The organism is Halorhodospira sp. 9628, from assembly GCF_022228075.1.
GTDB classification, from domain to species: Bacteria; Pseudomonadota; Gammaproteobacteria; order Nitrococcales; family Halorhodospiraceae; genus Halorhodospira; species Halorhodospira halophila_A.
In genome coordinates this window covers 282,709-338,288 of record NZ_JAJNRF010000001.1, presented here as the reverse complement: position 1 = coordinate 338,288, position 55,580 = coordinate 282,709, and the positions used below count along the sequence as shown (strand labels likewise).

The window sequence follows — 55,580 nt, the reverse complement described above, 5'->3', positions numbered from 1 at the left end:
TACGCTGCTCACGGACAACGACCTGGCCTTCACGGACCGCTTTACCCAGAAGACCCGGCGTCCCTCGGGGCGGCATGCCTTTGACCAGCTGTGCGCCCGCCATGACATCGAGCGCCGGCTCACGCCGCCTCGCCGTCCGCAGACGAACGGCCTGGTCGAGCGCTTCAACGGCCGTATCAGCGAGATCCTGCGCACGACTCACTTCGATTCGGCCTCCGATCTCGACTCGATGCTCTGGCACTATCAGCGCCTCTACAACCACCACATTCCCCAGCGTGCGCTTGGGCATGCCACCCCTGTACGCAAACTCAAGCAGTGGTACGAGGAGCGCCCCGATTTATTCCATAAGCAGGTATATGATCAATCAGGTCTTGACGCCCTAGCCGTGTTTCAGTTCATCGAGGGGTGGTACAACCCTCATCGTCGGCACTCGGCACTCGGCACTCGGCACTCGGCTCTGGGCTATGTCTCACCGATCAACTTTGAAAGGCAATACTACGCTCAGGCCGAAAGCCAGAAACCGTCCACGGAAGCGGGGTAACTCCACTCCCTACGCGACAAGATTATGGTCAACAGCCGCGCGGCCCGACGGGGCGTATCACATAAACAGATTTCCATCATGCCGCAAGGTTGCCTGAACTGCCCAGCAGGGGCTTATCAGTATGGCTAGTCACGAGGATGTCTTGTGGTGGGCACGACAGGTGTTCCGGGGCGCAAAAAATTAATTTTCTGTCGTTCCGTCTGTTGAGCGCAACCCTTCGCCTTTGATTTCCTCTATCGAGTCCAGATGTTTAATCATTAGACGTGTATAGAAATCAGGGTCAGCGAAAGAGCAATAATTTAGGTGCCCCTGGAGAGCACTGATCTGCCATCGTTCTAGTCTGTCTTGTTCGTAAAGCTTTAAAAGAAAACGCACATCATCCTTGTAACTTTTATGTAGCGTTAGCCGGCCTTCGGGTAGGACTCTGAGGCCAGTTACAAAAGCCCCTCCGCCTCGTCGTGTCCCGAAACGGGTTTTATTCGGGTTTATCTTTAGTGTCGGTTCTGAATCGTCTTCTACGACCCCCGAAACAAGGCGCGTGATCTCGTCCTTATAACCCTTTTGGTCGATGGATACTGTTATGTCATCCGCATACCTTGTGTAAGTGCTGTTGCCGAATTCTTGTTTTCTATCCCTTAGGGCATTATCAATTCGGGTATCTTTCTCAAACATTACGATGTTGGCAATGTGAGGGGAGGCAGGGTATCCGATCTCGCACGCACGGTTACGGAACATCGCGTCGAGGAAATCCTCGTCATCTTTCGAATCAAGCAACGGATCCGCCTCAGCGTGCTGCATTCTTGATAGAACCGAAAAGAAATCGTCGCTCTTGATAGAAGGAAAAAAATTGGTGACATCCATCTTCACGAAATACTGGCCATCGCGGTGTCGAAACGCATTTTCCCGGATAGACGAGCCGGGCTTAAATGCGGTAGCCGCCTCATGCACGGGCAGAGAATGAAGGATGTTTTTTATCGTCCAATACTGGACTAGCTTGAAAATCCGTGGTGGTATTGTTATCTTTCGGAAGTTTCCGTCTTTTTTCGGTATTTTTTTAATTTTTATCTGTCTGCGACCCTCGTGGATTTGGTTTCGTACCGACTCCTCGCTCATGCCGAGGTCATCACACAGCCGTTTTATGATTGCCATAAATTCCACGGGCCTCTTTTCGAAGGCGGGCTAAAGCAAAATCCCGCTTGACATCAAACTCTATATTGTGGAAATCGAGGAAGGTGCCCTTGAGGCAGCTTGACAGGTCCCCTGGAGAGCCCTCGTAATTGATGACGCGGATGGATTTAAGGAGAGCGATTGCGAGGTTTGCATTCTTGTAATCTTTGTTTGCTCCAAATATCAACTTAAGCAGATCAATAAGGGATTTATGTGTTAATGGGCCCGCTAGGTATATCAAATCGTGCAAGAACAGAAGGCGATCTTTTGTAAGCTTTTCTGAGGGGTCGATGGCTTCGGGTTGTAGACGTTCAAAATATGCGTGTCCCTTGTCGACTAGGCGTGCCCGCAGCTGCGGGAAAACGTGTCCGATCCCATCGCCAGAAAATGCCCCCCCGGGTGTCATTTCGTACCATAGAACCCCCCGTTTACTGGTGCTTTCCTCAACAACTTTTAGGGGGCCTTTATTGATAAAGGAGTTTGCGCCTTTGAACTGCTTATCGTTAATAACAGTTATTTTGCTTTTAATGCTATTTTGATTCGCGAAAGCTCCAAGCTCACAAAAAGCGCTCTCGCTCTCAAGTACTATTATTACGTGATCAGCGATTTTGGAAATCTTGTGCTCTATTTCCAGAAGGTTTTCGGAGTCTTCGATAAGGTTTTCGGCTAAAATAACACGGTGTTTCGGCAGGTGTGCTTTTATAAAATCGATTAGTGCTCGTCGACGCTCAGAAACAAGGTCTTTTGTTTTGTTTGCCCCACACAAGAACACGAGTTTCAGGTCACGATGGCGCCGAACAAGTGACGAGCCATAAATGATAGACCGCAGATGCGCGACCGCGCTGTGCACGGTACTGTAGTGAAAATCGTATTCTGTGCTAAACATTGCCTACCGAAGCGAGCGCTGACCTTTGAGGCGGGGTCAGCTCCGACCGGCGCTGACCCCGCCTCAAAGGTCAGCGCCGCCAAGAGCTGCCCGCCAATTCTTAGCAGGACGCGACTTCGCGCCCCGTGGGCACGAGGCCCAAATTTCTAGGCGGGTCGAGGTTAGCAGGGAGAAGTTCGAAGGCTCAAGGGCGCAGCGCGGATCCAAGCTAAAGACCTTTGTTGCGACTCCATTGCCTGGTGTTGGGCTTTTCGAAGCGTGCTCATAGGCTACTGCAGCCGCAAAATCGCATAGCTGAACCTATCAGCGCGGCGCTGAGCGGGAAGACCGAGAACACGCCCAGGCCGATCCCGGCGAGCTGGTGCAGGTAGTGCCGGTGGGTCAAAGCGTAGCGTCGCTTACCCAGGGCATCGAGGCCCATGAACGTAGCGAGCCCCGCGGCGAAGGCCGGGATCACGGTGGCTGCGGTCAGAGCCCAGGCCAGGCCGTCGTGGAGGATGCAGTCGAGCCCGCTCATAGGCCAACCATCAGGGCGAAGACCAGCACCAGGATGAGGATGTTGAAGAAGGCCATCCGGCCGGACCGATCCTCGTTGACGCACATATTCCAGATGATGTGAAGCCGAGCACAACGAGGAACTCCATGGCGTCCTCCTGGTGGCGCCTGAGCCGATGTGTAGGCGGTGGCTACCTTTGGCGCCCCTAAGTTCCGCAGATCAGGGAGCGATGCCGACGGCGCGTCACACCCCGATAGGCATGGCCTAGTCTGTGCCTGAGTTCGTCAGGCAGCAGCTAAGTGCTGTCTGTGTCCGGCGCGCTGCGTTGGGGGGGTGGCGGCTCATCTAGCGTGTGAGAAGTTCGAGAGCACTCTTGAAGCACTAAATGCGCGATGCTCGGGGTGGGGGACCACCTCGGGCGTCGTGGACGGAGAGAAGGGCGGTGTACAGGGGGCACCTAGACGACAAAAGCCGGGCTCAGCTAGGGCTTGAAGGTTTGTTGGCTTTTTTGTTGGGCAGGGCGTCGTGTAGACGCTATCTAGATGATTTTCTGAGGTATATGGTGCCGGCGAGAGGACTTGAACCTCCGACCTGCCGATTACGAATCGGCTGCTCTACCAACTGAGCTACACCGGCACAGGGTGCCTATGCGACGCCGCGAATTGTAGCCGAAGGGCGGGGTGGGAACCAAGCCCCGCGTGCGTCATCGGGCCACGGTGGCGAAGCGGCGATCCTGAACTACGTTGAGGGTGCGCATGGAAGGTGCGGATGGAACCCATACGCGAGGAAGGGATGCCTCGCCATTCTGGATTCACAATGCTCGAGGCGCTCGTCGCCCTCGGGCTCCTGGCCGGTGTCGCGGCCGTGTCGCTCCAGGCCCTTCTGGGTGGGGTGCACGGGGCTCGTGATGCCGCGTATCACGTACGAGCCACTCTCCTCGCCGAAGAGTTGATCACCCGCGCCCGGCTGGTCGCGCCAGATCAGCGCTCGGCTGATCTGGCCGAGGTCGATGCGGGGGACGTGGGCACGTGCCAACCGCCGTCGGTCGGGGACCAGGCCCGCGGCGACGTGGTTGATGCCGACGGTTGGCGGGCCGAGGTTGCCTGCCAGCTGCCGCAGGCCGAGGTGTCGGTCGAGGCGGGCGCCGATCGCATCCGCGTCGAACTCCGCTGGCAGGCTCCCCACCGGGACGAGGCATCGTCCCTTGAGCTCTCCGGGCAACTCCTCGAGGTCGGCCCATGACCGGGCGTGCCTATGGCGTGACCTTGGTCGAGCTGCTGGTGGCGCTGGCCGTGGCGGCGGTGGCGCTGCTCGCGGCGGTGCAGATCCTCGATAGCGCTTTGCGGGCCAGTGCCACGGTGGAAGACCTTGGCCGGGTGGCGGACAAGGGGGCGTTGCTGCGCCAGGTGCTCGACGGCGAAGTCGCGCTGGCCGGGGAGGTCCCCTGCGGTGGCCGGACCCCGCTGTATCGAGGCGAGGGCGCGGCCGGCGAGGTGATCGGGGCCCAGCTCGATCCGCCGGGTCTGCGCGCCGATGAAGGCGAGCTGACCTGGGTGCGCGGTAAGGAGGCGCCGCGGAGCGTGGCGACCGGCTACGATGCCATCGAGGTAGCGGCCCCGGAGGCGCAAATCGAGCTGGATGAGCCGGCCGAGGAGGCGTTGGGAAGCCTGCCGGCCAAGGTCCTGGTCGGTAATGCCGAGGGCCTGTTCCTGCTCGAGGCCGAGGCGCAGGATGGCGCCAAGGATCTCACCCTGGACGGGCTCGGCGAGGACCACGACCTGCCCGAGCGCGGGGTGGCGTGGGTCCCCTGGTGGCCGGAGGAGGAGTCCGCGGAGGACGACGATGCGTCGCCCGTCCAGGTGCGGCGGTTGCGGTGGTCGGATGGCGGAGGCGTCGATGGGGTGCCGACCCTGAACCTCGGCCGTGGCGAGGGGGCTCCGCAGCCGATCCTGCGCGGGGTCGAGGCGCTGGAGATGGGCTTCGCCGAGTGCCCGGGGGCCGACGACCCGGCCCAGGTCCCGGATCATCCAGGGCCTTTCCAGCGCGCGGAGGAGGTGGAGGATTGGCTGCGGGTGTGTGCCGTGCGCTTTACGGCACGCATCCGCACCGGTGGCCAGCGGGGTGCGACCGGCGCGGAGCAGGTCCAGACGGTGACGGTGCCGATCCACGGGAGGCTGCCTTGACGGGGGCCTCCCGGCAGCTCGGCTTTGCGGTGCTCGGCCTGAGTGCCGTGTTGGTCATGTTGGCGCTGTTGTCCTGGTCGGTGGTTGCCCCCACCGCGCTGCAGCTGCGCGCGGCCGCGGCCTTGGAGTCCCGGGCTGCAGCCCGCCTGGCGGCTGCCGATGAACTGGTCAGGGCAAGGCGGGAGCTGGCAGCCGGGCGCGAAGAAGCCGGCGATCCGGGGTGCTGCAGCGGAGAGGTGGCGGCGCCGTGCTACCGTATCGAGCGCGACGACGGGCAATTTCGGATTTGTGCTCGCGGCAGCGGGGGGGACGGGGCCGAGGTCTGCCTGCAAGCGGGTGGTGTGCTCGCGCCGGCGCCGGTAACGGGAGCAGCTGACCGCGTCGAAATCCGCTGGAAGCGCGAATGTCCCTACGGGAATCGGGATTGAGGAAGGTGTTATGAGGAGAGCGGATCAGCGCGTCCGCGTGGCTGGCTTCAGCCTGGTCGAGCTGATGATCGTCTTGGCCATCTTGGCCATCCTGGTGGCGATCGCCTACCCCTTCTACGGCCAGTACAAGGTGCAGGCGGACCGTAGCGACGCCACCGCCACCTTGATGGATACCTGGATGGCGCTGGAGCGCTGTTTCATCCAGGAGATGGACTACGACGCGTGTACGGATGAGGTCCCGGAGTTGTCCGAGCGGGGCCTTTATGAGCTGGGGGTCGAGACCGACGCCGATGGCTTTCGCCTGACTGCCACACCGGCGCCGGGAAGTCCGCAGGAGGCGGATGAGGCGTGTACGGAATTCACCCTCGATCACCGCGGCGAGCGGGGCAGTGGCCCCGAGGGCGTCGAGGTCTGCTGGGGCGACTGAGCCCGGCCTTTACCCTCACCGAGCTGCTGGTGGTCCTCGCCCTGGTTGCCGGGCTGGCGGCCGTGGCAGCGCCACGGCTGGGCGCTGGAGTGGACGAGGTCCGTGCCTGGGCCTGGCAGCGGGAGCTCCTCGCCGGGCTGGAGCGGGCCCGCATCGAGGCGCTGGACCACGACGAGATCGTCACCCTGTGCGGCGGCACCCCGCAGAGCGGGTGCGAGGCGCAGGGCTGGGATGACGGCTGGATCCTGTTCCGCGGCGAGGCCGCATCCGGCCAGGCGCCGGAACCGGAGCAGCTCCTCGCCCGGGGGCGTGGCGCCGGGCCGGGTCATCGGGTCGCGGCGGGCACCGGGTCGGAGGGGTTCAAGTTCGCGCCAAATGACTGGTGGCACGGTATCGCCGGGTCCATCACCCTTTGTCGCGACGGCGTGAAAGTGGCCGCCATCGAGGTGGCCATGACCGGCCGGCCAAGGCCGGCCGACGACAAGCGGGGTGAGCCCTGCGACTGAGGCCTCAGGAGGCCGGGCCCGGGGGGGCGCCCGGCAGCCCGGCGACCAGGCGTTGGGCCCGGTGGGGCGTGGCCAGGGCGTCGGCGACTGCGGCGATCTCCTCGGCCAGCGGGCGGTCCGCCTCCAATGGCGGCGCCAGTTCGCGGACCCACGCCAGGGTCTGACGCGCGCTGTGGCTGAAACCGGTCCTGTCGGTCAGTTCCAGGCCCTGGGCCAGGACCAGCGCCTCGATGGCCAGGATCCGCTGCAGGTGGTCCAGGTTGGTGGCCGCCTGGCGGGCGGCGCGGGTGCTCATGGGGACGATGTCCTGGTTGTCGGCGTTGGTCGGCACTGACTGGATCGAGGCCGGGTGGGCGCCGGTGCGCATCTCCGCGACCAGGGCCGACGCCGTCACCTGGGCGCCCATAAAGCCGCTGTGCAGACCGGTCTGGCGGGGCTGCATGAAGGCCGGGAAGCCGCTGCGCACCGGGTCGGTGATGCGGTTGATGCGCCGTTCACTGTGCACGGCCAGTTGGACCAGGGCGTTGTTCAGGGCGTCGGCGGCAAAGGCCAGGTGCTGGCCAAAGAAATTGCCGCCATGCAGCACGCGCCCCTCCTCGGGGAAGAGCAGCGGGTTGTCGCTGGCCGCATCCAGCTCGCTGGCCACGGTCTGGTTGTGGAAGGTGATGCTGTCCAGCACCGCGCCCAGCGCCTGAGGCAGGCAGCGGATCGAGTAGGGGTCCTGGGGCAGCGGCTGGTCGGGCAGGACGGCGCCTTGCTCTTCATCCAGCCGGGGTGGCACGCCGGGCCACGGCTGCAGGCGCCGGCTGTCCTCGGCCAGGGCGGTGAGCCAGGCGTGGGCCCGCATCTGGCCAGGGTGAGGGCGGGCGGCGCCGATGGCCGGCTGGAAGGCCTCGGCATGGCCGCCAAGCAACTCGGCGTAGAGCATGCCCAGTACCGCACAGATCCCGGCCGCCCGCTCGGCGCCCGCGCCGGTGACGGCACTGATGCCGGCGGTGGTCGAGGTGCCGTTGACCAGGGCGATGGCGTCCTTGCCGTCCAGGGTCCACGGTTCCCAGCCCAGGCGGCGCTGGGCGGCGTCAGCAGGCTCCCAGGCGCCGCCGTGGACGCTCACCCGGCCCTCCCCCATCAGGGCCCGCGCCACGTGGGCCAGCGGGGTCAGGTCGCCGCTGGCGCCGACGGTCCCGATGGCCGGCACTTCCGGGATCACGTCCTGCTCCAGCCACCCCAGCAGGCGCTCCACAACCGCCGGCGTGACCCCGGAGTGTCCGCGGGTGACACTGGCAATGCGCGCGGCCAGCGTGGCGCGGGTGTGGCAACGGGAGAGCGGATCGCCGACGCCGCTGCACAGGTGGTAGACCAGGTTGCGCTGCAGGGTGCGCGAGGCGGAGGGGTCGATCCGGCTGGTGGCCAGCGGTCCGTAGCCGGTGGTGACACCGTAGACCAGCCGGCGTTCGTCCACGAGGCGCTGGAGGTAGCCCTCAGCGGCACGCAAGCGTTCCCAGCCGGCCGCTAAGACCGTGGCTGAGCTGCTGCCGTGTCCGATACCCTCGATATCGGCGGCGCTCAGGCCACCGGCCAGATCCACTGCAGCCATGCTGTTCAGTCCCAGTCCTGCAGTTTGCCCATGGCGTTGCGCGGAAGCTCGGTGCCGATACGCAGATCCGTGGGTCGCTCGACCGCCGGTAGGTGCTCCCAGATCCAGTTCTCGAGCGTCTGGCGCAGCGTTTCAGGATCGGCGTCGGAACGCGCGGGAACGATGAACGCCTTCAGGCGCCGACGACTGCCTTCGCCGTGGCTGCGGACCGCGCAGGCGGCAACGGCCTCGTGGCTTTCGAGGCGCCGCGCGACGTGCCCCGGAGAGACGTTCACACCGCCGATCTGAATGATGTCATCGATGCGTCCGGTGGGTCGGAAGACCCGCTCGTCCCGCCACTGGAGGCGATCGAGCGGGGCCACGGTCACCGCTGCACCATCGGGTTGAGTGCGCTGGAGGTTGCCGTCCGCGTCGCGCTGCCAGTGGGGCAGCAGGCGGTAGTCCTCCGAGGGTGCCCAGCGCAGGCCGATCCCGCCGGCCTCGGTGGCGCCGTAGACCTCCAGCAGCGCGTCCAGGCCGGCCTGCAACAGCCCGTTGCGGCAGGCGGTCTCCAGCGCGGCGGTCGAGCTGATGCCCGTGCCGCCGGGGAAGCGGTGATTGCTATCGAACAGGTAACGCCAGCGTGCCGGGACGGTGGCAATCAGGTCGTCAGGTGCCGGCTCGCGGAACAGGGCGGTGGGCGCGGCGTGGCTCTCGATCACGGTGCTGCCCAGCGCGCGGGGCAGGGCGACGCCGAAGACGAAACCGTAGAGGTGGTGGACGGGCAGCCAGGCGATCACCCGCGGGTGACTGCCCAGGGCGTTGGCCAGTGCCTCGGCCTCCTGGGTCAGCGCCGCCCAGCTGTGGTGGTGCGGCTGCGGGGTGCCCGTGCTGCCCGAGGTCGAGAAGGTCAGGCCGCTGGTGTGCTGACTGGCGTCGGCGATGAGTTCGGCCATGTCGCCGATCCGGCGCACGGCCAGCAGACGGTCCTCCACACCGGTCTCATGCAGGCGGAAGAAGCGGTTGAGCGCGCTGGCTAGATTGAGTCGATCCAGGGAGTCCGCCCGGATTGGTTCGGCATCCAGGCGGCTATCGGCGCACAGGTCCTGCGCTTCGGGCGGGTCGCCCCGTTGACCGCGGCCGGTGGCCAGCTCGCCGGGGATCAGGCTGCGCAGCAACCGCAGCACTTCATCGGCATTCAGCCCTTGCATCGGTCGGTCCTTTCGCGGCTGCCCGCGCCCGGGACGGGCACGGGCAGCGGGGTCTGGTCTAGACGCGCTTGACGAAGACCCAGTAGCTGTCGCCGGAGAGGGCCTTCTTCATGTGCACCTTCACCTTCGTGGGCGTCATTTGGTAATCGAAGGTGTACTCGAACATCGTGTTCAGGTTGCCCGAGGCCACCCCTTCCTTGAACTTGCCGTAGAACTCCGGGCTGTCAGTGCACGGGGCCACGTCCTTGAAGAAGTTCTTGCCGATGACCTGCTTCGGGTCGCGGCCGGTGATGTCGCCCTCCGCGGCGTTGTACTGAAGGATGTTGCCGTCGCCGTCGAGCTGGATGGCGCCGAAGGCCAGGCCGTCGAGCTGGCCGTCGTCCATCTTGGCGAGGGTGTTCTCGATGTCCTCGCTACCGAAGGCTACGTGTTCCATCGTGATACTCCTTTCATGGACCGGGGGCTTCGTGGTGAGCCTTGCTCACTCTCGAGACTCCAGCCTAGATGTAAAGCCTTTGTATAACAAGAACCGTCCCTTTGTTCATCCGTAGCGTTGGAGCGAGTACGGGGCGGGATCGAGGTCGCAGGTGCGCTCCTCCAGCTGGTCGGCGACCAGGCGCGCGCTGCCGGCGGCGAACGTCCAGCCCAGGTGGCCGACGCCCGTGGCCAGGTGCAGGCCGGAGATCGGGGTCGGACCCAGGATCGGGGGGCCGTCGCAGGTCATCGGGCGCAGGCCGGCCCAGGGTTGGCTCGGGGCGTCCGCCAGCTGTTCGGCCAGGCGCGGGAAGCGGCTCAGACCCTGCTCGCGGACGGCTCGCCAGCGCCGCTCGTCGAGCCTGAGATCGAAGCCGGTGATCTCCGCCTTGCCGGCGATACGCAGCTGCTCACCCAGTCGGGTAACGACCACCTTGCGGGCGTCGTCGATGATGGGCATCCCGGGTGCGCCCTCTATCCCGTGCAGCGGGATGCTCACCGAATACCCCTTGACGGGTTCGATGGGCAGGCGCAGACCGAAGCTGCGGGTCAGGGCCGGGCTGTAACTGCCCGCCGCGACAACTACGGCGTCCGCGTCGATGATCCCGCGGCTGGTCTCGACGCCCTCCACACCCGCTGGGCCGCCGAGCAGCCTGCGTGCCGTAGTGTCGAGCCACAGTTCGGCGCCTTCGGCGGTGAGTCGCTGCGCCAGGGCCGCGGTGAACTGCAGCGGGTCGCCGCAGCCGTCGTCGGGGAACTCGATGGCGCCAGCCAGCTGGTCTGCGGTATCACTCAGCGCGGGTTCGCGGGCGAGCGTCTCGTCCACTCCCAATACCTGGTGCCGGATGCCCAGCGCTTCCACGGCAGCCGCTTCGGTGCACCCCTGCTCCAGAGCGTCCGGGTCATCGAAGAGCTTCAGGATGCCGCTGTCGCGAGCGGCGAACGAGAGGTCGAGCTCGTCACGCCACGCCCGTGCCTGCTGTAGGCCGTAGAGGGCCAGGACCGCATTGGCGTCGGCGTGACGGCGGTAGCGCCGGGCGGTGGCGTTGGCCAGGAAGCGCAGCGACCAGCTCGGATTGCGCAGTACGCGCAAGGGATTGATGCGCAGCGGGGAGTCGGGTTTGCCGAGCCAGGCAATGGCATCCCGGAGTACGCCCGGAGGGTTCCATGGAGCGGCGTGGCCGGCGTGGAGCTGGGCGCCGTTGGCGTAGCTCGTCTCCTGCGCCACGTCGCTGCAGCGCTCGATGAGCACGATCTGGTGGCCACGGGCGGTCAGTTCCCAGGCCACGGAGGTTCCGACCACGCCAGCCCCGACTACAGCGATGCGCATCGGTGTTCTCCCTCGGTTGTGGTTCGGGCACGATTCTCCGGCGCGGGCGGTGGGATCACGGCGCCGCGCTGCTGTCTCGGTAACGGTGCCAGCCCTCGGCGCGCAAACGGCAGGCCGGGCATTCGCCGCAGCCGTAGCCCCACTCGTGGCGCTGCTCGCGCGCGCCGTAGTAGCAGGTGTGGCTTGCCTCCACGATCAGGTCCACCAGGGCGGTTCCGCCGAGTCGTTCGGTCAGCGCCCAAGTCTGGGCCTTGTCCAGCCACATCAGGGGGGTATGCAGCACCAGTCGTTCGGCCATGCCCAGGTTCAGGGTGACCTGCAGGGACTTGACGGTGTCGTCGCGGCAGTCGGGGTAGCCGGAGAAGTCGGTTTCGCAGACGCCGGCTACCAGGTGGCGGATGCCCCGCCGGTGGCCCAGGGCCGCCGCCAGGGTGAAGAAGAGCAGGTTGCGGCCGGGGACGAAGGTGTTGGGCAGGCCGCGCGCGTCGTAGGTGATTTCGGCCTCGCGGGTCAGCGCCGTGTCGCTGATCTCGCCGAGCACGCCGGCGTCGAGAACGCGGTCCTCGCCCAGGCGCGCCGCCCAATCGGGGCGCAGGGCCCGCAGGCCGTCAAGAACCTCGCGGCGGGCCGAGAGTTCCACGTCGTGCCGCTGCCCGTAGGCGAAGCCGATGGTCTCGACGCGGCTGAAACGCTCCAGGGCCCAGGCAACACAGGCCGTGGAGTCCTGCCCCCCGGAGAAGAGGACCAGGGCGTGTTCTTCATCGGTGCTGGCGGGTGTCCGCTGCCGGGACTCGGCCATCGCCTGCTTCCTGGTTGGTTGTCGCGTTCCCGTAACAGGATAGGGGTTGCGTGCAGCGTCCGCCAGAGCGATGCGGCGGTGCCCCGGCGGTCACTCGCCGGCGTCCCGGCGGGCTGCCAGCAGGGCCTGCTCGGTGGCGGCCCAGCTGATCCCGTCGGCCGGGCCAATGATCTCCAGCCGGCTTTCGCCGCGCCAGGCGGTGGCTTCCATCCGGACCCCATCGGCGTCGACATCCACGCGCAGCCAGTCGCGGCCGGTGCGCACGACGCCCTTGACGCGCTGGGAGCCGCGAAGGGTCTCAAGGGCCCGGAGCAGGGCCTGGCGGTCGAAGGCGTCGTCGGGGTGGAAGATCCACCCGCAGGCCGCAGCGGCGCCGCCAGCCTGCTCGGCGCGCACCGGGCGGCCCGGTTCGGGGGTGGCGGCACGGTCGGCGTGGTGGTCGTGGTGCCCGGCGTGGTGAGGCGCTGCCGCGCTGCCTGCGGGGCCGGCACGGCCAGCTGACTCGTCCAGCCAAGCCGGATCGATGCAGCCGTGGGCGGCCTCCTCGATGCGCTGCTTGGGTGGATACAGCGATCGGGCCCAGGCCTGGAAGGTTGCGCGCTCGCCGGCGCTGCACAGGTCGGTCTTGTGGGCAACCAGCACATCGGCCAGCTGCGCCTGATCCAGGAATGCGTCGTGCCCGGCGACCCGCGGATCATCGAGTTGGCGCGGGTCGATCAGGGTCAGCGTGGCGCGCAGCGAGATCGCGCCCTGCTGCTCGAATTCGCGGAGCAGGTCGAGGATGCGCGCCGGATGGCCGAGTCCGGTCGGCTCGATCAGCAGACGGGACGGACGGCTGCGGCGCAGCAGGCGGGCCAGGGCGATCCGGAAGGGCGCCCCGAGTGTGCAGCACAGGCAGCCGCCGGGCAGTTCTTCGATGGCCGCGTCGTCCTCGAATCGTGTGGCGTCGACACCGACATCGCCGAATTCGTTGACGAGCACGGCCCAGCGCTCGCCGGCAGGGCGGGCCTCGGCGAGCAGGTGCCGGATGGCCGTGGTCTTGCCGACGCCCAGGAAGCCAGTGATCAGATTGGCGGGGGCGGGACTCTGCATGATGCGAAGCATACGCGCAGCGACCCGCACCCGACCAGGCCCGCCCACAGGTCTGCAGTGCTACAATCGGTGACCTATGTCTGGGAATACCTTCGGCACCCTGTTCACGGTTACGACCTTCGGCGAGAGCCACGGCCCGGCGCTTGGCGGCGTCGTGGATGGCTGCCCGCCGGGGCTCGCCCTTACCGAGACGGATCTGCAGGTCGAACTCGACCGGCGCCGGCCCGGGCGCTCCAAGCACACCACGCAGCGCCGCGAGAGCGATCAGGTGCGGATCCTCTCCGGGGTCTTCGAGGGGGTGACCACCGGGACGTCCATCGGGCTGCTCATCGAAAACACCGATCAGCGCTCCAAGGATTACTCGGAGATCGCCGAGCGCTTCCGGCCCGGGCACGCCGACTACACCTATCAGCAAAAGTACGGCATCCGTGACTATCGTGGCGGCGGGCGCTCCTCGGCCCGGGAGACGGCCGTCCGGGTGGCGGCCGGGGCCATCGCCCGCCGCTATCTCGCCCAGCGTCTCGGTATCGAAATCCGTGGACGGCTGGCGCAGATGGGCGAGATCGAACTTGGGGCCGAAGACTGGTCCGCCGTCGACAGCAACGATTTCTTCTGCGCTGATCCGGCGCGCATTCCGGAGCTCGAGGCGCTGATCCACGAGGTTCGCAAGGCCGGCGACTCGGTGGGTGCGGCGGTGGAGGTCGAGGTCCGCCATATGCCGCCGGGGCTCGGCGAGCCGGTCTTCGACCGGCTCGATGCCGATCTGGCCAAGGCGCTGATGTCCATTAACGCCGTCAAGGGGGTGGAGGTCGGCGCGGGTATGGCCGCCGCCGGGCAGCGGGGTAGCGCCCATCGCGATGAACTGACTCCGGACGGGTTCGCCGGCAACCAGTCCGGCGGAGTGCTCGGTGGTATCTCCAGCGGGCAGGATCTGGTGGTGCGGGCTGCGCTCAAGCCCACCTCGAGCATGCTCATTCCGGGACGCTCGGTGGACGTCCACGGCCAGCCGGTCTCGGTGGTGACCAAAGGACGCCACGATCCCTGCGTCGGGATCCGTGCCGTGCCCATTGCCGAGGCCATGGCGGCGCTGGTAGTGATGGATCACTGGCTGCGGCATCGGGCACAGAACGCCGACGTCGAGTCCGGGACCCCGGTGCTGCCCGCCCGCGACCGGGAGTGACCCGTTGAGCGTCGGGGCTCCGGGCGGGGCGCAGACGCCGCTGCCTTACTGGCGGCTCTCCGGCTTCTACCTGTTCTTCTTCGCCGCCCTCGGGGCGCTGATGCCCTACTGGGGGCCGTATCTGCGCGCCGAGGGGTTCTCTTCGGCGGAGATCGGTCAGCTGCTGGCCATCCTGCACGCCACCAAGATCATCGCGCCCAACGTCTGGGGGGCTCTGGCCGATCGGCTCGACCGGCGCATGGCTGTGGTGCGTGCCGCCTCGGTGGTGGCTTTCCTGGCCTTCTCCGCCATCCTCATCGCCGAGACCTACGGGGCGGTGGCCCTGGTGATGGCCCTGTTCGGCTTTTTCTGGAACGCCGCGCTGCCCCAGTACGAGGCCAATACCTTCAACCACCTGCGTGGGCAGGAGCACCGATACGGGCGTATCCGGCTTTGGGGCTCGGTGGGGTTCATCCTGTCGGTGATGGGCATCGGGGAGATGCTCGACCGGGCCGGGTTCGACGCGCTGCCCTACGTGGTGCTGCTGATCTTCGGCGGGCTGGCCATCTCCAGCCTGATCGCGCCGGAGGCGGGGCGCGCCATGCGCCGTGCCGATGGTGACGGTTTCTGGGAGACCCTGCGCCGGCCGGCGGTGATCGGGTTCTTTCTGGCCTGTTTCCTCAACCAGATGGGCCACGGGCCGTTCTACGGCTTTTTCAGCATCTACCTGGAGGACCACGGCTACAGCGGCGGGCTGATCGGGGCCCTATGGGCCTGGGGCGTGGTGGCCGAGATCGTCATCTTCCTGGTCATGCATCGGCTACTACCCCGTTTCGGGGCCCGCACCCTGCTGACACTGGCGCTGACGCTGGGCGGGCTGCGGTGGCTGATGGTCGCCGCCTGGGTGGACTCGGCCTGGCTGGTGGCCCTGAGTCAGACCTTCCACGCCGCCAGCTTCGGGATCTACCACGCAGTGGCCATTGACGTGGTCAACCGTTTTTTCACCGGCGCCGCGCAGGGGCGCGGGCAGGCGCTCTACTCCAGCCTGACCTTCGGCGCCGGCGTCGCGCTGGGGTCGCTGCTCTCGGGCATGGCCTGGGATGTCTTCGGTGGACAGACCTTCCTGGCCGCCAGTGCGGTGGCTTTCCTGGCGGCGATCCTGGCGGCTTGGAGCCTGCGCGGGCAGCGGGCCTGAGGGGAGGCATTTCCCCCGAAGGGGGTCGGTCCGATATAATTGTACGGTGAATGTTTTGAAGTCAATTGATAGAACAGGCCAATGACCGGGAAGACCCTCTACGACAAGCTCTGGGATAGCCATGTGGTCACCGAGTACGACGACGGCTCGGCGCTGCTCTACATCGATCGTCAGCTCCTGCACGAGGTGACCTCGCCGCAGGCGTTTGAGGGTCTCCGCCTGGCCGGGCGCCAGCCCTGGAGCGTGGCGTCCAATCTTGCCGTGACCGATCACAATGTTCCCACCACCGATCGCAGCCAGCCGGTGGAGGATCCGGTCTCGCGTGTTCAGATCGAGACGCTGGACCGCAACTGTGCCGACTTCCGGGTCACCGAGTTCGGCATCCACGACCCGCGTCAGGGGATTGTCCACGTCGTCGGTCCCGAGCAGGGCACCACCCTGCCCGGGATGACGCTGGTCTGTGGCGACTCCCACACCTCCACCCATGGGGCGCTCGGTGCCCTGGCCTTCGGCGTGGGGACCAGCGAGGTGGAGCACGTCCTGGCCACTCAGACCCTGGTCCAGAAAAAGGCCCGGACCATGCTCATCCGCATCGACGGGCAGCTGGGGCGCGGGGTCACGGCCAAGGACATCATCCTGGCGATCATTGGCCGTATCGGCACTGCCGGCGGCACCGGCTACGCCCTGGAGTACGGCGGTGAAGCCATCCGCAACCTCTCCATGGAGGGGCGGATGACCATCTGCAACATGTCCATCGAGGCCGGGGCACGCACCGGCATGGTGGCCGTGGACGACACCACCATCGATTACGTCCGTGGCCGGCCCAACGCCCCGGAGGGCGAGCGGTGGGAGCAGGCCGTGGCCAGCTGGCGCAATCTGGTCTCGGATCCGGACGCCGAGTTCGACCGGGTGGTGGAGATGCACGCCGACGAGATCGAGCCCCAGGTAACCTGGGGGACCTCGCCGGAGATGGTCGCCTCGGTGAACCGGCACGTGCCCGACCCGGCCGAGGAGTCCGATGCGGTCCGTGCCCGGGCAATGACCCGGGCACTGGAGTACATGGGCCTGGAGCCGGGAATCGCCCTGACTGACATCCCCATGGACAAGATCTTCATCGGTTCCTGCACCAACGCCCGTATCGAGGATCTGCGCGAAGCCGCCGAGGTGGTCCGTGGCCGCCGGGTGGCGGAGAACATTCGCCAGGCCCTGGTGGTGCCGGGCTCCGGGGTGGTCAAGCAGCAGGCCGAGGCCGAGGGGCTGGACCGGGTCTTCCTCGAGGCCGGTTTCGAATGGCGGGAGCCGGGGTGCTCCATGTGCCTGGGCATGAATCCTGATCGCCTGGAGCCCGGCGAGCGCTGTGCCTCCACCTCGAACCGCAATTTCGAGGGCCGGCAGGGACAGGGGGGACGCACCCATCTGGCCAGCCCGGCGATGGTCGCCGCCGCAGCCATTCACGGCCACTTCGTGGATATCCGAGAGTAGTCGCTGACACGTCTCCGGCCCTTCATCCAACGACTGGAAACGCCCATGGAACCTTTCACTCGACACACCGGTCTGGTGGCGCCGTTGGATCGCTCCAACGTGGACACGGACGCCATCATCCCCAAGCAGTTCCTCAAGTCGGTCAAGCGCACCGGGTTCGGTCCGTACCTCTTTGACGAGTGGCGGTACCTCGACCGCGGCGAGCCGGGGATGGACTGTGCGAACCGGCCGCGCAACCCCGATTTCGTCCTCAACCAGGAGCGTTATCAGGGGGCCAGCGTGCTGCTCGCCCGGGACAACTTCGGCTGCGGCTCATCCCGGGAACACGCCCCTTGGGCGCTCAAGGACTACGGCTTCCGGGCGATTGTGGCGCCAAGCTTCGCCGATATCTTCTACAGCAACTGCTTCAAGAACGGCCTGCTGCCGGTGGTGCTGGAGGAGGGGGCGGTGGACCGGCTCTTCCAGGCGGTTTACGCCACCGAGGGGTACCAGCTGACCATCGATCTTTTCGAGCAGCAGGTCCTGACCCCGGATGGCGAGCGCTTCGGCTTCGAGGTGGATCCGTTCCGCAAGCGCATGCTGCTCGAGGGGCTCGATGAGATCGGCGTCACCCTGGAGGAGCAGAGCGAGGCGATCCAGGCCTACGAGCAGCGGCGCAAGCAGGAAGCCCCCTGGCTCTTCCCCGAACCCTGAACCCTGGAACCTGAATAGAACCTATGTCCCACAAGATCCTGCTGCTTCCCGGCGACGGTATCGGCCCCGAGATCACCGCGGAGGCCCGGCGCGTGCTGGAGGCCCTGAACGAGCGCCATGGGCTTGGCTGCGAGATGGAGACGGCGCCCATCGGCGGCGCCGGCTACGACGCGGCGGGGCAGCCCCTGCCCGATGAGACCCTGCGCCTGGCGCGGGCGGCCGACGCGGTGCTGCTCGGCGCGGTCGGCGGCCCGCAGTACGACGCGCTGCCCCGCGAGGTGCGCCCGGAGCGTGGCCTGCTGGCGATCCGCTCGGAGCTGGGGCTGTTCGGCAATCTGCGCCCGGCCATCCTCTACCCGCAGCTGGCCGGGGCCTCGGCGCTGCGCGAGGAGGTCGTGGCGGGGCTGGACATCCTCATCGTCCGCGAGCTCACCGGCGGCATCTACTTCGGCCAGCCCCGGGGGATCCGCACGCTGGAGAACGGCGAGCGCCAGGGGTACAACACCGAGGTCTACAGCGAGTCGGAGATCGAGCGGATCATGCGCCTGGCCTTCGAGGCGGCGCAGCAGCGCCAGGGGCGGGTCTGCTCGGTGGACAAGGCGAACGTGTTGGAGAGCTCGGAGCTCTGGCGGGAGGTCGCCGAGCGGGTGGCCGCCGACTATCCGGCGGTGGAGCTCTCCCATATGTATGTGGACAACGCCGCCATGCAGCTGGTGCGCGCGCCGAAGCAGTTCGACGTGGTGGTCACCGGCAACCTCTTCGGCGACATCCTCTCGGACTGCGCCGCCCAGTTGACCGGCTCCATCGGCATGCTGCCCTCGGCCTCGCTGGATGAGCACGGCAAGGGGCTCTACGAGCCGGTGCACGGCTCAGCGCCGGATATCGCCGGGCAGGACAAGGCCAATCCGCTGGCCACGATCCTGTCGGTGGCGATGATGCTGCGCTATAGCCTGGGTGCCGGCGAGGCTGCCGACCGGGTCGAGGCCGCCGTGGGGGCGGTGCTCGAGGAAGGGCTGCGCACCCCGGACCTGCAGGGCGGTACGCGGCCGGTGGGCACCCGGGAAATGGGCGAGGCGGTGGCGCAGCGGCTGTAGCTCCAGCCACAGCCCGCAGCAACCACCCGCGACAAAGGGGCCGCACCCGACAAGGTGCGGCCCCTTTGCGTGGGTGCCTCCGCGCGTCCCGGGGAGGCGTTAGAAGTTGAAGCGGGCCCCGAGGGCCAGGCCCAGATCGTTCTCGTCGCCGGCGTCGTTGATCTGCAGATCGCCCACGGCGTCCCACTGCGGGGTCAGCGCGTAGGTGAACTTGGCCGCCAGGTTGACGATGCCGTCGTCGAGGTCCTCCTCAGTGTCCACATCCAGGTAGCGGATCTCCCAGGCGTACTGCAGGCCGTCGAGGAACATGCAGCCGTGGCGGATGCCGGCGGTGAGTTCGTAGCCGGTCTCGCTCTCGCTACTCGCCGAGTCGGGATCCGTATCGCGGTAGACCAGGGCGGCGACGCCGTAGAGGTCGATGCCCGGCGTGACCGCCAGGCGGTAGCCCGGGCCCAGCGAGAGCGTGGTGATGTCGATGTCGTCGGTGAGGTAGCTGGCCTCGCCGCGCAGGAAGATGTCGTCGGTCAGGCTCAGCGAGCCGATCAGCCGCGGGCCGACAAGGTCCTGATCCGCGTCGTCCAGCTCAGTAAAGACAACGCCGCCCTCGGCGTAGTCGTAGCTGAAGTCCTGGGCCGGCAGCTGCGCAAACGCCTGCCCGCCGATCAAACCACCGGCGACCAGGCCACTGGCGGCCGTATAGAGAATGCCTCTGTGCATGGGTGCCGCTCCTTGGTTTCACGGGTTGGGGGGAACTGCAGACAATCTAGCAGGTACCTGCCGGCGTGCCAGTTCGCGGATTGCTGGGGCGGCCCGAGGCGGCGGGTCGCGCTGGCCCCGTGCTGCCGCGAGGCGTTAGACTCCGGACAGGAAAACGTCCAGACAGGGGCTAAGGATCCATGAGCAAGCAGTACGACGTCGCCGTCGTTGGTGCCACCGGCGCCGTGGGAGAGGTGATGCTCTCCATCCTGGCCGAGCGCGGCTTCCCCGCGCGCAGGATCTACCCGCTGGCCAGCGCGCGCTCGGCGGGGAACACGGTGACCTTTGCCGGGCAGGAGCTGGTGATCCAGGATCTGGCCGAGTTCGATTTCTCGCAGGTTCAGATCGCGCTCTTCTCCGCCGGGGGCTCCATCTCCGCCGAGCATGCGCCGCGGGCGGCGGAGGCCGGTGCGGTGGTCATCGACAACACCTCCCACTTCCGCTATGACGACGATATCCCGCTGATCATCCCCGAGGTGAACCCTCACGCGGTGGCTGGCTACAAGAAGCGGGGGATCATCGCCAACCCCAACTGTTCCACCATCCAGATGCTAGTGGCGCTCAAGCCGATCCATGACGCCGTGGGCATCGAGCGGATCAACGTGGCCACCTACCAGGCGGTCTCCGGCAGTGGCAAGCCGGCCATCGACGAACTCCACACCCAGAGTCGGGCGATCCTCGACGGCGCCGAGCCGCAGTGTGCCGAGTATCCCAAGCCGATCGCCTTCAACTGCCTGCCGCACATCGACGACTTCCAGGACAACGGCTACACCAAGGAGGAGATGAAGATGGTCTGGGAGACCATCAAGATCTTCGAGGACTCCTCCGTGCGGGTGAACCCGACCACGGTGCGGGTGCCGGTGGTCTACGGCCACTCCGAGGCTGTGCACATCGAGACCCGTGAGCGCATCACCGCCGAGCGTGCCCGGCAGGTGCTCTCCGGCGCTCCGGGCATCGAGGTCTTGGACGAGCGCGCCGGTGGCGGCTATCCGACGGCACTGACCGAGGCCGCGGGGCGCGATCCAGTCTACGTCGGACGCATCCGCGAAGACATCAGCCACGAGCGGGGTCTCGATCTGTGGGTGGTGGCCGATAACGTCCGCAAGGGAGCAGCGCTGAACAGCGTGCAGATCGCGGAGCTGCTGATTGGCGAATACATCTGACGGCGGACGGAGGGGCGAGCCCGTGCGCAAGGCGATTCACGGCCTCGCCGGCCTGGCAGGTCTGTCACTGGTCTCGGTGGCGGCCGCGGTGGAGGTCAGCCTCGGTACCATCGAGGGCCGCTCCGAGGCCGGCGAGCCGGTTTCGGCGCGCATCCCTGTGCGGGATCTCGGTTCCGACGAGTTGGCGCGGCTCGATGTCGGCCTGGCCCCGGGGCGGATCTTCGATCGCGCCGGGATCGAGCGTGCGCCCGAGCTGTCGCTGCTCGACTTTGAGCTGATCGAGTCGGGCGAGGATGCCCCGTACATCGCCGTCACCAGCCAGCAGCCCATCGATGAGCCCCTGCTTGATTTCCTGGTCCAGGTCAGCTGGCCCGAGGGCGACCTGGTCCGCGAGTACACCCTGCTCCTCGAGCGGCCGACCACCGCCGACGACGATGCCCCGGCACAGGGGCAGCCACTGGCCCGCGAGGGCGAGCCGTTTGAGGAGGTGACCCGCGACGGTGAGCGCGAGCGCCGATCCACCGCCTATGGGCCGGTGGAGGAGGGGGATACCCTGTGGCGGATCGCGTCGGAGCACCGCCCCGATGACTCGGTGACGGTCGCGCAGACCATGCTGGCCATCCAGCGGCTCAATCCCCGCGCCTTCTCTGACGACAACGTCAACGACCTGCTCAGTGGGTGGTGGCTGAAGCTGCCCAGCCGCGAGCAGATCGAGCAGCTTTCTGCCGGCGAGGCCCAGGCGATCTACGAGGAGCACCTGGCCAGCTGGGTGCCGCCAGCCGAGCGACGCGCGGCGGTGGAGGAGCTCGACGAGTCGGTGCCTATCCCTGACCTGGCGGACCCCGACGCGCCCGTTGGGGAGGAAGAGGTGCCGACAGCCGAGGAGGCCCGTCTGCGCATCCTGGCCCTGGGCGATGAGGAAGGCACCGAAGAGGTGCTCTCGCTGCTTGATACCGAGCTGGAGGCCTCTGAGGCCAACGTACGCCGGTTGCAGGGGGCACTGGCGGCCCTGCGGGAGGAGCGGGCGAGCCTGCGTTCGGAACGTGACAGCCTCCGGGCGCAGGTTGAGGATCTGAGCGAGCGGGTGGCGGCGCTCGAGCGGCTGGTGGACCTGGACATGGAAGGGGTGCTGCCGCCGCCGGATGCCGAGCCGACGCCGATCGTCCCGCTGCCCGAGGTGGACGAGCCCCTCGACCCCCTGGACGAGCCGGAGCCAGCGCCCGTCGAGGTTGAGCCGGAGGCGCCGGAGCGCGAGGAAGAGACGGAAGATGAGGTCGGCTGGGCGCAGTGGCTCTCCGGCGACGGCGACGTCACCGCTGCCGACCTCTGGCGTGACGAGGAGGCACGGCGGCAGATGCTGATCGCCACCGGAGGAACCCTGCTGGCGCTCGCTGTGGTCGCCGGCCTGTTGCTGCGCCGCCGGCGCCGTTCGGCGGAGCCTGATAGCCGGGAGGGGCTGCGCCTCGATCGCGGCGACCTCGATTTCGATTTCGACAGCGGGGCACGCCGCGACGCCCTCGAACTCGCCGACGAGTACCTGGCGGACGACGAGCTGCGCCGGGCCCGGGACGTGCTCGAGCGCGGCATTCACCGCGAACCGGCACGCACCGATCTGCGCCTGCGGTTGCTCGAGGTGCACTCCCGCCTCGGCGATCGGGAGGCGTTCCTCAGCCAGGCCCAGGATCTCTATGACCGGACCCGCAGTGACGCCGACCCGACCTGGCAGGCAGCGGTGGCACTGGGTGTGGCCTTCGTGCCGGATAGTCCGCTGTTCGCCGATGCCGCGGCAGCAAGCCAGGCGCACGCCGACGAGGCGGAGGGCGAAGCGCAGGCGCCTGGGGGGGCGGCAGCCGATGGCGGTACGCCGGAGAGTCCGGCGCCCGAGGTCGAGGAGGGTCTGGATACCAAGCCGGATCTGGAAGACCTGGATCTGGGTCTGGACGCTGACGAGGGCGAAGGAGTCGGCAAGCAGGCGCCGGGCGAAGGCGAGGGCGAGGATGACTTCGATCGCCGTCTTGATGCGGCTTTTGACGAGCAGCCGCAGCCGGCGGAGCCCGAGGCCGCCGGGGGGCCGGCAGCTGCCGAGCCCGCCGAGGAGCCTGAGCCGGCCATGGCCCGCGAGCCGGAATCGAGTGCCGGCGCGCAGGACGTCGCCGATGAGCTCTTCGGCGGTGCGGATGCCAGCGGCGATGAACTCGACGAAATGGACCTCGACAGCCTGTTCAGCGAGGAGGAAGACGAGGGCGCCGAGGAGGGGCTCGGCCTGCAGGCGGACGAGGGTGCCGAGCCGGAGGCTGAGCCGGAGCCGTCCCTGGGGGTCGGTGAGGGGGATGAGGCCGACACCAAGCTCGACCTGGCCCGGGCCTACATCGACCTGGGGGATGAGCCGGGGGCCCGCAGCCTGCTCGAGGAGGTCCTGGAGGAGGGGACCGAGTCGCAGCGCGAGAGCGCCCGGCAGGTCCTGGCTGAGCTCGGCGGCGAGTAGGCGGGGCGGCCTTGGCGGGAGCGTGTACCGAGCAACGCATCGCGCTGGTGCTGGAGTATGACGGCACCAATTTCAGCGGCTGGCAGCGCCAGGACCACGCCCCCTCGGTGCAGCAGGCCCTCGAGCGGGCGGTGTCGCGGATCGCGGATCACCCCGTGACCGTGGTCTGCGCCGGGCGAACCGATGCCGGGGTGCACGCCGCCGCGCAGGTGGTTCATTTCGATACGACGGCGTCGCGCCCGCTGCACGCCTGGGTGCTAGGGACCAACGCGCAACTGCCCGAGACGGTCAGCGTGCGCTCGGCCCACGCCGTCGACGCCGATTTCCACGCCCGCTACCGCGCCCAGCGCCGTGGCTACCGCTACGTCTTCCTGAGCCGCCGCGCCCGCCCGGCGCTGTTGCGCCACCGGGTGGCGTGGACCCACCGCGAGCTCGATGCGGGGCGTATGCACCGGGCCGCCCAGGCCCTGGTCGGTGAGCAAGACTTCTCGGCCTTCCGTGCCGTCGCCTGCCAGGCACCCCACGCCGTTCGCGAGGTGTACCGGATCGATGTGCACCGCCACGGTGAGCTTCTGTTCATCGACATCGAGGCCAACGCCTTCGTGCACCACATGGTGCGCAACATCGCCGGGACGCTGATGGCCGTCGGAACCGGCGAGCAGGCTGAGCACTGGCCCGCCGATCTGCTGGCCGCGGGCGACCGGACCCGCAGCGGGATCACGGCGCCGGCGTCCGGGCTCTACCTGACCCGGGTGGTCTACCCGCCGCATTACGGACTCCCCGCCGAAGGGCACTGGCCGTTTTTGGCGTAAAGCCGGCCCACGCGGTAACATTTGCGCTTTCCTTGGAGCCGCCGAAGGGGGACGCCGAGCGTGCGCACGCGCGTCAAGATCTGCGGAATCACCCGCCCTGAAGATGCCGCGACCGCCGTGGAGTTGGGGGCCGATGCCATCGGCCTGGTCTTCTGCGATGCCAGCCCGCGTGCGGTGGATATGAAAGAGGCCCGCGCCATTGTGGCCGCGGTCCCGGCCTTTGTCTCCGTGGTCGGCCTGTTTGTCGATCCCAAGCCGGGGCAGGTGGAAGTGGCGCTCGAGGGGCTGCACCTTGATACCCTGCAGTTCCACGGCGATGAGGCGCCTGAGCTCTGCCGCTTCTACGAGCGCCGTTACGTCAAGGCGGTGCCCATGGGCGGCGGGGTGGATCCTCAGGATTATGTGGCGGCCTATCCCGATGCCAGCGGGTTCCTGTTCGACAGCCACCGCCTGGGCGAACGCGGTGGCCGGGGCGAGTCCTTTGATCACGACACGATCCCGGGCGGCGTGCGGGGGCTTACGGTGGCCGGCGGCCTGAACGCCGAGAATGTGGCGGGGGTGGTGCGCAATGTGCGCCCCTTCGCCGTGGATGTCAGCAGCGGCGTCGAGTCGGAGCCGGGGATCAAGGACCGGGAGCGCATAGCCCGGTTTCTCGCGGAGGTGGAACGTGGCGACGAGACCTGAGCAGTACGGCGGCGATCCCGCCGGGGAGCACGACGGGCACTTTGGCCGTTTCGGGGGACGGTTCGTCTCCGAGACCCTGGTGGGGCCGCTTGAGGAGCTGGCCGAGGCGTACGCGGAAGCGCGTCGCGATCCGGCCTTTCAGGATGAACTCGACCGCGAGCTGCGCGATTTCGTCGGCCGACCGACTCCGCTGTATTTGGCCGAGCGGCTGACCGCCAGCGCCGGCGGGGCGCGCATCTATTTCAAGCGTGAGGACCTGGCCCATACCGGCGCGCACAAGGTCAACAACACCGTCGGCCAGGCGGTGCTGGCCGCACGCATGGGCAAGACCCGGATCATTGCCGAGACCGGGGCCGGCCAGCACGGCGTGGCCACGGCGACGGTGGCCGCGCGAATGGGCCTGGAGTGCGTCGTCTACATGGGAGCCGACGATGTGCAGCGCCAGGCCGCCAACGTCTATCGGATGCGCCTGCTTGGTGCGGAGGTCCGCGCCGTGGATGCCGGTACGCGCACCCTCAAGGACGCCATGAACGAGGCGATGCGCGACTGGGTGGCGAACGTCGACAACACCTTCTACATCATCGGCACCGTCGCCGGCCCCCACCCCTATCCGACCCTGGTGCGTGATCTCCAGCGGGTCATCGGCGTCGAGACCCGGGCGCAGATGCTGGAGCGCGAGGGCCGTCTGCCCGATGCCGTGGTGGCGTGCGTCGGCGGCGGCTCCAATGCCCTGGGCATCTTTCACCCGTTCCTCGACGACGCCGCTGTCCGGCTGGTGGGTGTCGAGGCCGGTGGCGAAGGCGTGGCCAGCGGTCGGCATGCCGCTCCGCTCAATGCCGGACGGCCCGGGGTGCTGCACGGCGCGCGCAGCTACCTGATGGAGTCCGACGAGGGGCAGATCATCGGCACCCACTCCATCTCGGCCGGCCTCGACTACCCCGGCGTCGGCCCCGAGCACGCCTGGCTGAAGGATACCGGGCGCGCCGAGTACGTCGCGGTCACCGATGCCGAGGCGCTCGCGGCGTTCCACCGGCTCAGCCGAACCGAGGGCATCCTGCCGGCGCTGGAGACCGCCCATGCGGTCGCCTACGCCGAAAGCCTGGCCGCGGAACTCGGGCCGGACGCCACCCTGGTGGTCAATCTCTCCGGACGGGGTGACAAGGACATCGCCACTGTCGCGGCGCAGGAGGGCATCGAACTGTGAGCCGCATCGCTGAACGTTTCCGCACTTGCCGCTCCGCCGGGCGAACGGCCCTGATCCCGTACATCACCGGTGGTGACCCGTCGCCCGACGACACCGTGCGCCTGATGCACGCCCTGGTGGCCGGCGGCGCCGACATCATCGAGGTTGGCGTCCCGTTTTCCGATCCGATGGCCGACGGCCCTGTGATCCAGGCCGCCTGCGCCCGGGCACTGGCGGCGGGGACGACGCCGGCGCGGCTGTTCGAGGTCGTGCGCCGTTTCCGCGAGGACGATCCGGATACGCCGGTGGTCTTCATGGGTTACGCCAATATCCTCGAGGCTGCCGGCTACGGCGCCTTTGCGCGCGATGCCGCCGCCGCCGGTGTCGATGGGCTGCTGACGGTTGATCTGCCCCCGGAGGAGGCCGAAGAGCTGGCCGACGAGGCGCAGGCCCACGGCCTCGATCTCATCTACCTAGTGGCGCCCAACACCAGCGCCGCCCGCCTCGAGCGGGTCTGCTCGGTGGCCGGCGGGTTCGTCTACGCGGTCGCCCTCAAGGGGGTCACCGGTGCGGCGGACCTGGATGCCGGGTTGGTGGAGCAGCAGGTCACCGGTATCCGCCGCGTCACTGATCTGCCGGTGGCCGTCGGGTTCGGGGTGCGCGACCCGCAGAGCGCTGCGGCGCTGGCGCCCTGCGCCGACGGTGTGATCGTCGGCAGCGCGCTGGTGCGCATGATCGGCGAACACGGCGCGGCGGCGGATCTGCCCGAGCGCCTGCGCGATGCCGTCCGCGCCCTGCGCCGGGCGATGGACGAGACGACGACGGGGGGTGATTCGTGAGCTGGTTTCAGAAACTCATGCCGCGGCGCATCCGGACTGAGGCCGGACCGCGCAGCCGCAGCGTCCCCGAGGGGCTGTGGACCAAGTGCGAGTCGTGTCAGGGCATCCTTTACCGCCCGGATCTGGAGCGCAACCTCGAGGTCTGCCCGAAGTGCGATGCACACATGCGGATCTCGGCGCGGCAGCGCCTGCGGCTGTTCCTGGACGAGTCCTGCGAGGCCGTGGAGATCGGCGCCGAACTGCAGCCCTCGGACTTCCTGCGTTTTCGCGACAGCAAGCGCTACCGGGATCGGCTGACCCAGGCCCAAAAGGCTACCGGCGAGAACGACGCCCTGGTGGCTATGCGCGGTGCGGTCCATCAGCGGCCCGTCGTCGTCTGCGCGTTCGAGTTCGGGTTCATGGGCGGGTCCATGGGCACCATCGTTGGTGAGCGCTTCTGCCGTGCCGCCGAGGAGGCCCGGGCCCACGACATCCCGCTGGTCTGTTTCTCGGCCTCGGGCGGGGCGCGCATGCAGGAGGCGCTGTTCTCGCTGATGCAGATGGCCAAGACCTCGGCGGCCATTTCGCGGCTCAACGAGGCCCGGGTGCCGTATATCTCCGTGCTCACCGATCCGACCATGGGCGGTGTCTCGGCCAGCCTGGCCACGCTGGGCGATGTCATCATCGCCGAGCCTGGGGCGTTGATCGGCTTCGCCGGTCCCCGGGTGATCGAGCAGACCGTGCGCGAGACCCTGCCCGAGGGGTTTCAGCGGGCCGAGTTCCTGCTCGAGCACGGCGCCATCGACATGATCGTCGACCGGCGCGAGATGCGCGACGAGATCGCCTCGCTGATGGGCAAGCTCGGCGGCGATGTCTCGGTGGCGCCCGCTCCGGCGGTGGAGTCCGAGCCGACGGCTGCCGAGGCGCAGGGCACCGAGGCCGGCGAGCCGAGCGAGGGAGACGGCTCCGGCGAGGCGGGTGACGGTCCGGCCGACGCCGGTGAGGACGGGGGCGGCTCACGCAACGCATGAACGACGCCCGAACGGCGCAGCCGGCAGTCCCGGCGGATCTCGATGGCTGGCTGGCACGCCTGGAAGCGGCCCACCCGACGGCCATCGACCTGGGCCTTGAGCGGGTGGCCGCGGTGGGTCGGCGCCTTGGTGTCCTCGATCCCACCGCGCGGGTGATCACCGTCGGCGGGACCAACGGCAAGGGGAGCGTGGCGCGGACCCTCGAGGGTGTGCTGAACGGTCTTGGCGTGGCCACGGCACTCTACACCTCGCCGCATTTCCAGCGCTTCAACGAGCGCATGCGCATCGATGGCGCGGAGGTCAGCGATGCCGCGTTGATCGAGGCGCTGGGTCGGGTCGAGCAGGCCCGGAGCGAGGCGGGCGTAAGCCTGACCTACTTCGAGCACACCACCCTCGCAGCCTTCGACCTCTTCGGGCGCAGTGGCGCGGCGGTCTGGATCCTCGAGGTGGGCCTGGGCGGCCGGCTGGACGCAGTGAACACGGTGGATGCTGATATCGCCGTGGTGACCCGCATCGCCCGCGATCATGCCGAGTTCCTGGGTGACGACCTCGAGGTGATCGCCGCGGAGAAGGCCGGCATCTTTCGCTCCGGCCGGCCGGCGGTGATCGGTCAGCCGGATGCGCCGGCGGCGCTGCGTCGGATCGCCCTGGAGGTCGGTGCCGGAGTGGTGGAGGCCGGGGACGCCTTCACCTGGGGGGAGGGGGACGACGGGCTCTGGTGGTGGCGCTGCGCCGGACACCACTGGTGCGGCCTGCCGGCGCCCGGGGTCTCCGGGCGGGCGGCGCGCGGTAACGTGGCCACCGCCCTGGCCGCTCTGGTTCAGCTGCCGGAGGGCACCGGTGCGGATCCGGAAGCCGTTGCCCGCATCCTCGGCCGGATCCGCGTCCCCGGACGGCTGGAGCGGATCGGGACCGGGTCACTGGAGTGGCTGTTGGATGTCGCGCATAATGCCGATGGGGCGGAAGAACTCGCCCGGGTGCTCGACGACGGGGCGGCGTCCGGGTGGACGCGGGCTGTATTCGCCGTGGCGTCGCGCAAGGACGCCGGCGCGCTGATTGGCGCGCTGAGCGGCCGGATCGATGCCTGGTACCTGCCGCAGCTCGACGAGCCGGATATGCGTCACGCAGATGAATTGGCCCGTGAGCTTGCCGCAGCCGGGGAACCGGTGGTCCACTGCGGCGACGACGTGGCGGCCACCCTGGCCGTACTGGAAGAACAGGCCCGCCCCGGTGACCGGGTGGTGGTGTTCGGTTCCTTCCGTACTGTGGCCGCCGTACAAGCGCAGAAAGGCTGGGGGTAGGCGATGGATCCAAGCACGAAAAGACAGCTGGTTGGCGCCGCGGTCCTGGTCGCCCTGGCCGTGATCTTCCTGCCGATGATCTTCTCTGGTTCCGACGATGCCGAGGATGTGGACGTCCCCGTGGAGGTGCCGCCGCGGCCCGACGAGCAGCCGGAGCCGGAGGAACTCGCCGAGCAGCCGCCCGAGGGCCTGGAGGACGAGCCGGAGGACTTCAGCACCGACGAGCCGGTTGGGTTCGAGGAGCCGGAGGCGCCGCGGGACGGGGACGACGACGAGACCCGGCGTGACGACCCCGAGGCGCGGGAGCCCGCCGCCGATGACGAAGCCGAAGACGTCGTGAGCGAAGACGACGACGTTAATGGTGTAGTGGACGAGGTGGACGGTATCGCCATTGTCAGCCGCGACCAGGGGGCGTACTCCGTCCAGGTGGGCAGCTTCCGGGAGGCGGACAACGCCGAGCGCGAACGCGATCGCATCCGCGAGCTGGGGCTACCGGCCTATATCCAGTCGGCCGAAGGGGACGGAAGCTTCCACCGCGTCCGTGTCGGGCCGGTCATGGAGCGTGACGAGGCGCAGGCGCTGCTCGAGCGCGCCGTCGATGAGGCGGGGGTCGAGGGCTACGTGGTCACGCGATGAACTGGCTGGACCTGGCCATTCTCGGTGTCATCGCCCTGTCGGCGGGGATCAGCCTGATCCGCGGTTTCGTCCGCGAGGTGCTCTCTGTGCTGGTCTGGGTGGCCGCCTTCTGGGTTGCGGTGCGCTACTCCGGGGCCGTGGCGCTGCTGCTCGAGGAGTGGATCGCATCGCCGACGATCCGCCTGGGTGCCGGTTTCGTGGTGCTTTTCGTGGGAACACTGATCCTCGGGGCGCTGCTCAACAACGCCCTGTCGGCGTTGGTGACGCGCACCGGTCTGGGCGGCACCGACCGGCTCCTGGGGGTGCTGTTCGGGGCTGCGCGCGGGGCGGTGGTGGTGGCGCTGGTGGTGCTGCTGCTCGGGTTCTCGCCGATGACCCAGGAGCGGGCCTGGGAGGAGTCCGTCGTGCTGCCGGGGATCAAGCCGTGGATCTGTCGAGCCGGCCTGGACGCCTGGCTGGAAGACTTTGATTGGCAGCCGCCTGTTGAGGGCGAGGCAATGGAGGGCTTCGATGGCTTGCCGGATTACTGGGCTGAATACTGCGCCGGCCGGCGGCCGTGAATCCGCCCGCCGTGCCGGCGCCCAGCAAGAGGTAGGAGCAATCCATGTGTGGCGTAATCGGAATGGTGGCCAAGGGGCCGGTGAACCAGGACCTCTACGAGGGGCTGACCGTGCTCCAGCACCGGGGTCAGGACGCTGCCGGGATCATCACCTATGACCAGGGGCAGCTGAGTCTGCGCAAGAGCAACGGGCTGGTCCGGGATGTCTTTCGAACCCGGCACATGATGCGCCTGACCGGCAATATCGGCATCGGCCACGTCCGCTACCCCACCGCCGGCTGCGAGAGTTCCGCCGAGGCGCAGCCCTTCTATGTCAATTCGCCCTACGGCATCTCGCTGGCGCACAACGGCAATCTGACCAATACCGAGGAGCTCAAGCAGGAGCTCTTCCGCACCGACCGGCGCCATATCAACACCAATTCCGACTCCGAGATCCTGCTCAATATCCTCGCCCACGAGCTGAGTGTCTCGCCCCACGACCGGCTCGAGCCCGGCGACCTGTTCAGCGCCGTCGAGCAGGTCCACCGACGCTGCCACGGGGCCTACTCGGCCGTGGCGATGATCAACGGCTACGGTATCCTTGCCTTCCGGGATCCTTTTGGAATCCGCCCGCTGTGCTTTGGCGAGCGCGATACCGAGCAGGGGCGGGAGTACCTGATCGCCTCCGAGAGCGTGGCCCTGGACATGCTCGGCTTCCGCCTGGTGCGCGAGGTAGCCCCGGGCGAGGCGATCTTCATCGACATGGCTGGCGAGCTCCACACCCGGCAGTGTGCCGAGGATCCGGTCCATGCGCCGTGCCTGTTCGAGTACGTCTACCTCTCCCGGCCCGACTCCATCGTCGACGGGGTGGCCGTGCACAAGGCGCGGTTGCGCATGGGTGAGCGGCTGGCCGCGAAGATCCGGCGCGAGTGGCCCGAGCACGATATCGATGTGATCATCCCGATCCCGGACACCAGCCGTACGGTGGCGATGCAGCTGGCCTATCAGCTGGGTGTGGAGTCCCGTGAGGGCTTCATCAAGAACCGCTACGTGGGGCGTACGTTCATCATGCCCGGGCAGGCGGCGCGCAAGAAGTCAGTACGTCAGAAGCTCAACCCCATTCCGCTGGAGTTCGAGGGCAAGAACGTCCTGCTGGTGGATGACTCGGTCGTCCGCGGCACCACCTCGCAGCAGTTGGTGCAGCTGGCCCGGGAGTCCGGGGCGCGGCGGGTCTACCTGGCCTCTGCGGCGCCGCCGGTGCGTTACCCCAATGTCTACGGCATCGATATGCCCGCCCCCGAGGAACTCATCGCTCACAATCGGGACGAGGCCGAGATCACCGAGGCCATCGGGGCCGACCGAATGATCTACCAGGAACTCGCTGACCTGGAGGCCGCCGTGGCCGATGGCAATCCGCAGATCCGGCAGTTCGACAGCTCGTGCTTCAATGGTCAGTACGTCACCGGTGGCGTGAGCCAGGACTACCTGCGTGGCCTGTCCCAGGCGCGGGCCGATGCCGCCAGGGAAAAGGCGCGCAGCGACCAGGACTTGGAGATCGTGGATGTGCACAACCAGGCCTGACGACGAGCCGCTCTCCGGGTTTGATTCCCGGGCGGTGCGAGCCGGGCAGGTGCGGACCGATGGCCAGGAGCAGTCGGAGCCCATCTACCCGACCTCGAGCTTCACCTTTGAGAGCGCCGCTCAGGCGGCCGCCCGGTTCTCCGGCGAGGAGCCGGGCAACGTCTACTCGCGTTTCACCAATCCAACGGTGCGGACCTTCTGCGACCGCCTGGCGGCCCTGGAGGGCGGTCAGGCCTGCGTCGGGACGGCCTCGGGCATGTCCGCGGTCCTGGCGACGTGCCTTGGCCTGCTGCAGTCCGGGGACCACGTGGTCGCGTCGCGGACCCTGTTCGGGACCACGCTGTCGCTGTTCACCAAGTACCTGCCGCGCTGGGGGATCGAGGTCAGCTGGGTGCCGTTGAGCGACGAGGGGGCCTGGGCCGGGGCGATCCAGCCGAATACGCGTCTGCTCTTCGCCGAGACGCCCTCCAACCCGCTCAACGAGGTCGCTGACATCCGCCGCCTGGCGGAGATCGCGCACGCCCACGACGCCCTGCTGGCGATCGACAACTGCTTCTGTACCCCCGCCCTGCAGCGGCCCCTGGAGCTTGGGGCCGATCTGGTGGTCCACTCGGCGACCAAGTACCTGGATGGCCAGGGGCGCTGTGTCGGCGGCGCGGTGGTGGGCGACGCCCAGCGGGTGGGCGAAGAGATCCACGGTTTCATCCGCACTGCCGGGCCGTGCATGAGTCCTTTCAATGCCTGGGTGTTTCTCAAGGGGCTGGAGACGCTTTCGCTGCGCATGCGCGCCCACAGTAGCCATGCCCAGCAGGTGGCCGAGTGGCTGCGGGATCATCCGCGGGTCGAGCGGGTCTACTACGCGGGGCTGCCGGACCATCCGCACCACCGGCTGGCGGCGGCGCAGCAGAGTGGCTTTGGCGGGATCGTTGCCTTCGAGCTGGCTGGCGGACGGGAGGCGGCCTGGCGCGTGATCGATAGCACCCGCATGCTGTCGATCACCGGCAACCTCGGCGATACCAAGTCCACCATCACGCACCCGGCGACCACCACCCACGGCACCATCACCGACGAACTGAGGGCGGCGGCCGGCATCGGCGAGGGGCTGGTCCGGATCTCCGTCGGCCTGGAGGATCCGGCGGACATCATCCGCGACCTGGAGCGCGGCCTGGGCAGCGCCTGAGCGGTCGGGTTGCTCAGGCGGTAGGCAGATCCGCCGTGTGGGCGCGGATGGTGTTCAGCAGACCGCTGTGGACCTTGGGGGCGCCGGCGACGACATGGCCGGTGGCGAGGGCGCGATCCTCGCCCGTGATGTCCGTCACAATGCCGCCGGCCTCACGGACCAGCAGGGTGCCGCCGGCGATGTCCCACGGTTTCAGGCCCAACTCGAAGTAGCCGTCCAGCCGCCCGGCGGCGACGTAGGCCAGGTCCAGTGCCGCGGAGCCGGCACGGCGCATGTCTTCGGCGTGCTCGGTCAGGGCGGAGAACATCCGCAGGTAGGCCGGCATCAGGGCCTGGTTCTTGAACGGAAAGCCGGTCCCGATCATCGCCCCGTCCACCCCGCGGCGCTGCGGTACGCGGATGCGGCGGCCGTCGAGCTGCGCCCCGTTGCCCCGTGAGGCGGTGAACAGCTCTTGGCGCAGCGGGTCGTAGACGGCGGCTGCCTCCAGCTGGCCGTCCTTCTGCACAGCGATCGACACGCCGATGTGGGGGTAGCCGCGGAGGAAGTTCGCCGTCCCGTCCAGCGGGTCGATGATCCACGTATACTCCGCCTCACCCTGCGCGCGCCCCTGCAGGCCACTCTCCTCGGCGAGTATGGCGTGCTGCGGGTAGGCGCGCTGGATGGTCTGCACGATCGCCGCCTCGGCCTGGCGATCGATGTCGCAGACGAAGTCGTAGCGTCCCTTGGTCTCGACCCGGACGCGGTCGAGGCGGTCGATGTTGCGGACGATTAGATCACCACCAGCCCGTGCGGCACGGACTGCGATGTTGACCATTGGGTGCATCGGGAAAGCTCCTACGCTGGACGCGGTACAGGATAACAGCAAAACTGATGCGATTCAGACCGGGAGGCCATCTTGAGCCTTGAGCGCACTCGTATTGTGTTGGTCGGGACCACGCACCCCGGCAATATCGGCGCCGCCGCGCGCGCCATGCGCACCATGGGGCTGCGGGATCTGTGTCTGGTGGATCCGCAGTGCGACCCCGATGACCCGGAGGCCGTCGCGCGGGCGGCCGGGGCCGGCGAGGTTCTGGAGCAGGCGCAGCGCTATCCGGATCTCGCCTCGGCGCTGGCCGGCTGTCGTCTGGCCTTCGGGCTCTCGGCGCGTATCCGCGCCGAGCGGCAGCCCCGGCTGGCGCTGCGCCCGGCGGCCGAGTCGGCCGCCGCTGAGGGGGGCGAAGGGGGGTTGGCGTGGGTCTTCGGTCGGGAGCGCACCGGCCTGACCAACGCCGAGCTGGATCATTGCCACTACCTCGTGCAGATCCCGACCGACGCGGATTACAGTTCCCTGAATGTGGCTCAGTCCGTGCAGCTGGTAGCGTGGGAGCTGCGCATGGCGGCCGAGGTGGGGGGCGCACTGCCGCAGCCCGAGACGGAAGAGCCGCCCGCCGCCGTGGATACGCTGGAGCGCTTCTTCGTTCACCTGGAGGAGATGGCCGGTCGAGTCGGCTACCTGGACCGGCACAACCCCGCGCTGACCATGCGGCGGTTGCGCAACATCTTCCGCCGTGCGCGGTTGACCGAGGACGAGGTGCGGATGCTGCGCGGGCTGCTCAGCCACGTGCTCAATCCGCGCCGCTGGCGCAAGTAGGACCGTTGTAAAGGGTAAATGGATGCTGCGACGCCTGCGTGAGGACATTCGGTGTGTCATGGATCGCGATCCGGCCGCCCGGAACGCCTTCCATGTGGTGACCACCTATCCCGGTTTCCACGCCCTGATCCTGCACCGCATCAGCGCGCGGCTCTGGCGCTGGCGGCTGCGATGGCTGGCGCGCATGCTGGGGCTGTTCAGCCGCTGGGTCACGGGGATCGAGATCCACCCGGCGGCGCGCATCGGCCGGCGCTTCTTCATCGACCACGGTATGGGGGTGGTCATTGGTGAGACTGCAGACATCGGCGACGACGTCACCCTCTACCACGGCGTCACCCTGGGCGGGACCAGCTGGCAGTCGGGCAAGCGCCACCCGACCCTGGGCAATGACGTCGTGGTCGGCGCCGGCGCCAAGCTGCTTGGACCCATCCGTGTGGGTGGCGGGGCGCGCATCGGCTCGAATGCTGTGGTGCTCAAGGATGTCCCCGACGGGGCGACTATGGTGGGGATCCCGGCGCGCCAGGTCGGCGAGCGCAAGCGCGACGTTGACGGGGACGAGCAGCGAGCCCGGGTGGCGCGGCGAATTGGCTTCGATGCTTACGGGACCACCGAGATGCCGGACCCGGTGGCCCAGGCGGTGAACGCGATCCTCGATCATATCCACGTCACCGATCGGCGCATTGAGGAGCTGTGCAGCGCCGTGCAGCAGATGGGCGGGCGGCTTGAAGAGACCCGCGTGCCGGATCTGGAGGTCGACGAGACGTCGGTCGAGAAGGCGTGCGGCGAGCACCACCGGGACGCTTCCCGCTAGCTGCCGGAACCCCCTAGAATGCAGACAGATGCGCCGTTACGGCGCGCCCAGTGACAGGAGGCAAGTCATGCCCGTAACCCTGACCGAACGTGCCGCGCGGCATGTCGAGAAGATGCTCGCCAGCCAGGATGCTGACCGGGCCCACGGCCTGCGCCTGGGGATCAAGGCCAGTGGCTGCTCCGGCTTCGCCTACGTGGTCGATTACGCCGAGGAGATCGGCGATCAGGATCTTGTCGTCGAGAGCCACGGGGTGAAGGTGGTGATGGCGCAACAGCACCGGCCGTTTCTGGAAGGCACCGAGGTGGACTACGTGCGCGACGGTATCAATTACCGTTTCGATTTCCGCAACCCGAACGTCCGCGATCTGTGTGGGTGCGGCGAGAGCTTTGCCGTGTGAACGGCCCAACCGCGGCGAGATTGTCGGCGCCCGGAACGGAGGGGTAGACTGTCCGACTGCCCAAGGCGCCGCAGCATTCCAGCGCTGCGGCTTTTTTGTTGAACGCGAGCATTCATCAGTCAGGAGATCCTAATGGCCGTCGAGCGAACCCTTTCCATCATCAAGCCGGATGCCGTAGCGCAGAACGCGATCGGCGAGATCCTTGCCCGCTTCGAGCGCTCTGGCCTGCGCGTGGTGGCTGCGCGCATGGTTCGGCTGAGCACCGAGCAGGCCGAGAGCTTCTACGCTGTGCACAGGGAGCGTCCGTTCTTCAATGACCTGGTCGGCTTCATGACCTCCGGGCCGGTGATGGTGCAGGTTCTCGAGGGCGAGGACGCCATCCGCAAGAACCGCGAGATCATGGGCGCCACCAACCCCAAGGAGGCGGCTGCAGGCACCCTCCGCCACGACTACGCGGAGAGCATCGATGCCAATGCGGTCCACGGGTCGGACAGCCCCGAGACGGCGGAACAGGAGATCGAGTTCTTCTTCAAGGCCGATGAGATCTGCTCCCGCTGACCACGAGGCGGTGCACGCCGAGCGCCAGTCGGGCCCGGTCGAGCTGCTCGGGCTCGATCGGCCGCGGCTGGCCGCTTTCTTCGATGCCCTGGGCGAAAAGCGGTTCCGTGCCCGGCAGATGATGCAGTGGCTGCATCAGCGCCACGTCTACGATTTCGACGAGATGACCGACCTGAGCAAGGCGCTGCGCCAGCGGCTGCGCGAGAACGCCCGGGTCGGTCTGCCCGAGGTGGCCGCCGACCAGCAGGCCAGCGACGGCACCCGCAAGTGGGTGGTGCGCCTGGCCGACGGCAACTGTGTCGAGGCCGTCTACATCCCGGAGCCGAAGCGTGGGACGCTGTGCGTCTCCTCGCAGGCCGGCTGCCCGATGGGCTGCACCTTCTGCGCTACGGCGGAGGGCGGGTTCTCGCGGAATCTCAGCGCCGCCGAGATCGTCGGTCAGGTTCACATCGCGCGCCGCCACCTGCCGGAGGGGGCGATCACCAACATCGTCTTCATGGGCATGGGCGAGCCGCTGCTCAACTTCGACCCGGTCATCTCGGCGTCGCGGGTGTTCACCGACGATTTCGGGTTCGTTCTCTCCAAGCGTCGGGTCACGATCTCGACCTCGGGAGTGGTCCACGCCATCGAGCGGATGCAGCGCATCACGGACGTGAGTCTGGCGGTCTCACTGCACGCTCCGAATAACGAGCTGCGCAACGAGCTGGTTCCGCTCAATCGCAAGAACCCTCTGGAGCGCCTGCTGCCGGCCTGCCACGCGTACATCGCCGACAAGCCCCATAGGCGCATCACCTGGGAGTACGTCATGCTCGATGGGGTCAACGACCAAGACGAGCACGCCCGGGAGCTGATCGAGCGGCTGCGGGGGATTCCGTCCAAGGTGAACCTGATCCCGTTCAATCCCTACCCGGGGGCACGCTACGGCCGCTCGCCACAGCGGCGGGTGCGCCGCTTCGCGGATCGACTGCTCGAGCACGGCCTGACCGCGACCATCCGCGAAACCCGTGGTGATGATATCGATGGGGCGTGCGGCCAGCTCGTCGGCGAGATCCGCGATGCGCGGCCCAGTAAGGTGGCGGGAACGGCGTGAAGCGCACGGGGCCCATGCTGGCGGCCCTGCTGGCGGTCGGGTGCGCTGCCGGGCCCGAGATGCCGGATGACCAGCGCGCAGCCGACAGCCACGCCGGGGCAGGGCTTCATCTGATCGCCCATGCGCAGCCGGAGGCCGCCCGCTCGCGCCTGGAGCGGGCGTTGCAGATCGATGGAGAACACCCACAGGCGCTTTCCGGCATGGGGCTCGTGGCCGAGTCGCAGGGCGATCTGGAGATGGCCCACGAATACCATCGGCGTGCCGCGCAGGCCGCTCCGGACTCGGGGCCTATCCTGAACAACCGGGGGCGGAGTCTGTGCCGTGCCGGGCAAGTGGATGAGGCGCTGGAGGTCTTCGGGGATGCCGCCGGGGCGGGTGGCTATGATTCCGCCGAAGTGCCGTTGACCAACGCCGCCCGCTGCGCCCTCGATGCGGGGCGCGAGGATGCCGCTGCCCGCCGCGCCGATGCTGCCGTCGAGGCGGCACCGGGGTTTGCCCCGGCGCGTGTGGTGCGCGGGGAGCTGCGTTACCGCCAGGGGGCGCTGGAGGCGGCCGCCGAAGACTTGGAACGTGCCCGTGACAGCGGTGGCGCCGGGGCGCGCGGCCTTTACTGGTCGGCACGCGTGGCGGCCGGGCAGGGGCGGCCGGAGGAGGCGGCCGCCTTCGCCGAGATGCTGGCCGAGCGTTTCCCTGGTTCGGGGTGGAACGAACGTTTGCACGCGGATGAGGTCGGGCCATGACTGATGAAACGGGGCAGGACGACAGCGACGGGGCGCGGCCCCGGGCCGATGCCCCGGATGATGCCGGGGACAAGGGCGCCCGGCCGTCGCCGGGGCAGCAACTGCGCCGCGCCCGTGAGGCGCAGGGGCGTACCGTGCGTGCGGTGGGGTCGAGTCTCAACCTGTCGGCGGACCGGGTGACGGCCCTCGAGGAAGATGACGACGAACGTCTGCCGCCGCCAACCTTCGTGCGCGGTTACCTACGCGCCTATGCGCGCCTGGTCGAACTCGATCCCGAGGCGGTGGTCGAGGCGTACAACCGGCGCCGGGGCAGCGATCCGGCCAGCGAGGAGCGGGCCGTGGGCAATGTGGGAGCCGTTGAGCCCCGACCGGCCGGGCGCCGCCGGCGGCGCTGGTTGCCGTTGATGCTCCTTGTGCTGCTGCTCGCCGTGGCCGTGGTGATGACCGCAATCCTGCTCGATGGTGGCGAGCCGGAACCGACAGGCCCGGGCGAGGACGGTGCACAGGCCCGGGAGGCCTCCGCCGCGCAGGTGGGCACGCCGGTCGCCGGTGTGCCTTGGACGTCGATGGAGTCGGAGTAGCGTTTTGTCAAAAAAGGGGATTCAGAGCGTTCGCGGGTTCTCGGATATCCTTCCGGAGGAGAGCCCGCTGTGGCAGCGCGCCGAGTCGGTGATCCGCCGGGTCCTGGAGGCCTACGGTTATCGCGAGATCCGGCTGCCGGTGCTCGAGCGCACCGAGCTGTTCAGCCGGTCCATCGGTGAGGTCACCGATATCGTCGAGAAGGAGATGTACACCTTCGACGATCGCAATGGCGACAGCGTCACGTTGCGCCCTGAGGGTACGGCCGGCTGTGTACGCGCCGGCATCCAGTCCGGTCTGCTGCACAATGCCGAGCCGCGGCTCTGGTACGCCGGCCCCATGTTCCGGCACGAGCGGCCGCAGAAGGGGCGGCTGCGGCAGTTCCATCAGGTCGGGGCCGAGGTTTTCGGGATCCCCGGGCCCGAGCTCGACGCCGAGATGATCATCATGACCGCGCGCATGCTGCGTGAGCTGGGACTGCCCGATGTGCGCCTGCAGCTCAATTCGCTCGGCACCCCGGAGAGCCGCGCGGCCCATCGCGAGGAGTTGGTCGCCTACCTGCGCCGCCACGAGGACCGGCTCGACGAGGACGCGCGGCGACGCCTGGAGACAAATCCGCTGCGCATCTTCGACAGCAAGAACCCGGAAGTGCAGCAGATCATAGCCGATGCGCCACGGCTGATGGACTGCCTCGATGCTACCTCGGCGGAACACTTCGACACGGTACGGAACCTGCTTGAGCGGGCCGGCGTCGAATACGAGGTGAATCCCTCGCTGGTGCGGGGGCTCGACTACTACACGCGCACGGTCTTCGAATGGGTGACCGATCGACTCGGTGCCCAGGGCACGGTCTGCGCCGGCGGGCGCTTCGACGGGCTGGTCGAGCAGCTCGGTGGCCGCCCGACCCCGGCGATCGGTTTCGCCCTGGGATTGGAGCGGTTGGTGGCGTTGCTCGAGGAACAGGGGGTGCCCGGTCAGGGCGGGGTGCCCCACGCCTACCTGGTGGTGGCCACCGAGGTCGGGGCCGGGCTGGAGACGGCTGAGGCCCTGCGTGACGCGCTGCCGGAACTGCGTCTGCAGACCCATGCCGGCGGTGGCGGCTTTAAGGCGCAGCTCAAGCGCGCCGACCGCAGTGGTGCCCGGGTGGCCCTGATTCTCGGTGACGAGGAGCATGCGGCCGGTGCACTGACGATCAAGGATCTGCGTGGCGAAGACGGGCAGCAGCGGCTGCCCTTCGACGACGCAGTCAAATATCTGCGAGGGCTGATCGGGGCGTAGCCCCGGTCGCTGGCAAGGGGACTGGAGATGGAGCGCACCGACGACGAACAGCTTCAGCAGCTCAAGGACTGGTGGCGGCGCAACGGTGGGTCGATCATGCTGGGTTTGACCGCGGCGCTGCTGATCGTGGCCGGCTGGTGGGGCTACGGCACCTGGCAAGAGCGAGGCGCGCAGCAGGCCGCCGCGGCCTACGCCGAGTTCCTGCAGGCCACCCGGTCCGGTGAGCCCGAGATGGCCGAGCAGGCGGGCCAGCGGGTGCTCGACGATCACGCCCGCAGCGGTTACGCAGGGCTGACTGCGTTGCGCATGGCCCGTATCCAGGCCGAAGCCGGCGCGTACCGGCGTGCGGCGGAGACGCTCGGCTGGTTGATCGACAACGCCGACCATAGCGCCATGGCGGAGCTCGCCCGGCTGCGCCAGGCCCGGGTCCTCGGCGAGGTTGACGCGGAGGAGGCCCTGGCGGCGCTGGAGGGTTCTGTCTCGGCTGGTTTTGCGGCCGCCTATGCCGAGCTGCGTGGTGACCTGCTCCGCGAGCTCGGTCGCTATGACGAGGCCACCGAAGCGTATCAGCAGGCGCTGGATCAGGAAGGATTGGGCGCACAGTCACGCGAGCTGGTCCGCCTGAAGCTGCAGGCCGTGGAGAGTGAGGCGTGATCCGCGCGGGACTGCGTTCCATCGGGGTTGCTGCGGTGCTCGGCATGGCGGCCGGTTGCGCGCTGCAGGATCCGCTGCCCAACCCGCAGGTCGAGGCCACCGACACGCTGGATGTCGAACTGGTCTGGAGCGGGCGGCCGGTGGGCAGCCTGGAGTCCGGCGCCTTCGCTCTGGAGCCGGCTTACGCGGACGGCGTGCTGTACGTGGCTGACGCCCGCGGCTGGGTCCGGGCCCTCGATGCCGAGACCCGCGAGGGGCTGTGGCACGATCGCCTAAACCGTCCCCTGTCCGCCGGTCCGGTGGTCGCCGGTGACCGCTTGCTGGTGGGGGATCGCAAGGGGCGGGTCTACGCGTACGAACGGGACAGCGGCGAGCCGGCGTGGATGACCGGCCTCTCGGCCCAAGTGCTGGCGAGCCCGCGCTACACCCGCGGGATGGTGGTGGCGCGTAGCGCCGATGGCCGGATCTACGGCCTCGACGCCGAGGACGGGTCGCGGCAGTGGATCTTCGACCGCAGCATCCCCGCCCTGACCCTGCGTCGCAACAGCGCGCCGGCGGTCAGCGGCGGTACCGCGGTGGTGGGTCTGCAGAACGGGCGACTGGTGGCGCTGAACGTGGCCGATGGCAGCGTGCGCTGGGAGCACACCCTCACCGAGCCGCGGGGACGGACTGAACTCGAGCGTATGTCGGACATCGCCGCCGATCCGGTCATTCACCGCGGTGCCGCCTACGCCGTGGCCTATCAGGGGGCGATCGGTTCGGTCCGCATCGCCAACGGGGCCCAGGCCTGGAGCCGGGATGTGGCAAGCCATCGAGGGCTGGTCGCTCAGGGCGAGGAGGTCTACCTGGCCGCCGATGACGGGCGGGTCTGGGCCTTCGATCGGCGTAACGGTGCCACCGCCTGGCGACAGGAGGCCCTCGAGGGGCTGGCCCTAACGCGCCCTGTGGTCCACGAGGGCTACCTGGTGATGGGCGACGATGCCGGACACGTCAACTGGCTGCGCCTGCGCGACGGAGAGCTGGTGGCGCGGGAGCGCCTCTCTGACGTGCCCCTGGAGAGGCCTCCGGTGGTCACCGGCGACGGCGATGTCTACGTCTTGGATGCCCGCGGCCGCATGACGGCGCTGCGCCTGCATTAGGCGCGGCGCCTGCGGGCGCCGCTACTGGCACTCCCCCACGGAGGTGGGGCGGCAGCGCCGGCCGTCGGTCCACAGGGTGCTGCCGAGGCGGGCCTCGGTGAACTCGGCGCCGCTGAGGTCCGCGCCGCGCAGGTCGGCCCGCCCCAAGTCGGCGTCCGTGAAGTCCACATCGACTAGGTTCGCATCGCGCAGATCCACTTGCCGCATCTCCGCTCCCGAGAGGTTGGCCCCCTCTAGATCCGCGCCGTTGAGATCGGCCCCGGCCAGCTTCGCCCTCGCTGCCTGCAGCTCGCGCAGGCCCGTGCGCCGCAGCGAGGCACCGCTCAGATCGGCGTCCTGCAGGCTGGCGCCGCGCATGCGGGCGCTGTTGAGGTCGATACCGGTGGCGATGGCGCCGTCGAGCCGGGCACCCTCAAAATCGGCGCGGCCTGCCCGGGCGTCTCGCAGGTCGCTGCCCGAGAGGTCGGCGTCGGTAAAATCCCCGGAGCTCAGCCGGGCCCGCGACAGGTTGGCGTCGCGCAGGTTGACGCCGGCAGCGCTGACACTGGTCAGGTCTGCCCGCCGCAGGTGGGCCCCCTCCAGGTTGGCCCCTTCCAGTCGGCTGCGTCCGAGTACCGCCCCCTCTAGGTCCTCACCGGCGAGCTGTGCCTCGCTCAGGTCGCAGTTGAACCAGTTGACGCCGGGGGCGGGCGCGTCATTGCAGGTGGCCAGGGCCGGTGATACGCTCGCGCCCAACATCGCCACCGCGGCGACTCTGCATACGTGCCGTCTCATCAGCCTTTCGTCTTCTTGTTCGTTTGCGTTCGTGTCGCAGGCCCCTCGGCCTCGACGGCATATCCCACTAAACGATATACGAGGTGAATCAATGCGGCTCATTCTATTAGGCCCTCCGGGCGCCGGGAAAGGTACGCAGGCTGCCCATATCTGTGAGGCCTTCGGCATCCCTCAGATCTCCACCGGTGACATGCTGCGCGCCGCCGTCAAGGCCGGCACCCCGCTCGGGCAGCAGGCCAAGAAGATCATGGATGAGGGTGGCCTCGTGTCGGACGATATCATCCTTGGCCTGATCGAGGAGCGGGTCGCTCAGCCAGACTGCGGCAACGGCTTCCTGTTCGATGGTTTCCCGCGGACGATCGCCCAGGCGGATGGCCTGAACGAGCAGGGGATCGGCATCGATGCCGTGGTCGAGATCCAGGTGCCCGACGAGGAGATCGTCGATCGGATGGCCGGGCGGCGCGTCCATCCCGGTTCCGGGCGGGTCTACCACATCAAGCACAATCCGCCCCGCGAAGAGGGCAAGGACGACGTCACCGGCGAAGACCTGGTCCAGCGCGATGACGATCGCGAGGAAACCGTCCGCCACCGCCTTTCGGTGTATCACGAGCAGACTCGGCCGCTGGTCGACTACTATTCCCAGTGGGCGCAAAAGGGTGGTGCCGATGCGCCCGCCTACATCACCGTCGACGGGCAGCGGCCCGTGGAGACGGTGCGGGACGAGATCCTCGCCGCGCTCAAGGCGCGTTGATCGGACAGGCGGCGAGGGCTTGTCGGCCCTCGCCGCTTTCTGGAGGTGTGCCTGGCCATGTGGATTCGACGTCTGCTTGCCGTCCTGCTCGCCTACTTCCTCTCGGCCGTGCCGCTGGGCAGTGCCGAGACAACGCCGGACGCCGATGAGGAAGCGGCCGGTACGGCGCTGATGCTCGAGGTCAAGGGGCCCATCGGCCCGGCAACCACCGACTATATCGTCCGCGGCCTCGCCGAGGCGCAGGAGCGCGGCGCCAGGCTGGTCATCCTGCGCATGAACACCCCGGGCGGCCTCGATGACGCCATGCGCGACATCATCAGCGAGATCCTCGCCAGCGAAATCCCCGTGGCCACCTATGTCGCGCCCAGTGGTTCCCGGGCGGCGAGTGCCGGGACCTACATCCTCTACGCCTCCCATGTTGCGGCCATGGCGCCGGCAACCAACCTGGGTGCGGCCACGCCGGTGCAGATCGGCGGTGGCGGTGGTGGGATCTTCCCCGGCGGGGACGACGAGGAGCGCGACGGCGAGGGCTTCGACGAACTCCAGGATCTGCTCGGCGAGGACGACGACGAGGAAGCCCGCGACGAGGACGAGCCGGCGGAAGAGCGGGCGGACGAGCGCCCGGATGCCATGGAGCGCAAGATCATTGAGGACGCGGTCTCCTACATCAAGGGCCTGGCCGAGCTGCGCGGGCGCAACGCCGAGTGGGCGGAGAAGGCGGTGCGCGAGTCGGTGAGCGCCTCGGCCAGCGAGGCGGCCGAGCTGGGGGTGATCGACTTTGTCGCCGAGGACGTGGACGAACTCCTCGCCAAGGCCGACGGCATGGTGGTCAAGTTCCCGGTGGGCGAGCGCGCCATCGAGACCGCCGGTCTGGAGGTGGAGCTGCTCGAGCCGGATTGGCGCAACCGCCTGCTGGCGGTGATCACCAATCCCAACGTGGCCTATATCCTGATGCTGGTCGGGATCTACGGCATCATCTTCGAGCTGATCAATCCCGGCTCCCTGGTGCCGGGGGTGCTCGGCGGCATCAGCCTGCTGCTGGCGCTTTACGCCTTCCAGGCCCTGCCGATCACCTACGCCGGGTTGGGGCTGATCGGGCTGGGGATCGCCTTCATGATCGCCGAGGCGTTCATGCCCAGTTTCGGGATCATGGGCATCGGTGGAGCCGTTGCCTTTGTGCTCGGTTCGATCATGCTGTTCGATACCGATCTCGAGGCCTTCCAGGTCTCGATCGGCCTGATCGCCGGGTTTACGGTCGCTAGCCTGATCGTCTTCACCGGGGTGGCCACCATGGCCGCTCGGGCGTGGCGACGGCCGAAGCTCGGCGGGGCCGATGAGCTGATCGATGCCGAGGCCATCGCCGAGGAGGCTTTCGATGCCACGGGCCATGTGCGCTACGCCGGCGAGCGCTGGAATGCCGTGGCGGTCCGCCCGGTGCGTAGCGGTCAGCGGGTGCGGGTGGTCAGCAAGGAGGGACTGACGTTGAGGGTCGAACCCAATGAGTGAACCGGGGATGGATTCGGACACGATCTACCAGGAGGCGCTGAGCCGGGTGCACCAGGTGCTGGAGCGGGCCCGGGCCACGGACCTGCCGGAGCCTACCGCCGGCGTTCTGGCGACGGTCGGCCCCGACGGCTGGCCGGCGGCGCGGACGGTGTTGCTCAAACAGCTGGACCACCAGGGCGCCGTGTTCTACACCAATCGCAACAGCCGCAAGGGGCAGCACCTGGCGGCCAATCCCCGCGCGGCGCTGTGCTTCCATTTCCAGCCCCTCTACGAGCAGGTCGAGATTCGCGGCGTGGTAGCAGCGGTGAGTGCGAGTGAGGCGGACCACTACTGGGCGCAGCGGGAGCGGCTCAGCCAGCTGGGAGCGTGGGCCTCGCATCAGTCCGACCCGCTGGCCAGCCGTCACGAGCTGGAGGCCCGCCTGGAGGAGGTCGAGTCGCGCTTCCCGGAGCGGGTGCCGCGTCCCCCGCACTGGTCCGGTTACCGTATAATCCCGTCCAGTATCGAACTCTGGTCGGCCGGTGACGGACGCCTGCATCAGCGCGAGCGATACGAGCACCGACCGGACGGCTGGAGCCATTTCCTGCTCAATCCGTGATGGGCGTATCGGGCCGAAAGGGAGCGTGATGGAGGATCTGTCCAGGTACTCGGTGGAGCAGTTGCGCGACCTGCGCAAGGATGTGGAACGCGAGATCGAGCGCCGTCGCCGGGAGAACATCGTCCAGGCGCGGCGCGAGCTGAAAGCCATCGCCGAGCGCTACGGATTCGCCCTCAGCGATCTGCTTGAGGGCATGCGCGGGACGGGGGACTCCGGCTAGTGGCGCTGGCGGTCCGTGGCCTCGGCGCAGGCGCGCAGCCGGGTGGAGACCTCCACAGGGTAGAGGTCCGGCTCCGCCTCCAGCGCGCGGCAGGCCTCGGGCAGGGCGGCGAGCCCCTCCCGCACTCGCTCGCGGATGGCGGCGGTGCCCTCCGGGGAGCGGGTACGCTGGCCGCCGTCCATGACTTCGGTGAGCAATGGCGCCCCGGGCAGCTCCTCCTCGGCTAGGCAGAGGGTGTCGCCGGCGGCCACACCATCGACGAAGCGCCGCCGGACCTGCTTGCGGCCCGGCCAGTGCATCTTCCCCACGGAGCGTTTGCGCCGGGCAACGCCGCGATACTCCTGTAGCTTGTACGCCATGTCCAGGTGGGGCTGATCGGCGGCGGTGTCCATCCGTGTGCCCAGGCCGAAACCGTCGATGGGGGCTGCGTCGGCGCGCAGGCGGGCGATGGCATACTCATCCAGGTCACCGCTGACCAGGATGCGCACCTGCTCCAGCCCACCCTCGTCCAGGATGCGGCGCACGCGTCTGGCTTCGGCCCCGAGGTCGCCGCTGTCGATGCGCACGCCGTGGACGGGGTGGCCCTCCCGGGCAAGCTGGACCGTCTTCCGAGCCCCGTCGGCGGTGTCGTAGGTGTCGATCAGCAGCACCACGTTCCGCGGATGGGCGGTGGCGAAGGCGCGGAAGGCGTCGATCTCGCGGTCGAAGGCGAGCACGTAGGAGTGGGCCATTGTGCCCACGGTGGGGATGTCGTACCGGGCGCCGGCCAGACAGGTGGCGGTGCCGGCGTAGCCGGCGATCCAGGTGCTGCGTGCAGCGGCCATGGCGGCCTCGGCGCCGTGGGCGCGGCGCATGCCGAAGTCCACCAGGCTGCCGCCCCCGGCGGCCAGTACCGCGCGGGCGGCCTTGCTGGTGAGTAGGCTGTGCAGGTGGACTAGGTTCATGACCCGGCTCTCGATCAGCTGGGCCTCGGGCAGCGGGGCGGTCACACGCAGGATCGGCTCCTGGGGGAAGAGGATGGTGCCGTCCGGCACGGCCTCGACGTGACCGGTAAAGCGCAGCTGTGCCAGTTCTTCGGCCAAGCCGGCGCGGAAGTGTCCGCAGGTCCGGATCCAGTCCAGCTCCGCGTCGCCAAAGCGCATCTCCGTCAGCCAGTCGACCACTGCCTCGATGCCCGCGGCGATGTAGAAACCGCGCCCCGGGGGCAGCTTGCGGCTGAACAGCTCGAAGGAGGCCGGGGCGTCCATGCCCTGCTGGAGGTAGCTGTCGACCATGGTCAGCTGGTAGAGGTCGGTCAGCAGCGGGCTGTGGGCCGGTTCCATGAGAGCTCCCTCGGATGGTGCGAATGCACGGGCTACGGATCAGGAGCGCAGCCCTGTCCCCCGGTTTAGCAGATAGAGGGCAAACCCGCCGAAGGCCGCGATGAAGGCGAGCATCATCGCGTACGACACGGCGATGTGGACGTCGGCCGAGCCGAGGATGCCGTAGCGGAAGGCGTTGACCATGTAGAGGATTGGGTTGGCCAGCGACACCCCCTGCCAGAACTCCGGCAGCAGCGAAATCGAGTAGAACACGCCGCCGAGGTAGGTCAGCGGGGTCAGAACAAACGTGGGGATGATGGCGATGTCGTCGAACTTGCGCGCGTAGATGGCGTTGATGAAGCCGCCGATGGAGAACAGCACCGCGGTCAGGACCACCACCGAGATGGTGATTGCCCAGTTGTGGATGGGCAGGGAGGTGAACATCAGCGCCACGGCGGTGACGATCGCGCCGGTGAACAGCCCGCGCCCCACACCTCCGGCGACATAGCCCAGCAGGATGACGATGTTGGGTGTCGGCGAGACCAGCATCTCCTCGATGTGGCGCTGGAACTTGGCGCCGAAGAACGACGAAACCACGTTGTTATAGGAGTTGGTGATCACCGCCAGCATGATGATGCCGGGGGCGATGTACTCCATGTATCGGTAGCCCTCCATCTCGCCGACCCGTTCGCCGATCAGGGCGCCGAAGATCACGAAGTAGAGGGTCATGGTGATCGCCGGCGGCACCAGGGTCTGGATCCAGATCCGCAGATAGCGGTGGGTCTCCTTGTAGACAATGGTCTGCAGCGAGACCAGGGCGGCGCGGGTTCGCGACGGCGTACCCTGGCTGCCGTAGCGGCGCGGGGATCCCTGGGGCCGGTTCAAGAGACGACCTCCTGCCTATCGGCGTTGTCCGGCGTCACCGGAGCCGGGTCGCTGCTCTCTACCAGGCGCAGGAAAAGTTCCTCGAGGCGGTTCGACTTGTTGCGCATGCTGCTGACCGTGATCCCGTGCTTGGAGAGGGCGGCGAACAGGTCAGTCAGAGCTCGGCCGCGCGGCACCTCCGCTTCCAGGACGTAGTCATCAACCTGGCGCAGGGCGAAGTCGTCCAGCTGCGGCAGCGGCCGGGGGACCCGATCGACGTCGAGCAGGAAGGCGTGGGTGGACAGGCGCTGGAGCAGGCTCTTGACGTCGGTGTTCTCGATGATCCGTCCATCATCAATGATGGCGATGTCCTTGCAGAGGCTCTCGGCCTCCTCGAGGTAGTGCGTGGTGAGGATGATGGTGGTGCCCTGGTCGTTGATGTGGCGCAGGAAGTCCCACATGGAGCGGCGCAGCTCGATGTCCACGCCGGCGGTGGGCTCGTCGAGGATCAGAAGCTGCGGTTCGTGCATCAGCGCCCGGGCGATCATCAGCCGGCGTTTCATCCCGCCGGAGAGCGTGCGCGAGACGGTCTCACGCCGTTCCCACAGGCCCAGGCTATGGAGGTAGTGCTCGGCACGCTGGCGGGCTAACCGGCGCGGAATACCGTAGTAGCCGGCCTGGTTGACCACGATCTGCTCCACGGTCTCGAAGGTGTTGAAGTTGAACTCCTGCGGGACCAGGCCGATGGAAGACTTGACCGCCCAGGGGTCGCGGTCCAGGTCGTGGCCAAAGACGCGTACCGTCCCGCCGCTCTTGTTGACCAGCGTCGAGACGATCCCGATGAGGGTGGATTTGCCCGCCCCGTTGGGTCCCAGCAGCCCGAAGAAAGCGCCCGCGTCGACGGTCAGATTGATGCCGTGCAGCGCGATATGCCCCCCGGCGTAGGTCTTGGTCAGGTCGGAGACGGCTAGGGCGGTCAAAGGGTGTCCTCGGGTTCATGGAGAAACCTCTCATGGTAGGGGGTGTGCCGGTTTTTTTGTAGGGCGGTCGGGATGCCGCGGGGGGATATGCCGGGCTGTGGTAACAAAATGCCGAATCCGTATTTCACGCCGCCGGCAGAGGCGCCTAGGGTGAGCAAGGGTGCGGACGCCGCTGAAGCCCGCCGCAGCGTCTGGGGCGATCGGCTCGTCCGGATCAAGGCGGGAACAGACGGGGAGGCAGATCGATGAGCGAATCCCGAGCAGTATCCGTCGAGCGGGACTTGGCGCCGGCCCTCAGGGCGCGGGTTTGTCAGGCCGTGCGGGTCCTGGAGCGGGTCGAGGGCGAGCTGCTGCCCGCGGCGCTGGCCTCCAGCTTCAGCGCCGAGGACATGGTGCTGCTGGACCTGATCCGCGGGCACGCGCCGGGGATCGGGGTCTTTACCCTGGATACCGGGCGGCTGCCGGCGGAGACTTACGCACTGCAGCAGCAGGTGCTGGAGCGTTACGGCCCGGTGGTGCGCACCTACTTCCCCAATCCGGCTGAGGTGGAGGGTTTTGTGGCGCATTACGGCGCCAACGGGTTCTACCATGGCATCGAGGCCCGGCGGGCGTGCTGCCATGCCCGGAAGGTGGCGCCGCTGCAGCGCGCCCTGGCCGGGCAGCGTGCCTGGCTGACCGGGATGCGCCGCGCCCAGGCCGTCACCCGCGAGGAGGTGGTCGTCGAGGGGTTCGACGAGCACCACGGCCTAGTGAAGGTCAACCCGCTGGCGGAGTGGCGTGAGGACGATGTATGGGCCTACCTGCGCAGCCGCCGTGTGCCGTACAACGAACTCTACGATCAAGGGTATCGCAGTATCGGGTGTGCGCCGTGTACCCGGCCGGTTGCTCCGGGTGAGGATGCCCGCGCCGGGCGGTGGTGGTGGGAGGCATCGGGTCAGCGCGAGTGCGGCCTGCACCGGGCTCCGGCGGGGGCGACCGGGTGGTTGAAATGCGCCGCAAAGCCGTGACAGATCACCGCTGGCCCCGGTAGAATACCGGCGTCTACGCGCCGGAGGGCGCGGTTTGGCGATTCCATGGACGGGAGGGGTAAACCCTCCCGTTTTTTGCATGCCCGCACCCCGTCCGTGGCTTGTCCGGGCGGGGCCGTTGAGCTCCAGACAGGGGAGGCTGCGTTGACCCGGCCAGCACTGCTCGTCCTCCAGGACGGTACGGTTTTCCACGGCGAGGCGGTGGGCGCCGACGGGGCCGTCACCGGCGAGGTGGTCTTCAATACCGCGATGACGGGTTACCAGGAGATCGCCACCGACCCGTCCTACGCCGGTCAGATCGTGACCCTGACCTACCCCCACATCGGCAACACCGGCATCAACAGCGTCGACCGCGAGGACGACCGCGCTCGGCTGGCGGGGCTGGTGGTGCGCGATGTGCCGCCGCGGGCCAGCAACTGGCGTGCCGAGAAGGGGCTGACGGCCTGGCTGCGTGACCAGGGGGTGGTGGCGATTTCCGGGATCGATACCCGCAAGCTAACCCGCCGCCTCCGCGAGGGCGGAGCCCAGGGTGGTTGCCTGGTCGCCGGCGAGTCGCTGGACGAGGCCTGGGCGCTGGCTCAGGCCCAGGGCTACGGCGGCATGAGTGGCCGTGACCTGGCCGGCGAGGCGGGCACCAAGACCCGTCGGCCGTGGCAGCGCGGGACCTGGACCCTGGACGATGGTCTTGCCGATGCGGCGGAGCGCGGTGAGTCGGGGCGATACCACGTGGTGGCTTTCGATTACGGGATCAAGCAGCAGATCCTGCGCCTGCTGGTCGACGCCGACTGCCGGGTCACGGTGGTACCGGCGCGGACCGGGGCTGCGGATGTCCTCAAGCTGCAGCCGGACGGCTTGTTCTTCTCCAACGGGCCGGGTGACCCGGAGCCGATGGACTACGCGGTGGCGACCATCCGCGAGCTCTTGGAGGAGCATCGCATCCCGACCTTCGGCATCTGCCTGGGCCATCAGCTGCTGGGGCTGGCCAGCGGGGCGCGGACCGAGAAGATGAAATTCGGCCACCACGGTGCCAATCACCCGGTGATCGACCTGGCCTCCGGGCAGGTGCTGATCTCCAGCCAGAACCACGGCTTCGCGGTGGACGAGGGCAGCCTTCCCGACCACCTGGAGGCGACGCACCGCTCGCTGTTCGACGGCTCGCTACAGGGTATCCGGCGCACCGACGTGCCTGCCTTCAGCTTCCAGGGCCACCCGGAGGCAAGCCCCGGTCCCCACGACATGCGTCCGCTGTTCCAGCGCTTCGTCGAGATGATGGAGCGTGACTGAGCACTGCGCAGCCGCATCACAGGCGACCGCCGACCACTGGACCCCGAGCACTCTGGAATCATGCCGAAAAGAACTGACATCCAATCGATCCTGATCATCGGCGCCGGCCCCATCGTCATCGGCCAGGCGTGCGAGTTCGACTACTCCGGGGCGCAGGCGTGCAAGGCGCTGCGTGAGGAGGGCTACCGGGTCATCCTGGTCAACTCCAACCCGGCGACCATCATGACCGACCCGGAGACCGCCGATGCGGTCTATATCGAGCCGGTGGAGTGGCAGACGGTCTCGCGGATCATCGAGCGCGAGCAGCCCGATGCGGTCCTGCCGACCATGGGTGGGCAGACGGCGCTCAACTGCGCCCTCGACCTGGTCAAGCACGGCGTGCTGGAGCGCTTCGGTGTTGAGATGATCGGCGCCACCCGTGAGGCGATCGACAAGGCCGAGGAGCGCGAGGCGTTTCGCGCCGCCATGTCGCGGATCGGGCTCGAGTCGCCGCGCGCCGAGATCGCCCGCTCTATGGCCGAGGCCCAGGCGGCGCAGGCACGGATCGGCTTCCCGGTCATCATCCGCCCGTCCTATACCCTGGGCGGCTCCGGCGGCGGCATCGCCTACAACCGGGAGGAGTTTCACGAGATCGTCGAGCGCGGCCTCGACCTCTCCTACACCAACGAGGTGCAGCTCGAGGAGTCGGTCCTCGGCTGGAAGGAGTACGAGATGGAGGTCGTGCGCGATCGCCACGACAACGCCATCATCATCTGCTCCATCGAGAACCTCGATCCCATGGGGGTGCACACCGGTGATTCGGTCACGGTGGCCCCTGCGCAGACCCTCACCGACAAGGAATACCAGCTGATGCGCGACGCATCGCTGGCGGTGCTGCGGGAGATCGGCGTGGAGACCGGCGGCTCCAACGTCCAGTTCGCCATCAACCCGGACAACGGGCGCATGGTGATCATCGAGATGAACCCGCGGGTGTCGCGCTCGTCGGCGCTGGCCTCCAAGGCGACCGGCTTCCCCATCGCCAAGGTGGCGGCCAAGCTGGCGGTCGGCTACACCCTCGATGAACTGCGCAACGAGATCACCGGTGGTGCCACCCCGGCCTCCTTCGAGCCGACGATCGACTACGTCGTCACCAAGATCCCGCGTTTCACGTTTGAGAAATTCCCGCAGGCCGACTGCTACCTGACGACCCAGATGAAGTCCGTGGGCGAGGTCATGGCCATCGGACGGACCTTCCAGGAGTCTTTCCAGAAGGCCCTGCGGGGACTGGAGCAGGATCTGTCCGGGCTCGACGAGCGGCTCGACCACAGTCGCACGGACGTGCGCGATACGGTGCGCCACTCGCTGCGTCAGCCGACCCCGGATCGGGTGCTGCACCTGGGGGATGCGTTCCGGGTCGGCTTCACCCTCGATGAGGTCCACGGCATGACGGCCATCGACCCGTGGTTCCTCGCGCAGGTCGAGGAGCTGATCGCCGTGGAGGGGGAGGTCGCCGCCTCGACCCTGGACGACTGTGATGCCGGGGCGCTGCTGCGCCTCAAGCGGCGCGGTTTCTCCGATGCCCGTCTGGCGGCCCTGTGGGGCGTCAAGGAGTCCCAGGTGCGCCAGCGCCGCCGCGATCTGGGCGTGCGGCCGGTGTTCAAGCGGGTGGACTCCTGCGCCGCCGAGTTCCCCACCGCCACCGCCTACCTCTACTCCACCTACGAGGAGGAGTGCGAGGCAGAGCCGAGCGGACGCAAGAAGATCATGGTTCTCGGCGGCGGGCCGAACCGTATCGGGCAGGGGATCGAGTTCGACTATTGCTGCGTCCACGCCTCGCTGGCCCTTCGCGATGACGGCTACGAGACCATCATGGTCAACTGCAACCCCGAGACCGTCTCCACCGACTACGACACCTCGGATCGGCTTTACTTCGAGCCGTTGACCCTGGAGGACGTGCTGGAGGTGGTCGAGACGGAGCAGCCGGACGGGGTGATCGTCCAGTACGGCGGGCAGACGCCGCTGAAGCTCGCCCGCGAACTCGAGGCCGCCGGGACGCCGATCATCGGTACGACCCCGGACTCCATCGATCTGGCCGAGGACCGGGAGCGCTTCCAGGACATGATCGGCCGCATCGATCTGATGCAGCCGCCGAACCGCACCGCCCGCACGGAGACCGAGGCCCTGCAGCTGGCTGCCGAGATCGGTTATCCGCTGGTGGTGCGCCCCTCGTACGTCCTTGGTGGTCGGGCGATGGAGATCGTCTACGAGGAGAGCGAGCTGCGCCAGTACATGAACGAGGCCGTGCGGGTTTCGCACAACTCGCCGGTGCTGCTTGACCGCTTCCTCGACGATGCCGTGGAGGTCGACGTGGACGCCGTCAGCGACGGCGATCAGGTGGTGATTGGCGGCATCATGCAGCATATCGAGCAGGCCGGCGTCCACTCCGGCGACTCCGCCTGCTCTATCCCGCCCTACACGCTGGGGCAGGATGTGCAGGATCGGATCCGCGAGCAGGTGCGCCTGCTCTCCCGGGAGCTCGGGGTGGTCGGGCTGATGAACGTGCAGTTCGCCATCCAGGGGCAGCGCATCTTCCTACTGGAGGTCAACCCGCGCGCCTCGCGGACCGTGCCCTACGTCGCCAAGGCGTGTGGCGTGCCGCTGGCCAAGGTGGCCGCCCGCTGCATGGCCGGCCGCACCCTGGCGGAGCAGGGGGTGGTGAACGAGGTCATCCCTAACTACTATTCCGTAAAAGAGGCGGTCTTCCCGTTCCTCAAGTTCCCCGGTGTCGATCCCATCCTCGGTCCGGAGATGAAGTCTACCGGCGAAGTGATGGGTATTGGCGCCTGTTTCGGGGAGGCCTACGCGAAGGCTCAGCTGGCTGCGGGGGTGACCCTGCCGCGGGGCGGCTGTGCCTTTGTCAGTGTGCGTGAGGTGGACAAGGAGGCAGCGGTCGAGGTGGCGCGGGACCTGGTTCGGCGCGGCTTTCGCTTGATCGCCACCCATGGCACCGCGGCCGCCCTCGAGGAGGCGGGCCTGGAGGTGCGCCGGATCAACAAGGTCATCGAGGGTCGGCCGCATGTCGTGGACGCCATCAAGAACGACGAGATCGATCTGATCGTGAATACCACCGAGGGGCGGCAGGCCATTGCCGACTCCTACTCGATCCGCCGCGAGGCGCTGCAGCGCAAGGTCTGCTACACGACGACCATCGCGGGTGCCCGGGCCACGTGCCTGGCACTGGATCACATGAAGGACTGGGAGGCCCGCCCCCTTCACGCCCTGCACAGGGAGATGACGGGATGAGCAAGATACCGTTGACGGTTCGTGGCGCAGAGAAGCTGCGTGAGGAGCTTCAGCGGCTCAAGCACGAGGATCGCCCGCGGGTCATCCAGGCGATTGCCGAGGCGCGGGAACACGGCGACCTAAAAGAGAACGCCGAGTATCACGCCGCGCGCGAGCAGCAGAGTTTTATTGAGGGCCGTATCCAGGAGATCGAGGGCAAACTGTCCAACGCCCAGATCATTGACCCGGCGACGGTGCAGGCGGCCCCGAAGATCGTCTTCGGGGCGACCGTGGCGCTCGAGGACACCGACACCGAGGAGACGGTCAGCTATCAGATCGTTGGCGAGGACGAGGCGGACATCAAGCAGCACCTCATCTCGGTCAACTCGCCCATCGCCCGCGCGCTGATCGGCAAGGAGGAGGGTGACGAGGCCGTGGTGCAGGCCCCGGGCGGTGAGCGGACCTATGAGATCGTCGAGGTCCGCTATGAGTAGGTGCGGGCAGCTTGCCCGCAGCGGCCCGGCGGTGGAGGTGCGGTGCTGATCCGCGCGGCCGAGCGGGTGGCGCTGACGATGCTGGCCGGCGCGCTGTGGAGCGTCGGCTACATCGTCTCGCCATTGCTGTTTCGCACGCTGGAGGACACCGCCCAGGCGGCGGCGTTGGTCGGCGAGATCACCGGCCTGGTGGCTTGGATCGCCCTGGTGTGTGCCGCGCTGCTGATACCGACACAGTTGCGCCACCGGATCCGTCCGCTGGCGGCCCACTGGCGGCTGTGGCTGCTGGTGCTGTTGGCGGTCGTGCTGGCGGTGGGAGAGTTCTGGGTGCGGCCACCGATGGCGGTTTTAACTGAGCAGGCCGGTGAAGTCGGGTACCTCTCGGCCCTGCGTGCCGCCGAAAGCCTCTACTTCGTGGCCAGTGCCATTGCGCTGGTCCTGGTACTCGGCGGGATCGAACCGCGGCTGGCGGCAGGTGACGGTGATGCCGTCGACACCGCGGAACAGGGACGCTGAGCGTCTGCCGCGCGGGAGCTCAGATCAGGACTTGGCTCTTCTCCGGGTTCTCTCGATAGAGCAGGACGATCCGCCCGATGGTCTGGACCACGATCGCCCCGGTCTGTTCGGCAATCTCCTCGGTCATGGCCTGGCGCTCCTCCTTGCTGGCGCCGGCGAGCTTCACCTTGATCAGCTCGTGGTCGTCCAGGGCACGCTCAATCTCCTCCAGGACCCCCTC

Annotated in this window: 56 protein-coding genes, 1 tRNA gene and 2 pseudogenes (2 of these 59 only partly in view); 42 read left to right on the top strand and 17 right to left on the bottom strand. The window is 68.0% G+C overall.

All coding sequences use genetic code 11. The annotated features are described in order from the left end of the window. A pseudogene (locus LRG10_RS01565) lies at positions 1-376 on the top strand (IS481 family transposase); its annotated part reaches 596 nt to the left of the window's first position; the annotation flags it as partial. Between the two features lie 345 nt (positions 377-721). On the opposite strand, the gene LRG10_RS01560 reads toward LRG10_RS01565, so the two are convergent. The 4 genes from LRG10_RS01560 to LRG10_RS01545 form a co-directional block, all read right to left on the bottom strand. Continuing rightward, positions 722-1,654: a retron St85 family RNA-directed DNA polymerase gene (locus LRG10_RS01560; protein WP_238634504.1), complete on the bottom strand. Its 933-nt coding sequence runs from the start codon at positions 1,652-1,654 to the stop codon at positions 722-724. Positions 1,655-1,664: 10 nt separating this feature from the next. Continuing rightward, positions 1,665-2,594 carry a retron St85 family effector protein gene (locus LRG10_RS01555; protein WP_238634502.1) on the bottom strand — a complete coding sequence of 310 codons (930 nt, stop codon included), beginning with the start codon at positions 2,592-2,594 and terminating at the stop codon, positions 1,665-1,667. Between the two features lie 262 nt (positions 2,595-2,856). After that, on the bottom strand, positions 2,857-3,111 hold the full coding sequence (locus LRG10_RS01550; protein WP_238634499.1) for a hypothetical protein: 255 nt from the start codon (positions 3,109-3,111) through the stop codon (positions 2,857-2,859). Positions 3,112-3,650: 539 nt separating this feature from the next. Beyond that, positions 3,651-3,726: transfer RNA gene (locus LRG10_RS01545), tRNA-Thr, on the bottom strand. Positions 3,727-3,906: 180 nt separating this feature from the next. Between LRG10_RS01545 and LRG10_RS01540 the strand changes: the two genes are divergently transcribed. The 5 genes from LRG10_RS01540 to LRG10_RS01520 are packed head-to-tail and all read left to right on the top strand — an operon-like array spanning position 3,907 to position 6,634. After that, positions 3,907-4,332, top strand: coding sequence for a hypothetical protein (locus LRG10_RS01540; protein ID WP_201242109.1), 426 nt, complete (start codon positions 3,907-3,909; stop codon positions 4,330-4,332). Further along, a complete protein-coding gene (locus LRG10_RS01535) occupies positions 4,329-5,273 on the top strand; it encodes a prepilin-type N-terminal cleavage/methylation domain-containing protein (RefSeq protein WP_238634498.1) in 945 nt (314 codons plus the stop codon). The genes LRG10_RS01540 and LRG10_RS01535 overlap by 4 nt, the downstream gene beginning before the upstream one ends. After that, positions 5,270-5,701, top strand: coding sequence for a hypothetical protein (locus LRG10_RS01530; RefSeq protein WP_238634496.1), 432 nt, complete (start codon positions 5,270-5,272; stop codon positions 5,699-5,701). Before LRG10_RS01535 ends, LRG10_RS01530 begins: the two co-directional genes overlap by 4 nt. Before the next feature lie 10 nt (positions 5,702-5,711). Continuing rightward, positions 5,712-6,128 carry a type IV pilin protein gene (locus LRG10_RS01525; protein ID WP_201172523.1) on the top strand — a complete coding sequence of 139 codons (417 nt, stop codon included), beginning with the start codon at positions 5,712-5,714 and terminating at the stop codon, positions 6,126-6,128. After that, positions 6,050-6,634, top strand: a complete 585-nt coding sequence (locus LRG10_RS01520; RefSeq protein ID WP_238641590.1) for a GspH/FimT family protein — start codon at positions 6,050-6,052, stop codon at positions 6,632-6,634. Before LRG10_RS01525 ends, LRG10_RS01520 begins: the two co-directional genes overlap by 79 nt. 4 nt (positions 6,635-6,638) lie before the next feature. Here the strand turns inward: LRG10_RS01520 and hutH are convergent, their stop codons facing one another. From hutH to LRG10_RS01490, 6 genes and pseudogenes are all read right to left on the bottom strand, one after another. Continuing rightward, positions 6,639-8,231 (bottom strand): histidine ammonia-lyase, encoded by a 1,593-nt coding sequence (hutH, locus tag LRG10_RS01515; protein WP_238634494.1) that lies wholly within the window; start codon positions 8,229-8,231, stop codon positions 6,639-6,641. 5 nt (positions 8,232-8,236) lie between these two features. Then, positions 8,237-9,421 carry a 4-coumarate--CoA ligase gene (pcl, locus tag LRG10_RS01510; protein ID WP_201171627.1) on the bottom strand — a complete coding sequence of 395 codons (1,185 nt, stop codon included), beginning with the start codon at positions 9,419-9,421 and terminating at the stop codon, positions 8,237-8,239. A 58-nt stretch (positions 9,422-9,479) separates the two neighbouring features. Beyond that, entirely contained in the window at positions 9,480-9,857 is a 378-nt protein-coding gene (gene pyp, locus LRG10_RS01505) for a photoactive yellow protein (protein WP_201242104.1), read from the bottom strand. Positions 9,858-9,962: 105 nt separating this feature from the next. After that, positions 9,963-11,249 (bottom strand): annotated as a pseudogene (locus LRG10_RS01500) (D-amino acid dehydrogenase); the annotation flags it as partial. 31 nt (positions 11,250-11,280) lie between these two features. Further along, positions 11,281-12,024: a 7-cyano-7-deazaguanine synthase QueC gene (queC, locus tag LRG10_RS01495; protein WP_238634491.1), complete on the bottom strand. Its 744-nt coding sequence runs from the start codon at positions 12,022-12,024 to the stop codon at positions 11,281-11,283. Positions 12,025-12,114: 90 nt separating this feature from the next. Beyond that, positions 12,115-13,116: a GTP-binding protein gene (locus LRG10_RS01490; RefSeq protein WP_201171618.1), complete on the bottom strand. Its 1,002-nt coding sequence runs from the start codon at positions 13,114-13,116 to the stop codon at positions 12,115-12,117. A gap of 76 nt (positions 13,117-13,192) precedes the next feature. Here LRG10_RS01490 and aroC point away from each other — a divergent pair, with 76 nt between their 5' ends. The 5 genes from aroC to leuB all read left to right on the top strand — a co-directional run bounded on the left by aroC (position 13,193) and on the right by leuB (position 18,739). Beyond that, positions 13,193-14,296, top strand: a complete 1,104-nt coding sequence (gene aroC, locus LRG10_RS01485) for a chorismate synthase (RefSeq protein WP_201171616.1) — start codon at positions 13,193-13,195, stop codon at positions 14,294-14,296. A gap of 4 nt (positions 14,297-14,300) precedes the next feature. After that, on the top strand, positions 14,301-15,470 hold the full coding sequence (locus LRG10_RS01480; protein ID WP_201242101.1) for an MFS transporter: 1,170 nt from the start codon (positions 14,301-14,303) through the stop codon (positions 15,468-15,470). Between the two features lie 81 nt (positions 15,471-15,551). Beyond that, a complete protein-coding gene (gene leuC / locus LRG10_RS01475; protein WP_201171604.1) occupies positions 15,552-16,952 on the top strand; it encodes a 3-isopropylmalate dehydratase large subunit in 1,401 nt (466 codons plus the stop codon). Between the two features lie 45 nt (positions 16,953-16,997). Further along, the gene (gene leuD, locus LRG10_RS01470; RefSeq protein WP_238634489.1) at positions 16,998-17,645 is read left to right on the top strand and encodes a 3-isopropylmalate dehydratase small subunit; all 648 of its coding nucleotides are present in this window, start codon (positions 16,998-17,000) and stop codon (positions 17,643-17,645) included. Positions 17,646-17,668: 23 nt separating this feature from the next. Then, entirely contained in the window at positions 17,669-18,739 is a 1,071-nt protein-coding gene (gene leuB / locus LRG10_RS01465; RefSeq protein WP_238634487.1) for a 3-isopropylmalate dehydrogenase, read from the top strand. 99 nt (positions 18,740-18,838) lie between these two features. Here leuB and LRG10_RS01460 read toward each other — a convergent pair whose 3' ends face one another. After that, positions 18,839-19,456, bottom strand: coding sequence for a hypothetical protein (locus tag LRG10_RS01460; RefSeq protein ID WP_238634485.1), 618 nt, complete (start codon positions 19,454-19,456; stop codon positions 18,839-18,841). A gap of 179 nt (positions 19,457-19,635) precedes the next feature. On the opposite strand from LRG10_RS01460, the gene LRG10_RS01455 reads away from it, so the two are divergent. Genes LRG10_RS01455 through LRG10_RS01400 form a run of 12 tightly spaced genes read left to right on the top strand, consistent with a single transcriptional unit; the run spans position 19,636 to position 32,907 of the window. Further along, positions 19,636-20,658 carry an aspartate-semialdehyde dehydrogenase gene (locus LRG10_RS01455; protein WP_201171593.1) on the top strand — a complete coding sequence of 341 codons (1,023 nt, stop codon included), beginning with the start codon at positions 19,636-19,638 and terminating at the stop codon, positions 20,656-20,658. 22 nt (positions 20,659-20,680) lie between these two features. After that, positions 20,681-23,143 (top strand): FimV/HubP family polar landmark protein, encoded by a 2,463-nt coding sequence (locus LRG10_RS01450; protein ID WP_238634481.1) that lies wholly within the window; start codon positions 20,681-20,683, stop codon positions 23,141-23,143. Positions 23,144-23,154: 11 nt separating this feature from the next. Beyond that, a complete protein-coding gene (gene truA / locus LRG10_RS01445) occupies positions 23,155-23,955 on the top strand; it encodes a tRNA pseudouridine(38-40) synthase TruA (protein WP_201171584.1) in 801 nt (266 codons plus the stop codon). 60 nt (positions 23,956-24,015) lie between these two features. Further along, positions 24,016-24,639: a phosphoribosylanthranilate isomerase gene (locus tag LRG10_RS01440; RefSeq protein ID WP_201171582.1), complete on the top strand. Its 624-nt coding sequence runs from the start codon at positions 24,016-24,018 to the stop codon at positions 24,637-24,639. After that, entirely contained in the window at positions 24,623-25,843 is a 1,221-nt protein-coding gene (gene trpB, locus LRG10_RS01435) for a tryptophan synthase subunit beta (RefSeq protein ID WP_201171580.1), read from the top strand. Before LRG10_RS01440 ends, trpB begins: the two co-directional genes overlap by 17 nt. Beyond that, positions 25,840-26,661 carry a tryptophan synthase subunit alpha gene (gene trpA / locus LRG10_RS01430; protein WP_201171578.1) on the top strand — a complete coding sequence of 274 codons (822 nt, stop codon included), beginning with the start codon at positions 25,840-25,842 and terminating at the stop codon, positions 26,659-26,661. The genes trpB and trpA overlap by 4 nt, the downstream gene beginning before the upstream one ends. Then, on the top strand, positions 26,658-27,671 hold the full coding sequence (accD, locus tag LRG10_RS01425) for an acetyl-CoA carboxylase, carboxyltransferase subunit beta (protein ID WP_238634476.1): 1,014 nt from the start codon (positions 26,658-26,660) through the stop codon (positions 27,669-27,671). The genes trpA and accD overlap by 4 nt, the downstream gene beginning before the upstream one ends. After that, positions 27,668-28,972: a folylpolyglutamate synthase/dihydrofolate synthase family protein gene (locus LRG10_RS01420; RefSeq protein WP_238634470.1), complete on the top strand. Its 1,305-nt coding sequence runs from the start codon at positions 27,668-27,670 to the stop codon at positions 28,970-28,972. Before accD ends, LRG10_RS01420 begins: the two co-directional genes overlap by 4 nt. Positions 28,973-28,975: 3 nt before the next feature. Beyond that, positions 28,976-29,608, top strand: a complete 633-nt coding sequence (locus LRG10_RS01415; protein ID WP_201171563.1) for an SPOR domain-containing protein — start codon at positions 28,976-28,978, stop codon at positions 29,606-29,608. After that, complete coding sequence (locus tag LRG10_RS01410) at positions 29,605-30,168, top strand: CvpA family protein (RefSeq protein WP_201171555.1); 564 nt, start codon at positions 29,605-29,607, stop codon at positions 30,166-30,168. The genes LRG10_RS01415 and LRG10_RS01410 overlap by 4 nt, the downstream gene beginning before the upstream one ends. A gap of 44 nt (positions 30,169-30,212) precedes the next feature. Further along, positions 30,213-31,727, top strand: a complete 1,515-nt coding sequence (gene purF / locus LRG10_RS01405; protein WP_201171553.1) for an amidophosphoribosyltransferase — start codon at positions 30,213-30,215, stop codon at positions 31,725-31,727. Next, on the top strand, positions 31,708-32,907 hold the full coding sequence (locus tag LRG10_RS01400; RefSeq protein ID WP_201171551.1) for an O-succinylhomoserine sulfhydrylase: 1,200 nt from the start codon (positions 31,708-31,710) through the stop codon (positions 32,905-32,907). The genes purF and LRG10_RS01400 overlap by 20 nt, the downstream gene beginning before the upstream one ends. Positions 32,908-32,920: 13 nt before the next feature. Here the strand turns inward: LRG10_RS01400 and LRG10_RS01395 are convergent, their stop codons facing one another. Beyond that, entirely contained in the window at positions 32,921-33,730 is an 810-nt protein-coding gene (locus LRG10_RS01395; protein WP_201171549.1) for an inositol monophosphatase family protein, read from the bottom strand. Between the two features lie 72 nt (positions 33,731-33,802). Between LRG10_RS01395 and LRG10_RS01390 the strand changes: the two genes are divergently transcribed. The 10 genes from LRG10_RS01390 to bamB all read left to right on the top strand — a co-directional run bounded on the left by LRG10_RS01390 (position 33,803) and on the right by bamB (position 41,783). Further along, a complete protein-coding gene (locus tag LRG10_RS01390) occupies positions 33,803-34,537 on the top strand; it encodes an RNA methyltransferase (protein ID WP_201242090.1) in 735 nt (244 codons plus the stop codon). 22 nt (positions 34,538-34,559) lie between these two features. After that, on the top strand, positions 34,560-35,348 hold the full coding sequence (gene cysE / locus LRG10_RS01385; protein WP_201171543.1) for a serine O-acetyltransferase: 789 nt from the start codon (positions 34,560-34,562) through the stop codon (positions 35,346-35,348). A gap of 67 nt (positions 35,349-35,415) precedes the next feature. Next, entirely contained in the window at positions 35,416-35,745 is a 330-nt protein-coding gene (locus LRG10_RS01380; RefSeq protein ID WP_201171540.1) for an iron-sulfur cluster assembly accessory protein, read from the top strand. 132 nt (positions 35,746-35,877) lie between these two features. Further along, positions 35,878-36,303, top strand: a complete 426-nt coding sequence (ndk, locus tag LRG10_RS01375; protein ID WP_201171538.1) for a nucleoside-diphosphate kinase — start codon at positions 35,878-35,880, stop codon at positions 36,301-36,303. Further along, on the top strand, positions 36,284-37,393 hold the full coding sequence (gene rlmN, locus LRG10_RS01370) for a 23S rRNA (adenine(2503)-C(2))-methyltransferase RlmN (RefSeq protein ID WP_207190351.1): 1,110 nt from the start codon (positions 36,284-36,286) through the stop codon (positions 37,391-37,393). The genes ndk and rlmN overlap by 20 nt, the downstream gene beginning before the upstream one ends. Beyond that, a complete protein-coding gene (locus tag LRG10_RS01365; protein ID WP_238634468.1) occupies positions 37,390-38,133 on the top strand; it encodes a tetratricopeptide repeat protein in 744 nt (247 codons plus the stop codon). Before rlmN ends, LRG10_RS01365 begins: the two co-directional genes overlap by 4 nt. Beyond that, entirely contained in the window at positions 38,130-38,714 is a 585-nt protein-coding gene (locus tag LRG10_RS01360) for a RodZ family helix-turn-helix domain-containing protein (RefSeq protein ID WP_201171533.1), read from the top strand. The genes LRG10_RS01365 and LRG10_RS01360 overlap by 4 nt, the downstream gene beginning before the upstream one ends. A gap of 4 nt (positions 38,715-38,718) precedes the next feature. Beyond that, entirely contained in the window at positions 38,719-39,990 is a 1,272-nt protein-coding gene (gene hisS, locus LRG10_RS01355; protein ID WP_238634466.1) for a histidine--tRNA ligase, read from the top strand. Positions 39,991-40,017: 27 nt separating this feature from the next. Further along, positions 40,018-40,644 carry a tetratricopeptide repeat protein gene (locus LRG10_RS01350; protein ID WP_201171527.1) on the top strand — a complete coding sequence of 209 codons (627 nt, stop codon included), beginning with the start codon at positions 40,018-40,020 and terminating at the stop codon, positions 40,642-40,644. Next, complete coding sequence (gene bamB / locus LRG10_RS01345) at positions 40,641-41,783, top strand: outer membrane protein assembly factor BamB (RefSeq protein WP_201242085.1); 1,143 nt, start codon at positions 40,641-40,643, stop codon at positions 41,781-41,783. Before LRG10_RS01350 ends, bamB begins: the two co-directional genes overlap by 4 nt. A gap of 21 nt (positions 41,784-41,804) precedes the next feature. Here the strand turns inward: bamB and LRG10_RS01340 are convergent, their stop codons facing one another. Next, positions 41,805-42,557: a pentapeptide repeat-containing protein gene (locus tag LRG10_RS01340; protein WP_201242084.1), complete on the bottom strand. Its 753-nt coding sequence runs from the start codon at positions 42,555-42,557 to the stop codon at positions 41,805-41,807. 91 nt (positions 42,558-42,648) lie between these two features. Between LRG10_RS01340 and adk the strand changes: the two genes are divergently transcribed. Genes adk through LRG10_RS01320 form a run of 4 tightly spaced genes read left to right on the top strand, consistent with a single transcriptional unit; the run spans position 42,649 to position 45,632 of the window. Next, the gene (adk, locus tag LRG10_RS01335; protein ID WP_201171518.1) at positions 42,649-43,308 is read left to right on the top strand and encodes an adenylate kinase; all 660 of its coding nucleotides are present in this window, start codon (positions 42,649-42,651) and stop codon (positions 43,306-43,308) included. Between the two features lie 57 nt (positions 43,309-43,365). Further along, positions 43,366-44,814 (top strand): nodulation protein NfeD, encoded by a 1,449-nt coding sequence (locus LRG10_RS01330; RefSeq protein WP_201171515.1) that lies wholly within the window; start codon positions 43,366-43,368, stop codon positions 44,812-44,814. A 7-nt stretch (positions 44,815-44,821) separates the two neighbouring features. Beyond that, a complete protein-coding gene (pdxH, locus tag LRG10_RS01325) occupies positions 44,822-45,412 on the top strand; it encodes a pyridoxamine 5'-phosphate oxidase (RefSeq protein WP_238633482.1) in 591 nt (196 codons plus the stop codon). Between the two features lie 28 nt (positions 45,413-45,440). Further along, a complete protein-coding gene (locus LRG10_RS01320; RefSeq protein ID WP_201171510.1) occupies positions 45,441-45,632 on the top strand; it encodes an H-NS histone family protein in 192 nt (63 codons plus the stop codon). Here LRG10_RS01320 and LRG10_RS01315 read toward each other — a convergent pair. From LRG10_RS01315 to LRG10_RS01305, 3 genes are read right to left on the bottom strand one after another with little or no spacing between them, the layout of a single operon-like run. After that, the gene (locus tag LRG10_RS01315) at positions 45,629-46,954 is read right to left on the bottom strand and encodes a nicotinate phosphoribosyltransferase (RefSeq protein ID WP_201171508.1); all 1,326 of its coding nucleotides are present in this window, start codon (positions 46,952-46,954) and stop codon (positions 45,629-45,631) included. The genes LRG10_RS01320 and LRG10_RS01315 overlap by 4 nt on opposite strands. A gap of 39 nt (positions 46,955-46,993) precedes the next feature. Further along, positions 46,994-47,818, bottom strand: a complete 825-nt coding sequence (locus LRG10_RS01310) for an ABC transporter permease (RefSeq protein ID WP_370641468.1) — start codon at positions 47,816-47,818, stop codon at positions 46,994-46,996. Further along, on the bottom strand, positions 47,815-48,777 hold the full coding sequence (locus tag LRG10_RS01305) for an ABC transporter ATP-binding protein (RefSeq protein WP_201171505.1): 963 nt from the start codon (positions 48,775-48,777) through the stop codon (positions 47,815-47,817). Before LRG10_RS01305 ends, LRG10_RS01310 begins: the two co-directional genes overlap by 4 nt. Before the next feature lie 245 nt (positions 48,778-49,022). Here LRG10_RS01305 and LRG10_RS01300 point away from each other — a divergent pair, with 245 nt between their 5' ends. From LRG10_RS01300 to LRG10_RS01280, 5 genes are all read left to right on the top strand, one after another. Further along, positions 49,023-49,784: a phosphoadenylyl-sulfate reductase gene (locus LRG10_RS01300; protein ID WP_238634465.1), complete on the top strand. Its 762-nt coding sequence runs from the start codon at positions 49,023-49,025 to the stop codon at positions 49,782-49,784. A gap of 165 nt (positions 49,785-49,949) precedes the next feature. Further along, complete coding sequence (carA, locus tag LRG10_RS01295; RefSeq protein ID WP_201242079.1) at positions 49,950-51,089, top strand: glutamine-hydrolyzing carbamoyl-phosphate synthase small subunit; 1,140 nt, start codon at positions 49,950-49,952, stop codon at positions 51,087-51,089. 60 nt (positions 51,090-51,149) lie between these two features. Then, positions 51,150-54,371 (top strand): carbamoyl-phosphate synthase large subunit, encoded by a 3,222-nt coding sequence (gene carB, locus LRG10_RS01290; protein ID WP_201171498.1) that lies wholly within the window; start codon positions 51,150-51,152, stop codon positions 54,369-54,371. Continuing rightward, positions 54,368-54,844 carry a transcription elongation factor GreA gene (gene greA / locus LRG10_RS01285; protein ID WP_201171485.1) on the top strand — a complete coding sequence of 159 codons (477 nt, stop codon included), beginning with the start codon at positions 54,368-54,370 and terminating at the stop codon, positions 54,842-54,844. The genes carB and greA overlap by 4 nt, the downstream gene beginning before the upstream one ends. A gap of 42 nt (positions 54,845-54,886) precedes the next feature. After that, on the top strand, positions 54,887-55,360 hold the full coding sequence (locus LRG10_RS01280; protein ID WP_201171484.1) for a DUF4149 domain-containing protein: 474 nt from the start codon (positions 54,887-54,889) through the stop codon (positions 55,358-55,360). A 19-nt stretch (positions 55,361-55,379) separates the two neighbouring features. On the opposite strand, the gene yhbY is transcribed toward LRG10_RS01280, so the two are convergent. Then, positions 55,380-55,580: the 3' portion of a ribosome assembly RNA-binding protein YhbY gene (gene yhbY / locus LRG10_RS01275; RefSeq protein ID WP_201171483.1), read on the bottom strand. Its footprint extends 90 nt past the window's final position; only the last 201 of its 291 coding nucleotides appear in the window; its start codon lies beyond the right edge, outside the window; its stop codon occupies positions 55,380-55,382.

Bases quoted from the DNA above. Each gene is read 5' to 3' on its own strand.
- LRG10_RS01400 (WP_201171551.1), top strand. From the start codon at position 31,708: ATGTGCACAACCAGGCCTGACGACGAGCCGCTCTCCGGGTTTGATTCC.
- LRG10_RS01415 (WP_201171563.1), top strand. From the start codon at position 28,976: ATGGATCCAAGCACGAAAAGACAGCTGGTTGGCGCCGCGGTCCTGGTC.
- LRG10_RS01410 (WP_201171555.1), top strand. From the start codon at position 29,605: ATGAACTGGCTGGACCTGGCCATTCTCGGTGTCATCGCCCTGTCGGCG.
- LRG10_RS01360 (WP_201171533.1), top strand. From the start codon at position 38,130: ATGACTGATGAAACGGGGCAGGACGACAGCGACGGGGCGCGGCCCCGG.
- purF (WP_201171553.1), top strand. From the start codon at position 30,213: ATGTGTGGCGTAATCGGAATGGTGGCCAAGGGGCCGGTGAACCAGGAC.
- aroC (WP_201171616.1), top strand. From the start codon at position 13,193: ATGTCTGGGAATACCTTCGGCACCCTGTTCACGGTTACGACCTTCGGC.
- rlmN (WP_207190351.1), top strand. From the start codon at position 36,284: ATGAGATCTGCTCCCGCTGACCACGAGGCGGTGCACGCCGAGCGCCAG.
- LRG10_RS01455 (WP_201171593.1), top strand. From the start codon at position 19,636: ATGAGCAAGCAGTACGACGTCGCCGTCGTTGGTGCCACCGGCGCCGTG.
- LRG10_RS01300 (WP_238634465.1), top strand. From the start codon at position 49,023: ATGAGCGAATCCCGAGCAGTATCCGTCGAGCGGGACTTGGCGCCGGCC.
- greA (WP_201171485.1), top strand. From the start codon at position 54,368: ATGAGCAAGATACCGTTGACGGTTCGTGGCGCAGAGAAGCTGCGTGAG.
- hutH (WP_238634494.1), bottom strand. From the start codon at position 8,231: ATGGCTGCAGTGGATCTGGCCGGTGGCCTGAGCGCCGCCGATATCGAG.
- carB (WP_201171498.1), top strand. From the start codon at position 51,150: ATGCCGAAAAGAACTGACATCCAATCGATCCTGATCATCGGCGCCGGC.
- ndk (WP_201171538.1), top strand. From the start codon at position 35,878: ATGGCCGTCGAGCGAACCCTTTCCATCATCAAGCCGGATGCCGTAGCG.
- leuD (WP_238634489.1), top strand. From the start codon at position 16,998: ATGGAACCTTTCACTCGACACACCGGTCTGGTGGCGCCGTTGGATCGC.
- pyp (WP_201242104.1), bottom strand. From the start codon at position 9,857: ATGGAACACGTAGCCTTCGGTAGCGAGGACATCGAGAACACCCTCGCC.
- cysE (WP_201171543.1), top strand. From the start codon at position 34,560: ATGCTGCGACGCCTGCGTGAGGACATTCGGTGTGTCATGGATCGCGAT.
- LRG10_RS01315 (WP_201171508.1), bottom strand. From the start codon at position 46,954: ATGGAACCGGCCCACAGCCCGCTGCTGACCGACCTCTACCAGCTGACC.
- LRG10_RS01330 (WP_201171515.1), top strand. From the start codon at position 43,366: ATGTGGATTCGACGTCTGCTTGCCGTCCTGCTCGCCTACTTCCTCTCG.
- LRG10_RS01460 (WP_238634485.1), bottom strand. From the start codon at position 19,456: ATGCACAGAGGCATTCTCTATACGGCCGCCAGTGGCCTGGTCGCCGGT.
- LRG10_RS01550 (WP_238634499.1), bottom strand. From the start codon at position 3,111: ATGAGCGGGCTCGACTGCATCCTCCACGACGGCCTGGCCTGGGCTCTG.
- adk (WP_201171518.1), top strand. From the start codon at position 42,649: ATGCGGCTCATTCTATTAGGCCCTCCGGGCGCCGGGAAAGGTACGCAG.
- pcl (WP_201171627.1), bottom strand. From the start codon at position 9,421: ATGCAAGGGCTGAATGCCGATGAAGTGCTGCGGTTGCTGCGCAGCCTG.
- LRG10_RS01560 (WP_238634504.1), bottom strand. From the start codon at position 1,654: ATGAGCGAGGAGTCGGTACGAAACCAAATCCACGAGGGTCGCAGACAG.
- LRG10_RS01380 (WP_201171540.1), top strand. From the start codon at position 35,416: ATGCCCGTAACCCTGACCGAACGTGCCGCGCGGCATGTCGAGAAGATG.
- queC (WP_238634491.1), bottom strand. From the start codon at position 12,024: ATGGCCGAGTCCCGGCAGCGGACACCCGCCAGCACCGATGAAGAACAC.
- leuC (WP_201171604.1), top strand. From the start codon at position 15,552: ATGACCGGGAAGACCCTCTACGACAAGCTCTGGGATAGCCATGTGGTC.
- LRG10_RS01350 (WP_201171527.1), top strand. From the start codon at position 40,018: ATGGAGCGCACCGACGACGAACAGCTTCAGCAGCTCAAGGACTGGTGG.
- LRG10_RS01490 (WP_201171618.1), bottom strand. From the start codon at position 13,116: ATGCAGAGTCCCGCCCCCGCCAATCTGATCACTGGCTTCCTGGGCGTC.
- LRG10_RS01555 (WP_238634502.1), bottom strand. From the start codon at position 2,594: ATGTTTAGCACAGAATACGATTTTCACTACAGTACCGTGCACAGCGCG.
- leuB (WP_238634487.1), top strand. From the start codon at position 17,669: ATGTCCCACAAGATCCTGCTGCTTCCCGGCGACGGTATCGGCCCCGAG.
- LRG10_RS01395 (WP_201171549.1), bottom strand. From the start codon at position 33,730: ATGCACCCAATGGTCAACATCGCAGTCCGTGCCGCACGGGCTGGTGGT.
- LRG10_RS01535 (WP_238634498.1), top strand. From the start codon at position 4,329: ATGACCGGGCGTGCCTATGGCGTGACCTTGGTCGAGCTGCTGGTGGCG.
- LRG10_RS01540 (WP_201242109.1), top strand. From the start codon at position 3,907: ATGCTCGAGGCGCTCGTCGCCCTCGGGCTCCTGGCCGGTGTCGCGGCC.
- pdxH (WP_238633482.1), top strand. From the start codon at position 44,822: ATGGATTCGGACACGATCTACCAGGAGGCGCTGAGCCGGGTGCACCAG.
- LRG10_RS01320 (WP_201171510.1), top strand. From the start codon at position 45,441: ATGGAGGATCTGTCCAGGTACTCGGTGGAGCAGTTGCGCGACCTGCGC.
- LRG10_RS01525 (WP_201172523.1), top strand. From the start codon at position 5,712: ATGAGGAGAGCGGATCAGCGCGTCCGCGTGGCTGGCTTCAGCCTGGTC.
- LRG10_RS01420 (WP_238634470.1), top strand. From the start codon at position 27,668: ATGAACGACGCCCGAACGGCGCAGCCGGCAGTCCCGGCGGATCTCGAT.
- LRG10_RS01340 (WP_201242084.1), bottom strand. From the start codon at position 42,557: ATGAGACGGCACGTATGCAGAGTCGCCGCGGTGGCGATGTTGGGCGCG.